52 protein-coding genes and 2 pseudogenes (2 of these 54 running past the window's edge) are annotated in these 57671 nt (G+C 51.1%); 38 read left to right on the top strand and 16 right to left on the bottom strand.

All coding sequences use genetic code 11. The features are described 5' to 3' along the window. The 3 genes in view from thrA to thrC are tightly spaced (at most 3 nt apart) and all read left to right on the top strand, a layout consistent with a single transcriptional unit that may run on beyond the window. On the top strand, positions 1-1150 hold the final stretch of the coding sequence (gene thrA, locus ACLJPQ_RS10555) for a bifunctional aspartate kinase/homoserine dehydrogenase I (protein WP_001264677.1). Its footprint begins 1313 nt before the window's first position; only the last 1150 of its 2463 coding nucleotides appear in the window; its start codon lies off the left edge, out of view; the stop codon is at positions 1148-1150. 1 nt (position 1151) lies between these two features. After that, positions 1152-2081 (top strand): homoserine kinase, encoded by a 930-nt coding sequence (gene thrB / locus ACLJPQ_RS10560; RefSeq protein WP_000241685.1) that lies wholly within the window; start codon positions 1152-1154, stop codon positions 2079-2081. A 3-nt stretch (positions 2082-2084) separates the two neighbouring features. Continuing rightward, complete coding sequence (thrC, locus tag ACLJPQ_RS10565; protein WP_000781110.1) at positions 2085-3371, top strand: threonine synthase; 1287 nt, start codon at positions 2085-2087, stop codon at positions 3369-3371. A gap of 92 nt (positions 3372-3463) precedes the next feature. Here the strand turns inward: thrC and yaaA are convergent, their stop codons facing one another. Together yaaA and ACLJPQ_RS10575 are read right to left on the bottom strand one after the other, a co-directional pair. Continuing rightward, positions 3464-4237, bottom strand: coding sequence for a peroxide stress protein YaaA (gene yaaA / locus ACLJPQ_RS10570; RefSeq protein ID WP_080185063.1), 774 nt, complete (start codon positions 4235-4237; stop codon positions 3464-3466). A gap of 78 nt (positions 4238-4315) precedes the next feature. Next, a complete protein-coding gene (locus ACLJPQ_RS10575) occupies positions 4316-5746 on the bottom strand; it encodes an alanine/glycine:cation symporter family protein (RefSeq protein WP_001113818.1) in 1431 nt (476 codons plus the stop codon). A gap of 268 nt (positions 5747-6014) precedes the next feature. Here ACLJPQ_RS10575 and tal point away from each other — a divergent pair, with 268 nt between their 5' ends. Next, positions 6015-6968: a transaldolase gene (tal, locus tag ACLJPQ_RS10580; protein WP_000130175.1), complete on the top strand. Its 954-nt coding sequence runs from the start codon at positions 6015-6017 to the stop codon at positions 6966-6968. Positions 6969-7078: 110 nt separating this feature from the next. Further along, positions 7079-7669 (top strand): molybdopterin adenylyltransferase, encoded by a 591-nt coding sequence (gene mog, locus ACLJPQ_RS10585; protein WP_000380373.1) that lies wholly within the window; start codon positions 7079-7081, stop codon positions 7667-7669. A 56-nt stretch (positions 7670-7725) separates the two neighbouring features. Here the strand turns inward: mog and satP are convergent, their stop codons facing one another. The 3 genes from satP to ACLJPQ_RS10600 form a co-directional block, all read right to left on the bottom strand. Beyond that, positions 7726-8292 carry an acetate uptake transporter gene (gene satP, locus ACLJPQ_RS10590; RefSeq protein WP_020898352.1) on the bottom strand — a complete coding sequence of 189 codons (567 nt, stop codon included), beginning with the start codon at positions 8290-8292 and terminating at the stop codon, positions 7726-7728. Between the two features lie 149 nt (positions 8293-8441). Beyond that, on the bottom strand, positions 8442-9155 hold the full coding sequence (gene msyB / locus ACLJPQ_RS10595; RefSeq protein ID WP_001103477.1) for an acidic protein MsyB: 714 nt from the start codon (positions 9153-9155) through the stop codon (positions 8442-8444). A 35-nt stretch (positions 9156-9190) separates the two neighbouring features. Beyond that, positions 9191-9595, bottom strand: a complete 405-nt coding sequence (locus tag ACLJPQ_RS10600) for a DUF2541 family protein (protein ID WP_001258086.1) — start codon at positions 9593-9595, stop codon at positions 9191-9193. A gap of 348 nt (positions 9596-9943) precedes the next feature. Between ACLJPQ_RS10600 and dnaK the strand changes: the two genes are divergently transcribed. The 4 genes from dnaK (at position 9944) to ACLJPQ_RS10620 (ending at position 14784) form a co-directional block, all read left to right on the top strand. Next, complete coding sequence (gene dnaK / locus ACLJPQ_RS10605) at positions 9944-11860, top strand: molecular chaperone DnaK (protein WP_000516126.1); 1917 nt, start codon at positions 9944-9946, stop codon at positions 11858-11860. An 85-nt stretch (positions 11861-11945) separates the two neighbouring features. After that, entirely contained in the window at positions 11946-13085 is a 1140-nt protein-coding gene (gene dnaJ, locus ACLJPQ_RS10610; protein WP_080185064.1) for a molecular chaperone DnaJ, read from the top strand. Between the two features lie 280 nt (positions 13086-13365). Then, positions 13366-14313 carry a LysR family transcriptional regulator gene (locus ACLJPQ_RS10615; RefSeq protein ID WP_000534911.1) on the top strand — a complete coding sequence of 316 codons (948 nt, stop codon included), beginning with the start codon at positions 13366-13368 and terminating at the stop codon, positions 14311-14313. A gap of 126 nt (positions 14314-14439) precedes the next feature. Then, positions 14440-14784 carry a phage holin family protein gene (locus ACLJPQ_RS10620; RefSeq protein WP_000026889.1) on the top strand — a complete coding sequence of 115 codons (345 nt, stop codon included), beginning with the start codon at positions 14440-14442 and terminating at the stop codon, positions 14782-14784. 60 nt (positions 14785-14844) lie between these two features. Here ACLJPQ_RS10620 and ACLJPQ_RS10625 read toward each other — a convergent pair whose 3' ends face one another. Both ACLJPQ_RS10625 and ACLJPQ_RS10630 read right to left on the bottom strand, forming a co-directional pair. Beyond that, on the bottom strand, positions 14845-15378 hold the full coding sequence (locus tag ACLJPQ_RS10625) for a glycoside hydrolase family 108 protein (RefSeq protein WP_001068132.1): 534 nt from the start codon (positions 15376-15378) through the stop codon (positions 14845-14847). 16 nt (positions 15379-15394) lie between these two features. Further along, positions 15395-15838 carry a transcriptional regulator gene (locus ACLJPQ_RS10630; protein ID WP_000860681.1) on the bottom strand — a complete coding sequence of 148 codons (444 nt, stop codon included), beginning with the start codon at positions 15836-15838 and terminating at the stop codon, positions 15395-15397. 380 nt (positions 15839-16218) lie between these two features. On the opposite strand from ACLJPQ_RS10630, the gene ACLJPQ_RS10635 reads away from it, so the two are divergent. From ACLJPQ_RS10635 to ACLJPQ_RS10690, 12 genes are all read left to right on the top strand, one after another. Next, positions 16219-18318, top strand: a complete 2100-nt coding sequence (locus tag ACLJPQ_RS10635) for a glycosyl hydrolase family 18 protein (RefSeq protein WP_080185065.1) — start codon at positions 16219-16221, stop codon at positions 18316-18318. Positions 18319-18410: 92 nt separating this feature from the next. Beyond that, positions 18411-21407 (top strand): chitinase, encoded by a 2997-nt coding sequence (locus tag ACLJPQ_RS10640; protein ID WP_080185066.1) that lies wholly within the window; start codon positions 18411-18413, stop codon positions 21405-21407. Between the two features lie 280 nt (positions 21408-21687). Beyond that, entirely contained in the window at positions 21688-22392 is a 705-nt protein-coding gene (locus ACLJPQ_RS10645; protein WP_080185067.1) for a winged helix-turn-helix transcriptional regulator, read from the top strand. Positions 22393-22821: 429 nt separating this feature from the next. Beyond that, positions 22822-23364: a fimbrial protein BcfA gene (locus ACLJPQ_RS10650; protein WP_000743357.1), complete on the top strand. Its 543-nt coding sequence runs from the start codon at positions 22822-22824 to the stop codon at positions 23362-23364. Between the two features lie 100 nt (positions 23365-23464). Continuing rightward, a complete protein-coding gene (gene bcfB / locus ACLJPQ_RS10655) occupies positions 23465-24151 on the top strand; it encodes a fimbrial biogenesis chaperone BcfB (protein WP_000742551.1) in 687 nt (228 codons plus the stop codon). A 4-nt stretch (positions 24152-24155) separates the two neighbouring features. Beyond that, the gene (gene bcfC / locus ACLJPQ_RS10660) at positions 24156-26777 is read left to right on the top strand and encodes a fimbrial usher BcfC (protein ID WP_080185068.1); all 2622 of its coding nucleotides are present in this window, start codon (positions 24156-24158) and stop codon (positions 26775-26777) included. Further along, on the top strand, positions 26778-27785 hold the full coding sequence (locus ACLJPQ_RS10665; RefSeq protein WP_000701246.1) for a fimbrial protein BcfD: 1008 nt from the start codon (positions 26778-26780) through the stop codon (positions 27783-27785). Then, positions 27786-28331, top strand: a complete 546-nt coding sequence (locus ACLJPQ_RS10670; protein ID WP_024156539.1) for a fimbrial protein BcfE — start codon at positions 27786-27788, stop codon at positions 28329-28331. It begins immediately after the preceding gene. Positions 28332-28346: 15 nt separating this feature from the next. Continuing rightward, the gene (locus ACLJPQ_RS10675) at positions 28347-28865 is read left to right on the top strand and encodes a fimbrial protein BcfF (RefSeq protein WP_001243232.1); all 519 of its coding nucleotides are present in this window, start codon (positions 28347-28349) and stop codon (positions 28863-28865) included. After that, the gene (bcfG, locus tag ACLJPQ_RS10680; RefSeq protein ID WP_001135034.1) at positions 28831-29562 is read left to right on the top strand and encodes a fimbrial chaperone BcfG; all 732 of its coding nucleotides are present in this window, start codon (positions 28831-28833) and stop codon (positions 29560-29562) included. Before ACLJPQ_RS10675 ends, bcfG begins: the two co-directional genes overlap by 35 nt. Positions 29563-29626: 64 nt before the next feature. After that, on the top strand, positions 29627-30472 hold the full coding sequence (locus ACLJPQ_RS10685; protein WP_080185069.1) for a DsbA family protein: 846 nt from the start codon (positions 29627-29629) through the stop codon (positions 30470-30472). 38 nt (positions 30473-30510) lie between these two features. Further along, entirely contained in the window at positions 30511-30798 is a 288-nt protein-coding gene (locus ACLJPQ_RS10690; protein WP_000839833.1) for a hypothetical protein, read from the top strand. 99 nt (positions 30799-30897) lie between these two features. Here the strand turns inward: ACLJPQ_RS10690 and ACLJPQ_RS10695 are convergent, their stop codons facing one another. Beyond that, positions 30898-31347 carry a transcriptional regulator gene (locus tag ACLJPQ_RS10695; protein WP_023242934.1) on the bottom strand — a complete coding sequence of 150 codons (450 nt, stop codon included), beginning with the start codon at positions 31345-31347 and terminating at the stop codon, positions 30898-30900. Positions 31348-32085: 738 nt separating this feature from the next. Here ACLJPQ_RS10695 and ACLJPQ_RS10700 point away from each other — a divergent pair. Continuing rightward, positions 32086-32277 (top strand): hypothetical protein, encoded by a 192-nt coding sequence (locus ACLJPQ_RS10700; protein WP_012218477.1) that lies wholly within the window; start codon positions 32086-32088, stop codon positions 32275-32277. A gap of 137 nt (positions 32278-32414) precedes the next feature. Here the strand turns inward: ACLJPQ_RS10700 and ACLJPQ_RS10705 are convergent. Continuing rightward, a pseudogene (locus ACLJPQ_RS10705) lies at positions 32415-32812 on the bottom strand (5'-nucleotidase C-terminal domain-containing protein); the annotation flags it as partial. A 440-nt stretch (positions 32813-33252) separates the two neighbouring features. Between ACLJPQ_RS10705 and ACLJPQ_RS10710 the strand changes: the two are divergent. The 8 genes and pseudogenes from ACLJPQ_RS10710 to nhaR all read left to right on the top strand — a co-directional run bounded on the left by ACLJPQ_RS10710 (position 33253) and on the right by nhaR (position 40917). Continuing rightward, positions 33253-34017, top strand: a complete 765-nt coding sequence (locus ACLJPQ_RS10710; RefSeq protein WP_000052612.1) for an outer membrane protein OmpK — start codon at positions 33253-33255, stop codon at positions 34015-34017. Positions 34018-34037: 20 nt separating this feature from the next. Further along, positions 34038-35531 carry a sulfatase gene (locus ACLJPQ_RS10715; protein ID WP_000754366.1) on the top strand — a complete coding sequence of 498 codons (1494 nt, stop codon included), beginning with the start codon at positions 34038-34040 and terminating at the stop codon, positions 35529-35531. A 103-nt stretch (positions 35532-35634) separates the two neighbouring features. Continuing rightward, a complete protein-coding gene (locus tag ACLJPQ_RS10720) occupies positions 35635-36831 on the top strand; it encodes an anaerobic sulfatase maturase (protein WP_001189145.1) in 1197 nt (398 codons plus the stop codon). A gap of 17 nt (positions 36832-36848) precedes the next feature. Then, complete coding sequence (locus tag ACLJPQ_RS10725; protein WP_000457885.1) at positions 36849-38102, top strand: hypothetical protein; 1254 nt, start codon at positions 36849-36851, stop codon at positions 38100-38102. Positions 38103-38220: 118 nt separating this feature from the next. Then, positions 38221-38478 carry a hypothetical protein gene (locus ACLJPQ_RS10730; protein WP_000528983.1) on the top strand — a complete coding sequence of 86 codons (258 nt, stop codon included), beginning with the start codon at positions 38221-38223 and terminating at the stop codon, positions 38476-38478. Beyond that, a pseudogene (locus ACLJPQ_RS10735) lies at positions 38400-38627 on the top strand (arylsulfatase); the annotation flags it as partial. The gene ACLJPQ_RS10730 and the pseudogene ACLJPQ_RS10735, both read left to right, overlap by 79 nt. Positions 38628-38789: 162 nt before the next feature. Further along, the gene (nhaA, locus tag ACLJPQ_RS10740) at positions 38790-39956 is read left to right on the top strand and encodes a Na+/H+ antiporter NhaA (RefSeq protein WP_000681340.1); all 1167 of its coding nucleotides are present in this window, start codon (positions 38790-38792) and stop codon (positions 39954-39956) included. A gap of 61 nt (positions 39957-40017) precedes the next feature. Then, the gene (nhaR, locus tag ACLJPQ_RS10745) at positions 40018-40917 is read left to right on the top strand and encodes a transcriptional activator NhaR (RefSeq protein WP_000062872.1); all 900 of its coding nucleotides are present in this window, start codon (positions 40018-40020) and stop codon (positions 40915-40917) included. A 54-nt stretch (positions 40918-40971) separates the two neighbouring features. Here nhaR and ACLJPQ_RS10750 read toward each other — a convergent pair whose 3' ends face one another. The 3 genes from ACLJPQ_RS10750 to rpsT form a co-directional block, all read right to left on the bottom strand. Continuing rightward, positions 40972-43011: a TIM-barrel domain-containing protein gene (locus tag ACLJPQ_RS10750; protein WP_080185070.1), complete on the bottom strand. Its 2040-nt coding sequence runs from the start codon at positions 43009-43011 to the stop codon at positions 40972-40974. Positions 43012-43050: 39 nt separating this feature from the next. Beyond that, the gene (locus tag ACLJPQ_RS10755; protein ID WP_000099989.1) at positions 43051-44424 is read right to left on the bottom strand and encodes an MFS transporter; all 1374 of its coding nucleotides are present in this window, start codon (positions 44422-44424) and stop codon (positions 43051-43053) included. Positions 44425-44879: 455 nt separating this feature from the next. Continuing rightward, entirely contained in the window at positions 44880-45143 is a 264-nt protein-coding gene (gene rpsT / locus ACLJPQ_RS10760; protein ID WP_001518655.1) for a 30S ribosomal protein S20, read from the bottom strand. A gap of 105 nt (positions 45144-45248) precedes the next feature. Between rpsT and ACLJPQ_RS10765 the strand changes: the two genes are divergently transcribed. The 8 genes from ACLJPQ_RS10765 to rihC all read left to right on the top strand — a co-directional run bounded on the left by ACLJPQ_RS10765 (position 45249) and on the right by rihC (position 53684). Next, positions 45249-45464 carry a DUF2575 family protein gene (locus tag ACLJPQ_RS10765; protein WP_001726890.1) on the top strand — a complete coding sequence of 72 codons (216 nt, stop codon included), beginning with the start codon at positions 45249-45251 and terminating at the stop codon, positions 45462-45464. A 7-nt stretch (positions 45465-45471) separates the two neighbouring features. Then, a complete protein-coding gene (gene ribF, locus ACLJPQ_RS10770; RefSeq protein ID WP_000767311.1) occupies positions 45472-46410 on the top strand; it encodes a bifunctional riboflavin kinase/FAD synthetase in 939 nt (312 codons plus the stop codon). A gap of 44 nt (positions 46411-46454) precedes the next feature. Beyond that, positions 46455-49289: an isoleucine--tRNA ligase gene (gene ileS / locus ACLJPQ_RS10775; RefSeq protein ID WP_001674865.1), complete on the top strand. Its 2835-nt coding sequence runs from the start codon at positions 46455-46457 to the stop codon at positions 49287-49289. Then, complete coding sequence (gene lspA, locus ACLJPQ_RS10780) at positions 49289-49789, top strand: signal peptidase II (protein ID WP_000042739.1); 501 nt, start codon at positions 49289-49291, stop codon at positions 49787-49789. The genes ileS and lspA overlap by 1 nt, the downstream gene beginning before the upstream one ends. 154 nt (positions 49790-49943) lie before the next feature. Next, complete coding sequence (gene fkpB / locus ACLJPQ_RS10785; protein WP_000047269.1) at positions 49944-50393, top strand: FKBP-type peptidyl-prolyl cis-trans isomerase; 450 nt, start codon at positions 49944-49946, stop codon at positions 50391-50393. A 2-nt stretch (positions 50394-50395) separates the two neighbouring features. Then, positions 50396-51346, top strand: a complete 951-nt coding sequence (ispH, locus tag ACLJPQ_RS10790) for a 4-hydroxy-3-methylbut-2-enyl diphosphate reductase (protein WP_001166428.1) — start codon at positions 50396-50398, stop codon at positions 51344-51346. 199 nt (positions 51347-51545) lie between these two features. Further along, positions 51546-52748 carry an XAC2610-related protein gene (locus tag ACLJPQ_RS10795; protein ID WP_080185072.1) on the top strand — a complete coding sequence of 401 codons (1203 nt, stop codon included), beginning with the start codon at positions 51546-51548 and terminating at the stop codon, positions 52746-52748. Positions 52749-52763: 15 nt separating this feature from the next. Then, a complete protein-coding gene (gene rihC, locus ACLJPQ_RS10800; RefSeq protein ID WP_000127275.1) occupies positions 52764-53684 on the top strand; it encodes a ribonucleoside hydrolase RihC in 921 nt (306 codons plus the stop codon). A 21-nt stretch (positions 53685-53705) separates the two neighbouring features. Here the strand turns inward: rihC and ACLJPQ_RS10805 are convergent, their stop codons facing one another. The 4 genes from ACLJPQ_RS10805 to oadA all read right to left on the bottom strand — a co-directional run. Continuing rightward, positions 53706-54392, bottom strand: a complete 687-nt coding sequence (locus tag ACLJPQ_RS10805; RefSeq protein ID WP_000377408.1) for a response regulator — start codon at positions 54390-54392, stop codon at positions 53706-53708. A gap of 1 nt (position 54393) precedes the next feature. Further along, positions 54394-56013, bottom strand: coding sequence for a sensor histidine kinase (locus tag ACLJPQ_RS10810; RefSeq protein ID WP_023194337.1), 1620 nt, complete (start codon positions 56011-56013; stop codon positions 54394-54396). Between the two features lie 134 nt (positions 56014-56147). Continuing rightward, positions 56148-57449 carry an oxalacetate decarboxylase subunit beta gene (locus tag ACLJPQ_RS10815; protein ID WP_080185073.1) on the bottom strand — a complete coding sequence of 434 codons (1302 nt, stop codon included), beginning with the start codon at positions 57447-57449 and terminating at the stop codon, positions 56148-56150. Positions 57450-57464: 15 nt separating this feature from the next. Continuing rightward, positions 57465-57671, bottom strand: partial view of a sodium-extruding oxaloacetate decarboxylase subunit alpha gene (gene oadA, locus ACLJPQ_RS10820; protein ID WP_138010016.1) — the end only. The gene runs 1572 nt beyond the window's last position; the window shows 207 of its 1779 coding nt (coding positions 1573-1779); its start codon lies off the right edge, out of view; the stop codon is at positions 57465-57467.

Genomic DNA, 57671 nt, shown 5'->3' on the forward strand with positions numbered 1-57671 from the left:
CATTTCTGTGGTGGTGAATAACGACGATGCCACCACCGGCGTGCGGGTAACGCACCAGATGCTGTTCAATACCGATCAGGTGATTGAAGTGTTTGTCATTGGCGTCGGCGGCGTCGGCGGCGCGCTACTGGAACAGCTTAAACGTCAGCAAACCTGGTTGAAGAACAAGCACATCGATCTACGCGTGTGCGGCGTGGCGAACTCAAAGGCGTTGCTAACCAATGTGCATGGCCTGAATCTGGACAACTGGCAGGCGGAACTGGCGCAAGCGAACGCGCCGTTCAATCTGGGACGCTTAATTCGCCTGGTGAAAGAATATCATCTACTCAATCCGGTGATTGTTGATTGTACCTCCAGTCAGGCGGTGGCCGACCAGTATGCCGACTTCCTGCGTGAAGGATTCCATGTGGTGACGCCAAACAAGAAAGCGAACACCTCGTCGATGGACTACTACCATCAGCTACGTTTCGCCGCCGCGCAATCACGGCGCAAATTCTTGTATGACACCAACGTCGGCGCCGGTTTGCCGGTAATCGAGAACCTGCAAAACCTGCTGAATGCCGGTGATGAACTGCAAAAATTTTCCGGCATTCTTTCCGGGTCGCTCTCTTTTATTTTCGGTAAACTGGAAGAGGGGATGAGTCTCTCACAGGCGACCGCGCTGGCGCGCGAGATGGGCTATACCGAACCCGATCCGCGCGACGATCTTTCCGGTATGGATGTGGCGCGTAAACTGTTGATCCTCGCCCGCGAGACGGGCCGCGAGCTGGAGCTTTCCGATATCGTGATTGAACCGGTGTTGCCGGACGAGTTTGACGCCTCCGGCGATGTGACCGCTTTTATGGCGCATCTGCCGCAGCTTGACGACGCGTTTGCCGCCCGTGTGGCAAAAGCTCGTGATGAAGGTAAGGTATTGCGCTATGTGGGCAATATCGAAGAGGATGGCGTGTGCCGCGTGAAGATTGCCGAAGTTGATGGTAACGATCCGCTCTTCAAAGTGAAAAACGGTGAAAACGCGCTGGCGTTCTACAGCCACTATTATCAGCCCTTGCCGTTGGTGCTGCGCGGCTACGGCGCAGGCAATGATGTGACGGCGGCGGGCGTGTTTGCCGATCTGTTACGGACCCTCTCATGGAAGTTAGGAGTTTAACATGGTGAAAGTGTATGCCCCGGCTTCCAGCGCGAACATGAGCGTCGGTTTCGACGTGTTGGGTGCAGCCGTCACACCCGTTGACGGCACGTTGCTGGGCGATGTGGTATCCGTTGAAGCAGCGGACCATTTCCGTCTGCATAACCTGGGGCGATTTGCCGATAAACTGCCGCCGGAGCCGCGTGAAAATATTGTTTATCAGTGCTGGGAACGTTTTTGCCAGGCATTGGGGAAAACCATCCCGGTGGCGATGACGCTGGAAAAAAATATGCCGATTGGTTCCGGGTTAGGGTCCAGCGCCTGTTCCGTCGTCGCTGCGCTGGTCGCGATGAATGAGCACTGCGGCAAACCGTTAAACGACACGCGTCTGTTGGCGCTGATGGGCGAGCTGGAAGGCCGTATCTCCGGCAGCATCCATTACGATAACGTCGCGCCGTGCTTTCTTGGCGGTATGCAGTTGATGATTGAAGAAAACGGCATTATTAGTCAGCAGGTGCCGGGCTTTGATGAGTGGCTATGGGTACTGGCTTATCCGGGCATTAAAGTTTCTACCGCAGAAGCACGGGCCATTTTGCCTGCGCAGTATCGCCGTCAGGATTGCATTGCGCATGGACGGCATCTGGCCGGTTTTATTCACGCCTGTTACTCGCGGCAGCCGCAGCTTGCCGCCGCGCTGATGAAAGATGTTATTGCCGAACCATACCGCGCGCGTTTACTGCCGGGCTTTAGCCAGGCGCGGCAGGCGGTGTCGGAGATCGGCGCGCTGGCGAGCGGGATTTCAGGATCGGGGCCGACGCTGTTTGCGCTATGCGATAAACCGGAGACGGCGCAGCGCGTCGCGGACTGGCTGAGCAAACATTATCTGCAAAATCAGGAAGGCTTCGTTCATATTTGCCGGCTGGATACGGCGGGCGCACGAGTAGTGGGATAATCAATGAAACTCTATAATCTGAAAGACCATAATGAGCAGGTCAGCTTTGCGCAGGCCGTCACGCAAGGACTGGGCAAACAGCAGGGACTTTTTTTTCCGCACGAACTGCCGGAGTTTAGCCTGACGGAAATTGATGAGATGCTCAACCAGGACTTTGTCAGCCGTAGCGCAAAGATCCTCTCGGCATTTATTGGCGATGAAATACCGCAGCAAATTCTGGAAGAGCGCGTCCGCGCGGCGTTTGCGTTCCCGGCGCCGGTAGCGCAGGTAGAAAGCGATGTCGGCTGCCTGGAGCTGTTCCATGGTCCGACGCTGGCCTTTAAAGACTTCGGCGGGCGTTTTATGGCGCAAATGCTGACGCATATCAGCGGCGACAAACCGGTGACGATTCTGACCGCAACGTCAGGCGATACCGGCGCGGCGGTGGCTCACGCGTTCTATGGCCTGGAAAATGTGCGGGTCGTCATTCTCTACCCGCGCGGTAAAATCAGTCCGTTGCAGGAAAAACTGTTCTGTACGCTGGGCGGCAACATTGAAACCGTGGCGATCGACGGCGATTTCGACGCTTGCCAGGCGCTGGTGAAACAGGCATTTGATGACGAAGAACTGAAAACGGCGCTGGGGCTGAATTCGGCTAATTCGATTAATATCAGCCGCCTGTTGGCGCAAATTTGCTACTACTTTGAAGCCGTGGCGCAACTGCCGCAGGGGGCGCGTAACCAACTGGTGATCTCCGTCCCCAGCGGCAACTTTGGCGATTTGACGGCAGGGCTGCTGGCGAAGTCGTTAGGCCTACCGGTGAAACGTTTTATCGCCGCCACCAACGTCAACGACACGGTGCCGCGTTTTCTGCATGACGGAAAGTGGGCGCCGAAAGCGACGCAGGCGACCCTGTCGAATGCGATGGATGTCAGCCAGCCGAATAACTGGCCGCGCGTGGAGGAGCTATTCCGCCGTAAAATCTGGCGCCTGACTGAGCTGGGCTATGCGGCGGTGGATGACACTACGACACAACAGACGATGCGCGAGCTGAAAGCGAAAGGTTATATCTCGGAACCTCATGCGGCGGTAGCGTATCGGGCATTACGCGACCAGTTAAACCCTGGCGAGTATGGCTTGTTTCTCGGAACGGCGCATCCGGCGAAGTTTAAAGAAAGCGTGGAGTCCATTCTGGGAGAAACGCTGGCCTTGCCTGAAGCGCTCGCCGAACGCGCCGATCTGCCGCTGCTTTCACATCATCTGCCTGCGGATTTTGCCGCCCTGCGTAAGCTAATGATGACCCGCCAGTAACCATTGCGCCCGGTGGCGATGTCGCTTACCGGGCCTATGGGTGGTGTCGATTTGTAGGCCGGATAAGGCGTAACCGCCATCCGGCGATGTCGTTACTGCTCGTAGCGTTTAAAGACCAGCTCGTCTTGTGTGGAGGTTTCTTCATCAAAGAAATACCCTTCACGGTCAAACGCGATAAGCTGTTCCGGCTTCGTTAAGCGGTTTTCAATAATAAAACGGCTCATCAGTCCGCGCGCTTTTTTGGCGTAGAAGCTTACCACCTTAAACTTGCCGTTTTTCTCATCAAGGAACACGGGCTTAATCAGCTCGGCATTCAGTTTCTTCGGCTTCACCGATTTAAAATATTCCTCAGAGGCCAGATTCACCACCACCCGATCGCCCTGCGCCTCAAGCGCTTCGTTGAGCTTATCGGTAATGATATCGCCCCAGAATTGATAAAGATCTTTGCCGCGCGGATTCTCCAGGCGAATCCCCATCTCCAGACGATAAGGCTGCATTAAATCCAGCGGGCGCAATACGCCATACAAGCCAGAGAGCATACGCAGATGTTGTTGAGCAAAATCAAAATCCGCGTCGTTGAACGTTTCCGCCTGTAGACCGGTATAAACATCGCCTTTGAACGCCAGAATCGCCTGGCGTGCATTATCCGGCGTAAAATGAGGCTGCCAGTCATGAAAACGCGTGGCGTTGAGATCCGCCAGTTTGTCGCTAATTCTCATCAGCCTGGAAATTTGCGGCGCCGAAAGCTGGCGGGCCTGTTGAATAAGCTGCTGGCTGTGATCCAACAGCTCCGGCTGGGTATAGCGGGTCGTGGCCAGCGGGCTTTGATAATCAAGCGTTTTTGCAGGTGAAATCAGAATCAGCATATTCAGTCCTTGCAGGGAATTTTCTGCGACTTTAGCAAAAAAACGCCGCAGAGTTGACCGATGGTTGCGATTGTCGGCTTAATCGCGCGATGCTGCCTCCCAGGTATCTGGCGCCAGTTGTGGTTCGATATCCGGGAAGCGCCGCGGATCGAACTGCGGTCTTACGCCCAGTTTCCGTTGTCGCAGATAATCGCCGGCGAGGGTATACACCACCGGTGAGAGCAACAAAATCGCCGTCAGATTGGTAATAGCCATACAGGCCATGATCATGTCAGCAAGCTGCCATATCAGCGGAAAACTGATGAGCGTACCGGCGATGACCATGCCAAGCGTCGCAAGGCGTAATAGCCAGATGGCCTTTGCGTTATGTAACCGCAGAAAAAACAGATTGTTCTCGGCGTAAATATAGTTGGCGACGATAGAACTGAACGCGAACAGAATGACGATAAGCGCGACAAAACTGGCGCCCCATTCACCGGTCAACGAAACCATTGCATGTTGGAGAAGCTGAATGCCTTCTGTTGACGAGTGGGACGCGTGATTCCCCGCCAGCAGGATAATCATCGCGCTGGCGGTACAGATGATAATGGTGTCGCTGAATACGCCAATCATTTGCACAATCCCCTGCGCGACAGGGTGAGGGGGATACGACGTTGCCGCTGCGGCTGCATTAGGCGTTGACCCCATTCCCGCTTCATTAGAGAACATCCCACGCTGAAAACCGCTGGTAATAGCCTGAGTGAGCGTATATCCGGCTGCGCCTGCCGCGGCTTCCTGCCAGCCAAATGCGCTTTTGACTATCGAGGCGATAACGCCAGGCATTTGCTCAATATGCCAGAGGCAAATGAATACGCTGCCGGCGACCCACAATAACGCGATGAGGGGAATCAGCCATTGCATCAGGCGGGCGACGCCTTTTATGCCGCGAATGATAATTAACAGGGCACAGAACGCCAGAGCAATGCCGGAGATAAGCGGCGGAATGTTGAAGGCGAAATGGAGCGCGCGTGAGACGGCATTCGCCTGCACGCTATTAAAAATCAACCCGTAGGCGACGAGCAGAAAGAGGGCGAAAACCACGCCCATCCAGCGCATTCCCAGCCCACGCGCCATATACCACGCCGGGCCGCCGCGGAACTGGCCTGTCGGGTCACGTTCTTTATAAAGCTGGGCAAGCGAACACTCGGCGAAGGAGGTCGCCATGCCAATGATGGCCGAGACCCACATCCAGAATACCGCGCCGGGACCGCCTGCGGCGATAGCCAGCGCCACGCCGGCCAGATTACCGCTGCCAATCCGCGCCGCGAGGCTGGTACACAGCGCCTGAAATGACGTCAGGCCGCCTGGCTGCGGGCTAAGGCTGCCTTTCAGACTGCGGCTAAATTGGCGAATATAACGAAATTGAATGAATCCGGTACGCCAGGTAAACCAACATCCTGCGCCGAGCAGCAGGTAAATCATTACCGAGCCCCAGAGTATTTCGTTAATAAAACTGAAAAACTCAGGCATTAACGTCCCTCTTGTTGATGCCGTCACGCTTTGATGATCCTGTATAAGCGTGACCCATGATGTAGATGACCTTGTCAGACTAATATTAACGGCAGTTTACCATAAATACGGCGGTATCCTTTAATTGCGCATCAACCGTCGGCAGATACGCAAACAGTGCACAAGGGCAGCCAGGTGCATGTAGGCGGTTGCGCTGTGAGTGCGTCGTGTTATCATCAGGGTAGACCGGTTACATCCCCTAACAAGCTGTTTAAAGAGAAACTCTATCATGACGGACAAATTGACCTCCCTTCGTCAGTTCACCACCGTAGTGGCTGATACCGGAGATATCGCGGCAATGAAGCTGTACCAGCCGCAGGATGCTACAACTAACCCTTCTCTCATTCTTAACGCAGCGCAAATCCCGGAATATCGTAAGCTGATTGACGATGCTGTCGCCTGGGCGAAACAGCAGAGCAGCGACCGCGCGCAGCAGGTTGTTGACGCGACCGATAAGCTGGCGGTGAATATTGGCCTGGAAATCCTGAAGCTGGTGCCGGGGCGTATTTCTACCGAAGTTGACGCGCGTCTGTCTTATGACACTGAAGCGTCTATCGCCAAAGCAAAACGTATCATTAAACTCTACAATGATGCGGGTATCAGCAACGATCGTATCCTGATCAAGCTGGCGTCCACCTGGCAGGGCATTCGTGCAGCCGAACAGCTGGAAAAAGAAGGCATCAACTGTAACCTGACGCTGCTGTTCTCCTTCGCGCAGGCGCGTGCGTGCGCCGAAGCGGGCGTCTACCTGATCTCGCCGTTCGTAGGTCGTATTCTTGACTGGTATAAAGCCAATACCGACAAGAAAGACTATGCGCCAGCTGAAGATCCGGGCGTGGTTTCCGTAACGGAAATCTACGAGTACTACAAACAGCATGGTTACGAAACCGTCGTTATGGGCGCAAGCTTCCGTAACGTAGGCGAAATTCTGGAACTGGCGGGCTGCGACCGTCTGACTATCGCGCCGGCATTGCTGAAAGAACTGGCGGAAAGCGAAGGGGCGATTGAGCGTAAGCTCTCTTTCTCCGGCGAAGTCAAAGCGCGTCCGGAACGCATTACCGAAGCCGAGTTCCTGTGGCAGCATCACCAGGACCCCATGGCGGTGGACAAACTGGCGGATGGTATCCGTAAGTTTGCGGTAGACCAGGAAAAACTGGAAAAAATGATCGGCGATCTGCTGTAATCATTAACGCGTGGCCCTGATATGGGTCACGCTACCTCTTCTGAAACCTGTCTGTCCTTCCCTTCGCAGTGTATCATTCTGTTTAACGAGACTGTTTAAACGGAATAATCATGGATACCTTACGTATTGGCTTAGTTTCTATCTCCGACCGCGCTTCAAGCGGCGTTTACCAGGATAAAGGCATTCCTGCGCTTGAGGAGTGGCTCGCTTCTGCGCTGACCACGCCTTTCGAGGTCCAGCGGCGCTTAATTCCTGATGAACAGGAAATTATCGAGCAAACGTTGTGTGAACTGGTTGATGAGATGAGCTGTCATCTGGTGCTGACCACTGGCGGTACCGGTCCGGCGCGTCGCGACGTCACGCCGGACGCGACCCTTGCCATCGCTGACCGTGAAATGCCAGGTTTTGGCGAACAGATGCGCCAGATCAGCCTGCGCTTTGTGCCGACCGCCATTCTTTCCCGCCAGGTGGGCGTTATCCGTAAACAGGCGTTAATTCTTAATCTGCCTGGACAGCCAAAATCGATCAAAGAAACGCTGGAAGGCGTAAAAGCGGACGATGGCAGCGTTAGCGTGCCGGGCATTTTTGCGAGCGTGCCGTATTGCATACAGCTGCTTGACGGGCCGTATGTCGAAACCGCGCCGGAAGTGGTTGCCGCTTTCCGTCCGAAGAGCGCCAGACGTGAGAATATGTCGTCCTGACCGGAAGATACTGATAGTAGGGTTATTCCTCCCGGTGCGGGAGGAATAAAAGAGATTTAGTGCGCCTCGCCGATTGGCAGAATAGTGCGGCCAAATTGCTCGTTTAGCACTTCACCCATCGCCAGATAAATAGCGCTGGCACCGCAAACCAGACCAACCCAGCCTGCGATATGGATAATGGCTTCGTTACCGGTGATATTGCCGACCGCCAGCAGAGCGAACAGTACGGTCAGGCTCAGGAAAACAAATTGCAGCGCGCGGGCGGCTTTCAGCGTACCGAAGAACATAAACAGCGTGAACACGCCCCACAGACCTAAATAAGCGCCGAGTAGCCGAGCGTCAGGCGCATCCGTCAGGCCCATTTTCGGCATCAGCAGGATAGCGACCAGCGTCAGCCAGAACGAACCGTAAGAGGTAAAGGCCGTTAAACCAAAGGTATTGCCTTTTTTATACTCCAGCAGACCGGCAAAAATTTGCGCGATACCGCCGTAGAAAATCCCCATCGCCAGAATAATACCGTCCAGGGCGAAAAAACCGGCATTGTGCAGGTTAAGCAGAATGGTGGTCATGCCGAAGCCCATCAGGCCCAGCGGTGCCGGATTAGCCAACTTAGTGTTGCCCATAATTCCTCAAAATCATCATAATTGAATGGTGAAATAGTTTCCCAGAATAACGAGTTCCGTATTCGGGGCGCGGCATAATAATCAGGGGGAAGAGGACTGTCTATGATCTAATAAGGGGGAAAAGAAAATATTTCCCCCAGTGAGGGCATTCACGCCTGAACGGCTGCCATCATTCGTCGCAGGCAGGCTATTTGCAACACCGCCGGAATAGTCACGCGATACGCGCTGCCGCTCATCGCTTTGACGCCGTTTAACGCCGCGCCGACCGGGCCGCCAAGACCTGCGCCGCGCAGCAATCCGTGGCCCAGGATGCTCATTGCGGCATGGGTACGTAAAATGCGGGTAAGCTGGGTGGAAAGCAGGTGGGAGACCCCTTTTGCCAGACTGCGATCTTTCATGAGCAGCGGCAGCAGTTCTTCCAGTTCAGAAACTTTGGCGTCTACGGCTTGCAGAAATTCCTGCTTATGCGCCGCGTCCATCTTCTGCCAGGTATGACGTAAAAAATGCTCCAGCAGTTGCTGTTCTATTTCAAACGTCGACATGCTTTTATCTGCTTTAAGTTTTAGCCGTTTTGCGACATCCAGCAGAATCGCGCGGTACTGTTTTCCGTGTCCGCGCAATTTGTTGGCGATACTGTCGCCGCCGTAATGCTGAAACTCGCCGGCAATGAGCTGCCAGTTACGGCGGTGTTGCTCCGGGTGACCTTCCATCGCTTTGAACAGCTCGTTATGACTAAGGACGCTCGACAAGCGAGCTTTGCCCTTTTCGTTATGCGTCAGCAAACGGGCGAAATCGGCGAGTTGTTCTTCGCTACAATGCTGAAGAAAGTCTAAATCCTCGTCGTGTAAATAGGTGACGTTCATTTTCAGTCTGGCTTTTGGAATAGAAATAACAGCGATTAATCGTCGCCAATGACTTTAAGTCTCGCCATATCGGAAGAATTTACCGTATGGCCTGAGAAGGTAATCTTTGATACGCAGCGTTTGTTGTCGTTATCGCTATTAATATTGATCCAGCCTGTTGTCTGGCCCTCTTTGATTGAGGAAGGGACGTTCAGGCTTTGGCTGGCGCTACGCGCAGTTTTAAAATAGACGGATGCGCCGCTAAGTTCGATGTCGCCGTGATCCGCCGTGAGTTGAATGCGCTTCACGATGCGGCAGACGGGAATTTTCAGCGTGAGATCGTTCGTTTCATTTCTGGGCATGGCAATAACACCCAGTATTTTATGGTCGTTCGCGTGCGCGACGCTACTTAACGCCAGGCCGAAAAGCAGGCCGGCGGAAATCGTTAACACAGATCGCATGGAATTTCTCTTTGACGGGTTCAATAAGCAATTACCGTCTATCATACTCTGCTCATGGCAACGATTCAGTTTTGTAATCTTTTCTTTTTATTACAATTTTTCTGTGAATGGTATTCGTTATTTAATTTATTTCATGAATGTTTGTCTGTCTGGTTTTCCATCGCGCCCTCTCGTCACTAAAAAATTTTTTCATCTCCCCCTTGATGACGTGGGTTACGACCCCATCTTGTAGTCAACCGCAGTGGTGAGTCTGAAAAAAAACGATTCAGGGTAGTTGAAACCGCACGTTTCGCCCTTATTACAGATTCACAACCACATGATGACCGAATTTTTAGTGGAGACGTTTAGATGGGTAAAATTATTGGTATCGACCTGGGTACTACCAACTCTTGTGTAGCGATTATGGATGGAACGCAGGCACGCGTGCTGGAGAACGCCGAGGGCGATCGCACTACGCCTTCTATCATTGCTTATACCCAGGATGGTGAAACTCTGGTTGGTCAGCCGGCTAAACGTCAGGCAGTGACAAACCCGCAAAACACCCTGTTTGCGATTAAACGCCTGATTGGCCGCCGCTTCCAGGACGAAGAAGTTCAACGTGACGTTTCTATCATGCCGTACAAAATCATCGGCGCCGACAACGGCGACGCATGGCTTGATGTGAAAGGTCAGAAAATGGCGCCGCCGCAGATTTCTGCCGAAGTGCTGAAGAAAATGAAGAAAACGGCTGAAGATTATCTGGGCGAACCGGTAACTGAAGCGGTTATCACCGTACCGGCTTACTTTAACGATGCGCAGCGTCAGGCTACCAAAGACGCTGGTCGTATCGCGGGGCTGGAAGTTAAACGTATCATCAACGAACCGACTGCCGCAGCGCTGGCTTACGGTCTGGATAAAGAAGTCGGCAACCGTACTATCGCGGTTTACGACCTCGGTGGTGGTACTTTCGATATCTCTATTATCGAAATCGACGAAGTTGATGGCGAAAAAACCTTTGAAGTTCTGGCAACCAACGGTGATACCCACCTGGGTGGTGAAGACTTCGATACCCGCCTGATCAACTACCTCGTTGACGAGTTTAAGAAAGATCAGGGCATTGACCTGCGTAACGATCCGCTGGCCATGCAGCGCCTGAAAGAAGCCGCAGAAAAAGCCAAAATCGAGCTGTCTTCTGCGCAGCAGACCGACGTGAACCTGCCGTACATTACCGCAGATGCCACCGGTCCGAAACACATGAACATCAAAGTGACTCGTGCAAAACTGGAAAGCCTGGTTGAAGATCTGGTGAACCGTTCTATCGAGCCGCTGAAAGTCGCACTGCAGGACGCTGGCCTGTCCGTGTCTGATATCAACGACGTGATCCTCGTTGGCGGTCAGACCCGTATGCCAATGGTGCAGAAAAAAGTGGCTGAGTTCTTTGGTAAAGAGCCGCGTAAAGACGTTAACCCGGACGAAGCTGTGGCTATCGGCGCAGCGGTACAGGGCGGCGTATTGACCGGTGATGTGAAAGACGTACTGCTGCTGGACGTTACCCCGCTGTCTCTGGGTATCGAAACGATGGGTGGCGTGATGACTCCGCTTATCACCAAAAACACCACCATCCCGACCAAGCACAGCCAGGTGTTCTCTACTGCGGAAGACAACCAGTCTGCGGTAACCATCCATGTGCTGCAGGGTGAGCGTAAACGTGCGTCTGATAACAAATCTCTGGGTCAGTTCAACCTGGATGGCATCAACCCGGCGCCGCGCGGTATGCCGCAGATCGAAGTCACCTTCGATATCGATGCTGACGGTATCCTGCACGTCTCCGCGAAAGATAAAAACAGCGGCAAAGAGCAGAAGATCACCATCAAGGCGTCTTCTGGTCTGAACGAGGAAGAAATTCAGAAAATGGTTCGCGATGCAGAAGCGAACGCTGAATCCGACCGTAAGTTCGAAGAGCTGGTTCAGACCCGTAACCAGGGTGACCATCTGCTGCACAGCACCCGTAAGCAGGTTGAAGAAGCAGGCGATAAACTGCCGGCTGATGACAAAACCGCTATCGAGTCTGCCCTGAGCGCGCTGGAAACTGCCCTGAAAGGCGAAGATAAAGCCGCTATCGAAGCGAAAATGCAGGAACTGGCGCAGGTTTCCCAGAAACTGATGGAAATCGCTCAGCAGCAACATGCGCAGCAGCAGGCTGGCTCCGCTGACGCTTCTGCAAACAACGCGAAAGATGACGACGTTGTCGACGCTGAGTTTGAAGAAGTAAAAGATAAAAAATAATCGCCCTTTGAACGGGTAATTACTGGCACGGGCGAAGAGGTTTCCTCTCCGCCCGTGTATGCATGTTAAGGGCAGATAAAAAGAGATGGCGAAAAGAGATTACTACGAGATTTTAGGCGTTTCCAAAACAGCGGAAGAGCGTGAAATCAAAAAGGCGTATAAGCGCCTGGCCATGAAATATCATCCGGACCGCAATCAGGGTGATAAAGAGGCCGAAGCTAAATTTAAAGAGATTAAAGAAGCCTATGAAGTGCTGACCGATGCGCAAAAACGCGCAGCCTACGATCAGTATGGTCACGCCGCGTTTGAACAAGGCGGTATGGGCGGCGGATTTGGCGGCGGCTTTAATGGCGGCGCTGATTTCAGTGATATCTTTGGTGACGTTTTTGGCGATATCTTTGGCGGCGGGCGTGGTCGCCAACGTGCGGCGCGTGGGGCTGATTTGCGTTATAACATGGATCTCACCCTGGAAGAAGCGGTGCGTGGCGTGACCAAAGAGATCCGTATTCCGACGCTGGAGGAGTGCGACGTTTGCCACGGCAGCGGGGCGAAAGCTGGCACGCAACCGCAAACCTGTCCGACCTGTCATGGTTCTGGTCAGGTACAGATGCGCCAGGGATTCTTTGCTGTACAGCAGACCTGCCCACACTGTCAGGGACGCGGTACGCTGATCAAAGATCCGTGCCATAAATGTCACGGTCATGGGCGTGTTGAAAAGAGTAAAACTCTGTCCGTTAAAATCCCGGCGGGCGTGGATACCGGCGATCGTATTCGTCTGGCAGGCGAGGGCGAAGCGGGCGAGCATGGCGCACCGGCAGGCGACTTGTACGTTCAGGTCCAGGTGAAACAACACCCTATTTTCGAGCGTGAAGGCAATAATCTTTATTGCGAAGTGCCGATCAACTTTGCGATGGCGGCGCTGGGCGGTGAAATTGAAGTGCCGACGTTAGATGGTCGCGTGATGCTGAAAGTACCGAGCGAAACACAAACGGGCAAGCTGTTCCGTATGCGCGGCAAAGGCGTGAAGTCCGTACGCGGTGGCGCGCAGGGTGATTTGCTGTGCCGTGTGGTGGTTGAAACGCCGGTCGGTCTGAGCGAAAAACAGAAGCAATTGCTAAAAGATCTTCAGGAAAGTTTTGGCGGCCCGACGGGAGAGAAAAACAGCCCGCGTTCAAAAAGCTTCTTTGACGGCGTGAAAAAATTCTTTGACGATTTGACTCACTAATCTTTTTCCCGTTGTATTTTTCTTCAGCCCGGGTGTATATCCGGGCTTTTTTCTGCCTGTACGCGCCCAGGCCTCTGTTAAACGCATCGTATCCTCTCATTTGTTGATATTTTGTTTTTACTGATAAACAAATTGATGTTAATCAGCAGTTTTGTATACGCTTATTCTTTAAAAAAACGTGATGTGATGACATTAATGATTGCTTTTTTAGATGCTGTGAATTGATTTATCTTGAGTATTATCTATATTGCTTTTTTTAGTTTCCGGAGGCAGACAGCGAATGGGATCGAAAGGTGCCAACAAGAGCTTTGATTATAATTTAATCAAAATTCTTGACGCTGTTATTTTGTCAGGAAATGCGGCTATGGCGGCAAAAAAGTTAGGCATTACACCGGCTGCCGTTTCTCTGGCGTTAAAGCGCCTGCAGAGTTATTACCCGGAAGAGCTGTTTAGCAGAGGGAAAGGCGGGCTCATCCCCACAGCTAAGGCTGTCGACATTCACCAAAATTTCAGTCAGGTGATGAAACTGGTGGATGATACATTTCTCTGTAATAGCAAAAAAGATGAAGCGTTCCAGATAACGTTATTAGGCAGTGATATTGTTGAAAGCTATTATCTTTCTCAGCTCTATAACAGCGATATATTTGACCGTATTTTGATAAATCATTTCACTGTCAGAAATATGAGTCGGGAGCATATCAGCGAACTTCTGTTTACTGCGCAAGGCGATCTGTTGATTAGTGCCGAACCTTTGCTGGAGTCCGGCATAGAGAATCAAATTATTGATAGTTTTAAATCATTTGTTTGTATCTGTAGCAGTAAACACATGCTGAGTACCCTCTCACAACTGTCGCTACATCATTTTTATTCTTCGCGTCATGCGTTATATCAGCCGGGGATGGGGGCTTCAGTGATATATCATGATAGCGAATTATTTAAGGATGAGCTTTACTATACTGGCAGGCGTATTGTCGGCTATCGCAGTGATTCGCTTAACGGTTTGATGAGCATGATCGAACGAACCTCATTGATTGCATTGATGCCTTTGAAATTAGCGCTTTTTTATAAAAATCATCGTAAATATGACATTAAATTTATTCAGCCTCCGCCCGAACTGGCTTTGAAGTCAGTTCAGGTCTATGCATCCTGGAATAAAAATAGTAGAAATATATCGACGATTAATGAGATGGTAAGTATGTTACAAACGCTTTCCTCCTTCCGTCGCTAATACACCTCATTTTTACGCTTTGATTTAATATGGTTTTAAATGATGTGCTTTGATTTTTACCCTTCTGACAGGGCGCTTACACTCCTTGTGTTAATTATTCATTTATAATGATTTCGGAGTGTTAAAATGTCTATTCCCAACCATGTGTCGACAACGGAAGTTGTGCTATTGGAGCTAGAGATCTTACTCACTATTATTTCGATTGGCGCGTGGGGAGGCTTTGTCAGCTATCTTTTACGCAAAGATAAGACAGAATATAATAGTTCTCATGAAAGTATTAAATATTGCTTAACGCAGATCGTGATTTCCTGCTTCACCAGTTTCTTGTTAAGCGCGATTGCGATCGAAAAAGAATGCAGTTTCAACATTGTTCTGTTGGCGGCAGGCTTAGGCGGTGTTTTCGCGAGTCCGATCTTAAAAATTCTTGGGCGGCGGATTAAAAAAATTATCGAAGGAAATAATTCAGATTAATTATCATTCGCAGTATCAGGCTCATCCGTGAGCCTTTTACGCGTCTTTTTTCAGCCGGGTCTAGGTCACTCTATTCTTGATCCAGCCATAAATAAATTGTTCGTTATTGTGGTTTTTCTCAGCAACGTTTAAGTAGTACGTGCCCTGACTGCAATTGAGGGCTTTCACCAAAACGGCTTCCCCTTCCTGGCCTCGCCAGGCCAAATAATGTTCGAGAGCGGCAAGCGTCCGCGGGCCAATATTGCCATCCACATGAATATCCGGGTAGCGTTTACCTTCGTGATTAAAGACGTTCAACCAGCGTTGCAGCCACGCGCTGGGGTGGTAAGCGCCTATGTTGACTGCCGCATCGCACAGCTCGAAGGAGACTGGCCACGATAGCGTCGAGATGACGTCAAAACCTGGTTTTATCCAGTAATCCTCTTCAAGAATCGCGTAGGCTTCAGCGTGGGTCAGATCCCGCATATCGCCAGCATATCCATGCGCTCGCGCCGTGGCTTCGGTAATGCCCCAATGGGTGGCGCCGCCTTTATCTTTAGGGTTAAATACGTAACCGCCTTCAAGCGCAATAATTCCATCTATAATTGGATTCATCTTCCCTTTCCTTCGCTTAGTGAATATGCAGGTACATGAGAGAACCTAACGTTACTGAAAATACGGTCGTCAGGGCGGCGATGGTTTGCCGTACAATCTGTTTTTTTCTTCCCTTTGTTTCGCTATCCGTCGCGATAATGGCGATATCACTATTCACTTTGAGACCTTGTCTTGGAATGGTAATAAAAAGATCGTTAATACCAAGCGCTTTAAGGTCACGTCTGATTAAATAGAGAATCTGCGTTAGATTTGCATCATTAACATAGTGGCTTCGACTTCCCCATAACGCAGTGGTTATTTTTTGTCGCTCGATAATCTCCAGATGAGCATTCTCGATGATGAAACTGAGGCATTTGGCTCTCATCGCAGTCATTTTAATAACCTGTGAATTTGAGACCGTCCTCAGTTCATATTTACCTTCATTGTAAATGCAGTTGCTATTAATGATATAAGTTTTCATAACGTCTTCCTTTAGAAATGTACATCCTGGTTGTCTGTGGTGACTATATTGTATGAGAAATGTCTTAATCCAATAAATGTCACTGGTTTTATTGTATTGTCATTGTCTATAGCGAGTGTAATCACATTATTTCATTGAAATTAAATGATATTTAATTACATGATAAATGATATTTACTATGCTCTCACCAGAACGGACTAAGCGGGCGCTGAGAGATGTTGTTTTCTCTTCGACAGACGGTGTTGTTAACCTCATTTTTATGATTTTTATATCATCTAAAAAGATGATGTTTTGTGATTAGCTATTTTTTATGCCTGTAACGATTATGGACCCCGCAGAACGAGCTGCGACAATTTTGAAACGTAAAAGGAAATTTGAAAATGGCTACAAGCAAACTGATTCAAGGCGATACAATTACTGAAACTACTCATGCAGCGAATGGTTTTGACCCTGCAACAAGCGATGATAAAATAAGCTATACTTCCGCTCGTGTTGCGAAACCGGTATACAATAAATATAAAAATTCCACGACTAAACCGAAGGTATTCGGTTATTACACCGACTGGTCACAGTATGACAGCCGTCTGCAAGGCAATATGTCCCAACCAGGCCGTGGTTATGATTTAACCAACGTTTCACCGACGGCTTATGACAAACTGATTTTCGGCTTTGTTGGCATCACCGGTTTCAGAAAAATTGATAAAGAAGACCGCGACGTCGTAGCAGAAGCGGCAGCACAGTGCGGCAAAGTGAAATATGAACCGACCTTCCTCGATCCGTGGGGTGATTTCCAGTCTTATATCAACCTGGGTTTTGAAACCAGCGGCTGGGATGTTGATCCGAAAACCGTGACCCAGGCTAACGCTAAAGGTATGCTGGGCGCGCTGCGTGATATGCAGGCAAAAGCGAAAGCCGCAGGTCACACGCTGGCGCTCTCCATGAGTATCGGCGGCTGGAGCATGAGTAACGGGTTCCACGAAACCGCCGCTTCTGACTCTTCTCGTAAAATCTTCGCCAAAGGCGTGGTGAAACTGTTCAAACAGTTCCCGATGTTCAGCGAAGTGGATATTGACTGGGAATACCCGAACGATGAAGGGGCGGGCAACCCGTTTGGTCCGGAAGATGGCGCTAACTACGCGCTGCTGATTGCCGAACTGCGTAAACAGCTGGATTCCGCGGGTCTGAGCAATGTGAAAATCTCTATTGCCGCTTCTGCTGTCACTACTATTTTTGACTATGCGAAAGTAAAAGATCTGATGGCTGCCGGCCTGTATGGCATCAACCTGATGACCTATGACTTCTTCGGTACGCCGTGGGCGGAGACGCTGGGCCACCACACTAACCGCAAAGCGCTGGAAGAGGGCGGCTGGGCTGTCGAAACTATCGTTGATCACCTGCTGGCGGAAGGTTTCTCCGCTGACCGTATCAACATCGGTTATGCCGGCTATACCCGTAACGCTCGTCAGGTAGAAATTGAATCCCTGTCGCCGCTGAAAGGTTCTTACAACCCAGGTTCAGGCCCTACTACCGGTTCCTTCGAATCCGGCACCAGCGAATGGTATGACGTCATTTATAGCTACCTGGATCTGGAAAACCAGAAAGGCCGTAACGGTTTCAACGTTTACACCGACCAGGTCGCTGATGCTGACTACCTGTATAGCCCGGAATCCAAACTGTTTTTATCCCTGGATACGCCGCGTACCGTCAAAGCAAAAGGTGAATATGCAGCGAAACTGGGCCTGGGCGGCGTGTTTACCTGGACTATCGATCAGGACAACGGCGTGCTGGTTAACGCCGTGCGTGAAGGTCTGGGTTATGAAATCGAATCTGAAGTTATCGATATGGAACCGTTCTACTTTGAAGGTATCAATGTAGAAAAAGATGAAGAGCAGAGCGACAGCGACGACGCGCAGAAGGTCAACCACGCGCCGAAAGCGGCGATTGAACTGCTGGTCGTAGGCGGATCTACGGTACAGCTGTCTGGAGCAGGTTCTTCTGATGAAGATAACGATGAGCTGTCCTTTAGCTGGGGCGTGCCTTCTCAAATCACTGTGGCAGACAAAACGGCTGAAATCATTGAGGTTGTGGTACCGGAAGTTAGCGAAAAAACAGCCTTCCAGTTCACCCTGTTTGTACGCGACTGCTACAACGAACCGTCCTCTCAGCAGCGCTTTGTTCTGACGGCTGTGCCTGCGCTATCTCAGGTTCAACCGGAACCGGAAGAGGAAGAGGAGATTATCGTTCCTGTACCGGACGAGGAAGAAGATACCACGCCGGCTGAGGATGATACGCCAGCAGATGACAAAACGTCACCTTACGCGCAGTGGGATGCTTCTACCGTTTATGGCGCAAACTGGGGTTCTTTCGAAATCGTTAGCTGGAAAGGCCATAACTATCAGGTGAAATGGTGGTCTATGGGCGACCAGCCTGACCTGAACTGCGGTGTCGGCGGTGCATGGACCGATCTTGGCGCTTACTAATACACGGCATTAAGCACGATGTATTGGGCTTCATGATTCAAGCCCCGGTTTACCGGGGCTTTTCTCCACCAGGGACAGAGGAAGAGCAGACCATGACCATTTCCATCCATGCCAGCGCATTTGACGTCAACAGCTGGTATCAAAAAATCACCTTAACCTTCATCAATGAGAGCGGTAATGCGGTCGATATGAACCATGCCGCAATATCGTTCACGGCTTCCGGGCACATCGATCCATGGGGAAATGGCGGCGGTACGCTCAAAGGGAACCTGCCGCTTACGCTGAATGAGAATTCGTATGGCACGCTGGAAACTAACAACATCATCATTAATAACAGCGATGCATTACTTCTTCAGCCGGGCGAACGCGGGACGCTCTCTTTCGGCCTCGCGGCGACGCAGGTGCCGGTAAAAATGTCCGCCATCACCTTGACGCTGGCGTCATCGTCATCCGAAGACGCAGAGTCTGAAACCCCATCCGATCAGGAGACGCCAGCGATACCCGCCGCAGACGAACAACCCGCCGAACCCGATGTGCCGGAAAAGGACAATGACCTTCAGGAACGCGGCCTTACGCTTAACGTTAGCGAGTTGAATACCGCGAGTTGGTATCAACGCGTCACCTTTACGCTGACCAACCTCTACGCTCAGGCGGTAGATCTCAATCAGCTTCAACTGAATTTTACGGCCAGCGCGCACCCCGATCCCTACAGTCCGTTTCAGGGAACAATGCTGGGGAATCAGGCCGTGACGCTGGCCAGCGATGGGGGATGGCCCATCGAGAAGAATACCATCACCATTAATCATGACGGCGCGCTGATGCTGGCGGCGGGGGATACCGCCGAATTACAGTGCTATCTGGCCGCCACGCAGATGCCAGTTGCCATCAGCGATTTGAGCGCGACGTTGGCCCATGACCCTGCCCGTCAGGGAAAAATTTGTGTTCATTTTCCTGCCATGACGCAGACCGTGGCGCTCAAACCGGCGATTGAGCTGCTGTTTCCTGCCGGCGAAACCCGGCGCTTTGTCGGTGAGTGGGGAGAGGTTCTGACAATAGGCGATCTTAGCGCAGGAACGTATCGGCTTACCGTACCGGTACTGGCGAATGATGAGATGCAAATCGCGCCAGTCGAGTCCTCTTTTACCGTTACGCTGCAATCCGGCGATGCCGCCGCGCAGGTCCAGGTATCCTGTCTGCCGATTGTCCGTTATGCCAGCGCGCGTCTGATGATTGACGCCCCTGCGCTTGGTAATGCGAAATTGACCGTTGATATCGCTGATACTACGCAAGCGGATGAGCGTACCGTCACGCTGATCGCCAACCAACCGCAGTTAATCACCCGGCTACTGGCGGGGCATCATTATACGGTCAATCTGCAGCCTGCGATGATTAATAACCGCTTTATATCGGCACCCATACAGCTTACGGGGTTTATCCCTGCTGCGGCGCAGGTTGCCGAGGTTGCTGTCGCTTACCAACAGTCAGCGCTCGACACGGCGAGTTTCGTGACGGTGGATGCCACTCTACTGGGCCTGCCCGATGGCGTCGCGCCGCAGCGTTATCTGTTCAGCAGCGGTAAATATCAGTACTCATTAATGCTGGAGAGCGGCAGCGATCGGCAGACGTTGGCATTACGCTTTGCGCCCGGGCTGTATGATGTTCAGACGGACGATATTTTCATCGACAGTGTGCCGTGGCGTTGTGAACAGGCCGGGCCGCTACGGTTGTTGCAAAAGGTCAACCATGTGGCGCTGGAGTTTCTGCCCGGCGTGACGCTACAGGTAAAAGGTTGGCCTGATTACCTTGCTCATGGCGGCGTGACGGTTAACGCGCCAGAGACGGTTTCTCTTTATCGCGATATACCGTTTAGCGCGTTGTTTAAATACGATGGTTTTGACGGCGGCGGCGATCCGGTCCCGGCCGCGGAGGTTGACGTGAACGGGGATGGTTTTCTGGATTACGCGACGTTACCGATCCATAAAACCGTTGCGCTGGTGCGCCAGATAGAAAAAGAAGCCGGGCGTAGCGTCATGCCGGTAATGGTCATTTATACCGCGAATGCCAGCGGCGGTAGCGCGCTGGCGGATTTACAGGATGCGCAAAAGCTACGTAACCATTTTGGTAACTTTATTACCCAGTGTCTGGCGGCGCAGTCATACAAAGATGAGGCGCATCCTGTCCCGGCCACCTTTGTGCTTAACCCGGATTTTCTCGGGGCGCTACAGCAAGGACCGTATGGCTATACCGTAGTACGGCAAAAAAACAGTGTGCCGGTGAATGCCCAACTGGCGGCGGCGATACAAGCATTACCGGCGATGGCTGGCTTTATCGTGCCTTCGTTGCCGACGTTTAGCGACGATCTCTACGGCTATATTCAGGCGGTGAACTATCTTGTTCGTCAGTTTGCCCCGGATGTGGCTTTTGGCTGGCAGACGAATGTCTGGGCGACAGGAACGGCGGACTGGGTGCTGCGCGATACCGCTGATCCGGTAGCTGAAGGGCAGGCGATCGCCGGATTTATTCATGAACTGGGCGTTTATAGTGGAGAATATGCGCCGGACTTTATTGCGTTTGATAAATTTGAGCGTGACTGTTTCAGTCCTGATGCGCTTGCCCACTATGGCTGGAATGCGACATGCTGGCTTAATTACCTGGCGATGGTCAAACAGGTGACGAAAGTGCTGCTGACGCCCGCCATGCTGTGGCAAATCCCTGGCGGCCATATGCCTACAGTAGAAGAGGGCGTCAGTAAGATCAGCCCTGCGCACTTTGCATCCGGCGGAACCTTTTTTATGGGTGACGCCCGCATTGGCAGCGATCCTGACACGCTCTCTTTGCAGCTACTCAATACGGCCTTAAATAGCGCGACTTACGGCGTCCCGACCGTCGGCGACTTTTTACGTAAAGATAAGGGGTATGACTGGGGCCAGATGCAGGCGCTGAACCTACCGGACTTTAACGTCTTTTCGATCTTATGGGGCGGTGGTTCTACTATCAGTATTACGACAATCCATTCTAACGGTGAAGACGGCGGCTGGCTGGCGGATAAAATGGTAGAGTATTATGCTGCTCCACGCTATTTCAGATAATATCACTGTTTATTTGCATTAATCTGGACTATTAGTTTGAGATTCGAAGGCGCGCTCTTTCGAATCTCTTTTCTTGCGCCCCCTGACCTCTCATTCTTTATGCGTAATTCGTTATTAATTTTCTGTAATCATTTTGTATTAAGAATTGTCTTAATCTTAAAAATATTGCGTATTAGTGCCTTGTGAATACAGAAATACTGCATAGCGATGTTATTTATTATTAATTTAAGTACTTTTTGAGAGGTTATACTGTGACGCTACATTGAGTAGACAACCGTTAATGAAAAAAATGATGAACGACGCTTTTGCTAAAGATAATAATGAGAATTCATTACACTCTTTTCTTTTTTCTCAGCAGGCTAAACCTCACGCGGCGATTGATGCCTTATTTTCGGCCTTGTTGCCATTTGGTCAACCGTTTACGCTGGGTATCGGCGATGAGTTTTATTTACAGGCAAACGATGAACACTACATTGTATTACTGGAGTCTGGAGTTGTTTCTTTCTGTCATAATGACAAACGACTCCATATATCTTCATCGTTTGCGCCATCGGTCGTGGGTATGGTTGACAGCTATGGCGCTACCTATAATGTCCCCGCGCGACCGGAACACTTTTTGCTCGCAGAAACGGTTTGTACCGGTAGATTTGTTAGCCTGCCGGATTTTATAAAAATCGCCGATGAATGTGATTTGTGGCACGACGTGGCCCGTTGTCTGGCTTACCGTCTGATGGTAATGAGCGCGCGCGATCGTGAATTAGTCGGCGTCGATTCTTATCTGAAAGTTCGGGCGCTGCTGACTGAAATATGGGCTTATCCACAGGCCTACCGGGAAAGCATTATCGTGTTGAATTTTATTCAACGGCGTACCGGGATATCGCGCAGTCGGACCATGAAGATTCTGTCTGAACTAAAAAAAGGCGGGTATATCCATATTGATAATGGGCGACTGACGGCGCTCGGAAAACTGCCAGTGGCGTATTAATGTACTATGCGCAACGATATATTTACATATCTCGTCTGAATTTGCCTGATATCGTTAATAAAATGTTTTATTGAAGGTTGTTATGAAGGCTATTTTTAAAAAGTCAATACGGCTAAAGGAGATAGGCCGAACGACTGGTGTAAAGTTAATATAAAACAAGAAGTTATGTCTGGTCCTATAAAACCAAATGTCGATGATTGCAACTTGCCGTTGGCTTGCTAATAATTAATAACATCGTTATCTCATTATAACGTAAAGATTAACTCACGACGTTGAGTGGCTGTTTTATTGCCTCTGACATTTATATCAGAACAAGAAGACACTTTTTTTCGCATAAGAAAAAGTCGTGATATTGCTGTGAAGAAATATCAGCAGCCGTTTCGTTAAAAAATCTGATTACCCTCATTTTTATATTTAAAAGGAGCTTGAATGAAAAAGCCTGTACTAGCATTAATGGTCTCTGCAATTGCCTTTGGCGGAATGTTGTCCACCGCGCAAGCGGATACTACAACCGTCACTGGCGGTACGGTAAATTTTGTCGGACAGGTCGTTGACGCCGCCTGTTCTGTTTCCGCTGACTCTGTCGATCAGACCGTGACATTAGGTCAGGTTCGCGCCAGTAAATTAACCGAGGCCGGTATGGTGGCGAATCAAAAAGAAGATTTCACCATTAAACTGGAAGACTGCGATACTCAGACCAGCCAGAATGCGGCGGTGATTTTTAATGGCCAACAGGACGCAAACCAGCCGGGGTCGCTGGCGAATACCGCTGGGGCAGGTTCGGCGACGAATGTGGCATTACAACTTTATGGACCAGATGGCCAGGCGCTGAATATCGGTGAATCGTCCAGTACTGTTACCTTGAACGATGGCGAAAACGTTATTCCGCTTAGCGTGGATTATATCGCTACCGGTACGGCGACTGCCGGTAATGTTACCGCGACGGCGACATTTAGCATGGTTTATTCCTGATTCCTTATCGGGATTTTTTTCTCGTCTGTTGGGAGGCGAGAAAGGGGCGTTACGCGCGTCACTGCGCGTAACAAACCGACGGCATCAGGATATTACGCAGATGAAAAAAAACGTACCGATTTTCCTTCGATTATTGCTACTGCTGTCGGCGGCCGGCCTGTCGTTTGCCGCGCAGGCGGGAGGCATTGCGCTGGGCGCGACCAGAGTGATTTATCCGCAGGGAAGTAAGCAAACCTCCTTGCCGATTATTAATTCTTCTGCCAGCAATGTTTTTTTAATTCAGTCATGGGTCGCCAATGCCGATGGTTCACGCTCGACGGATTTTATCATTACGCCGCCTCTCTTTGTGATCCAGCCTAAAAAAGAAAATATATTACGTATTATGTATGTCGGGCCGTCATTACCGACCGATCGCGAAAGCGTATTTTATTTAAACAGTAAAGCGATACCCTCTGTCGATAAAAATAAATTGACCGGCAACTCCCTGCAAATTGCGACGCAAAGCGTGATTAAGCTATTTATTCGCCCGAAAAATCTGGCGGAGGCGCCAGCTCATGCCCCGTCGACGCTTCGCTGCCGTAACGAGCGCGGCCAGCTAACGATTACTAACCCTTCGCCGTACTACGTTTCGATGGTTGAACTGTACAGCGCGGGGAAAAAACTGCCGAATACTATGGTACCGCCGAAAGGCGCGATCACTCTCCCGGCGACGCCCGGCCAGGTATCTTTGCGCACGGTAAACGATTTTGGCGCAACGACGCCAGCACGCGTTTGTCCAGCTTCATGATGTTATGCGTAATCAGCTTTTCATGACGCGATATTACTCCAGCGTAGCTAAACCCGTATTAACCCCGCTGGCGTTGGCTATCGCACTGGCGCCTGCGCCGGGGTGGGCGGAAAACTATTTCAACCCGGCGTTTCTGTCTGACGACCCGTCTGCGGTGGCCGACTTATCGACCTTTTCCCGTAATGCCCAGGCGGCGGGGATGTATCGCGTTGACGTTTACCTGAACAATACGTTTCTCGCGACCAGAGACATTGCCTTCCAGGCGGTGAAGACGACGGGAAAAAGCGCGCCCACCGATGACAGCGGATTACGCGCCTGCCTGACGCCTGAAATGCTTAAAAATATGGGAGTAAACACCGGGGCGTTTCCACTGTTGGCGAAGGCGGCGGCGGGAAGTTGCCCGGATCTCGCCAGTGCGATACCGGCCGCCCGGACCCGCTTTGATTTTGCGCAGCAACGTCTCGACATTAGCATCCCGCAGGCGGCGATGGTTGCCAGCGCCAGAGGCTATATCCCACCGCAATACTGGGATGAAGGTATTAACGCGTTGCTATTGAATTACACCTTTACCGGCGCGAATAGTCAGGATCGGAGCCCAGGCGGCAGTGCGGAGAACAGCTATTTTCTTGGATTGAATAGCGGCCTTAATCTGGGGGCCTGGCGGTTACGCGACTACTCCACATGGAACGCGAATAGCGGCGATCAGAATAGCGACAGCGACTGGCAGCACATCAGTACTTATCTGGAACGTGATGTGGTCTTTTTGCAGGGAGAACTGACGGCAGGCGATAGTTATACCCCCTCCGCATTATTCGACAGCCTTCCTTTTCGCGGGCTACAACTGGCGTCTGACGACAATATGTTGCCAGACAGCATGAAGGGCTTCGCGCCGACCATTCACGGCATTGCCAGAAGCAACGCGCAAGTGACCATTCGGCAAAACGGCTACATCATCAATCAGCGCTATGTGCCGCCCGGGGCATTTACTATTAATGATCTCTATCCCACCGCCGCCAGCGGCGATTTGACTGTGGAAGTCAAAGAGTCCGACGGTTCTATTAATCGCTATAACGTGCCCTATTCCGCCGTGCCGATTCTACAACGAGAAGGGCGGTTGAAGTATGCGGCGACGGTGGCGGAGTATCGTAGCGATAGTAGTCAAAAAGAGAAGGTGAAATTCAGTCAGGCGACCTTGATATGGGGGTTGCCGCATGGTTTTACGCTGTATGGCGGAACACAACTTTCCAGTCATTATCACGCGCTGGCGATCGGCAGCGGCGCAAATCTGGGCGACTGGGGCGCGGTGTCGCTGGATGTCACCCAGGCTACCAGTACGCTGGCGGATAATAACACCTACCAGGGGCAATCGCTGCGTTTCCTGTATGCCAAATCGCTTGCACAGTCAGGAACCAATTTACAGCTTATGGGCTATCGCTATTCAACCTCGGGCTTTTACACGCTGGATGATACCACGTGGAAACGGATGAGCGGCTATGACGATGACAATCGGACTGACAGCGATAAAATCAGACCGGAATGGGCGGATTATTACAATCTTTATTATACCAGGAGGGGGAAAGTACAACTCGATATCAATCAACAGCTAGGCGGGTTGGGATCGCTTTTTATTACCGGCAGTCAGCAAAGTTACTGGCACACTGATGAAAAGGATTCTTTGTTGCAGGTGGGATACAGCGATACGCTGGCGGGTATTGCATGGAGCGTTTCTTACAACAATAACAAATCCGCAGGCGATGCGGAGCGCGATCAAATTTTCGCGCTGAATATCTCGGTGCCGCTAAGTCAATGGCTGCAACACGATGATGAGGTCACGCGCCATCACAATGTTTACGCTACCTTTAGCACCAGTACGGACAAACAGCATAACGTTACGCAGAATGCGGGCCTTAGCGGCACACTGTTGGACGAAAACAATCTTAGTTACAACATACAACAAGGCTATCAGAATCATGGTATTGGCGAAAGCGGCGCCGCCAGCCTGGAATACGATGGGGCGAAAGGTAACGCCAACATTGGCTATAACGTTAGCGATAACGGCGATTACCAGCAGGTGAATTATGGCCTGAGCGGCGGCCTGGTGGCGCACGCGCATGGAGTGACGCTAAGCCAGCCGTTAGGCAATACCAATATTTTGATTGCCGCGCCGGGCGCAGCCAATGTCGGCGTTGTCGACCAGCCGGGTATTCATACGGACGCGCGTGGCTATGCGGTGGTGCCGTATGCGACAACATATCGCCAAAACCGTATGGCGCTGGACGTTAACGCCATGGCGGATGATGTCGATATTGATGACGCGGTGACTCGCGTTGTGCCGACCGAAGGCGCGCTGGTTCTGGCCCGCTTTAAAGCGCGGGTCGGCGCGCGTGCCCTGGTAACGCTGAATCATAACGGTAAGCCTGTACCCTTTGGCGCAACGGTGACGGTGAATGATCGCCATGCGGAGGCGATTGTTGACGAGGCCGGGGAAGTCTATCTTTCCGGGTTGTCAGCGCAAGGCGTTCTGCACGTTCGCTGGGGGAACCTGCCGGATCAACAGTGCGTCGCGTCCTATCATCTCTCTTCCTCCCGTCAGATTCTGAGTCGACAACATGCGGAGTGTCATTAAATGAAAATACCTCTTTTATTTGCTCTGCTGGCGGGAAGTGTCGTATCGCAGTACGCCTTCGCAGACGTGTGTAAAAACGTTAACGGTGTACCTTCCAGTATTAATTACGATTTAACGACCACTCTGACGGCAGAACAAAACCAGGTGGGAAAGACGGTTCAACTGGAAAAAAGCCAGGAAGTTAATGTACAGGCGGTGTGTCCCGCCGGCGCGTCGACCTATAGCCAGACTTATCGCTCCTATGTGTCGCCATATCCGGTCGTAGAAACGAGCGGTAACTGGAAATATTTAAAGCTGGACCCGGACTATCTTGAAGGCGGAATGCGAATTGAGGATTCTTCGGCGGGCGATATCTATCCGCCAATGAACAATGTCCTGATGGGATATGATGAAAATGTGAAAGCGGGTCAACCGTTTTACGTTCGTGACTCAAATCTGGAGTTTCAACTCAAAATTGTTAAACCGTTCGTCGGCACGGTGAATATTAGTCCTAAGACTATGTTCAATGTTTATGTCATGACCGCCGCAGGCGATCCGCTGACAGATGTCGTATACAGCATTCTTTATAGTGGAACGGTGACCGTACCGCAAAGCTGTGAAATCAACGCCGGACAAACGATTCTGGTGAATTTCGGCGCATTATACAGCGGCAATTTCAACCATGCAGGCCAAAAGCCGGAGGGGGTACGAGCGAAAAAATTCAGCGTACCGGTAAAGTGCAGCGGCCTGGATTCGCAGGTCAATTTAACGATGCGTCTTATCGCTACGCCGGATAGCCACGTTCCCCAGGCTATCGCTTCGGATAATGCGGATGTCGGCGTAGTGGTCGAAACCGATGAAGGAAACGCGCTTATCCCCAATGATGCACAGAGCGTCGCGCCTTTTATCACCGATAGCGCCGGACGCGCGAACATCACATTGCAAGCCTACCCGGTAAGTACAACAGGCGAAACGCCTGCGGAAGGGGCGTTTACCGCACTGGCCAGCCTGCGAGTGGACTTTGACTAAATGAACAGATCACACTGCGCTCTTTTTGCCATGGGACTAATGCTGTGTCCGCAAATCAATGCCAGCGCTGACGACCTCGCTTATAACCTCGAATTTACCGGCACTATTGTGGCGCAAACCTGCGACATAGATATTTCCAGTCTCAGTCAAAGTATTGATTTAGGACAGTTTGCGGTTGGCGATTTTCCTTCGACAGGAACAACGACAAAATTTAAGCCCTTTAATATCAACCTCAAAAATTGTTCCCGAGGAATTGCCGGGGCGAAGATCTGGTTTACCGGCGAATCCGATCCGGACAATCCCGCGCTACTGGCGATAACCGATACCGGGATGGGAAGCGGAAACATGTTAGCAAGCGGGGTTGGGGTGGAAATTCTGAATGATGATCAGGATACCATCAGTATCAATAATGCCGACTCGGTGGTCTATCCGTTGAAAGCCGGACGCAACACGCTGTCTTTTTATATTCGCTATAAATCGACCCGGCCGACGGTCACGTCCGGGAACGCGACGGCGGTCATGTATTTCGATATGCAGTATGAATGAGGAGCCATCGTAATTATGCGTAACGATATCCTGTACGGCATCGGGATGCTGCTGGCGGCATCCGGCGTCCAGGCGCACGATGGCCGGGTCTATGTCTCCGGAACCATCACGGACAATACGTGTTCGCTCTCTCCAGGCTCGGAAAATATTAACGTGGCGATGGGCGCGGTTTCTCAACGGCAGTTTTATCGCGCAGGCGACGGTTCCGCATGGCAACCTTTTGCTATCGATTTACAGAACTGCGGCAGCACTGCCAGCGGCGTAACGGTCAGTTTTAGCGGTGCGGCGGACAGTCGTAATACGGATTTATTGGCGCTTACCGCAGGGGAAAGCGACGCTTCAGGCATTGGGATTGCGCTTTATGATCAAAATAAAACCTTAATCCCACTGGGGCAGGAGAGTGATGTGGTGACGCTCAGTCCGGGCCAGGCGTCGGCACATCTGCAATTTTATGCGCGTTATCTTGCCGATGGCGGCGCGGTAACGCCCGGGGACGCCAATGCCTCCGCAACCTTCATTCTTGCCTATGAATAAGTTCTTTTTACGCTGCGCGATATATTGGTGCTTGCTTCCCATATCATGGGCGCAGGCTGGCGTGGTAATTGGCGGTACTCGCTTTATCTATCATGCGGGCGCCCCGGCATTAAGCGTACCGGTAAGTAACCATTCAGAAGCGTCCTGGTTAATTGATACGCATATTTTACCTGGTGGCCGCTGGCCTGGAACCAAAAACGAAGGAAATATCACGCCCTTCGTGGTCACGCCGCCATTATTTATGCTTTCAGCGCGCCAGGAAAACTCAATGCGGGTGGTTTATACCGGCGGACCGCTACCCGCCGACAGGGAAAGTCTGTTTACCTTGAGTATCGCCGCCATTCCCTCCGGTAAACCGGAGGCGAACCGTGTACAAATGGCGTTTCGTTCGGCTTTAAAATTGCTCTATCGCCCTGAGGGACTCGCCGGCAATCCGCAGCAGGCCTACCGGCATCTGATCTGGTCGCTTACCCCCGATGGCGCGACGGTACGCAATCCGACACCCTATTACGTTACGCTCTTTTTATTACGCGCTAACGAGCGCGCCCAGGACAACGCCGGGGTCGTGGCTCCCTTTGCAACGCGTCAAACGGACTGGTGCCGGCACACGGTTCGCTGCACTGTGCGCTGGCAAAGTATTAATGACTATGGGCGGGTAATGCCAGCGCAAACCGTGGATCTGACGCGTATTCATTAACCTATTTTTCAGGCGTCTCCCGATAGCGGGAGGCTTTCCGATCTTATCGAACGAGACTTTTATTATGTATTATCACGCGTTAAAACTTTCCCGACTGGCGATGTTGACGTTGGCAGGCGTTGCCGTATCCGCCTCGGCAATCGCCGCCGATTCTGCCCCGACGTCGCAAATTGGCCCGACGGCGGAAGCCTACATCGTCAGTCATCCGGATAAAGTGGGAGAGGTAGTGGCAACGTATTTGGCCGAGCATCCGGAATTTTTGGTCGCCGCCAGCGAGACGTTGCATCAGCGTCAGCAGATTGCGCAACAACAGGCGTATGTTCAACTGGCATTACAGTATCGTGCTGAGTTGCTCAGTAGCAGCAGTCCTTCCGTTGGGCCCAACGAGGCAAAAGCGGCGGTGGTGATGTTCTTTGATTACCAGTGCTCGTGGTGCAGCAAAATGGCGCCTGTGGTCGAAAACCTGATTAAGGCGAACCCGGATACTCGGTTTATTTTCAAAGAGTTTCCTATTTTTTCCTCCCGCTGGCCAGTATCCGGACTGGCGGCCAGAGTCGGCGAACAGGTATGGCTTACCCAGGGCGGGGCGAAATATCTCGACTGGCATAATGCGCTTTATGCCACAGGGAAGGTGGAAGGCGCGTTAACGGAACACGATGTCTACACCCTGGCGCAACATTATCTAACGCCGACGCAGCTGGCCGCCGTAACAGAAGCGCAAAGCAGTGGTGCAGTACATGATGCGCTCCTCACTAACCAGGCACTGGCGCAGCATATGGACTTTAGCGGCACGCCTGCTTTTGTCGTCATGCCTCAGACGCAAAACGGTGATGTAAAACGGGTGACCGTGATCCCGGGAAGCACGACTCAGGATATGTTGCAAATGGCGATTCAGAAAGCGAAGGGGTGATATTCGCTCAGAGGAGAACGCACAGGAGTGAAAGTAAAATGAAGTCTATGCGTTGCGTCATACCGGTGATTTTACTTTCCTTTATCGTTCATGAAGGGACAGCGAAACCGACCGCTCAGATTCATTTTATGGGATCGGTTGTTGAGGCCGGCTGCTGGAATGACGTGGGAACCTTAGAAATTCAATGCCATAATAAAGAGGGAGTTGAACGTTATATTATTGTCGAGAATATTATCACGCCGATATCGTCTCCTCATGCAACGGTAAAACGAGATTATTTGGATGAAGATAAGCAATTAACAGTTCTACGCATTGTCTATGACTGAACCGCGTAGCAGACCGCAGATGGTGTCCCGTCAGTGTCGTGTGAGGATATTATGAAAAATGTTCTCACCTTCCCGGGACACGGTCTACAGACTTTATCTTCAGATAAACGGTGCTAAAAAGAAAAGCACGATCAATAAAAAAAGAGTGGGAATACCAATGGATATAATTTTATTACATCGGTGAGTATGATGTTGAATAGCTTGTGGCGGTATGTCAGCAGCGTCAATGATAAATCTTTCATCGATTTTTATCCCCTGCCTGGGGAGCGTAACGAACAGTTCGAAAAGCCCGATTTGTTGTAAATCTCGTCGCAGCAGATAAAGAAGTTGCGTCAAATTAGCATCGCTAACAAATTGACTTCGCTCTCCCCAAACTGCGTACGCGACACCTTCACGGATAATCAATTCCTGATGTGCGTTTTCTATTAAATAGCTCAGGCACCAGGCCCGCATAAATGTCATTTTGAACGCTGCATTGCTGCGCAAGGACGTGATTTCCCTTAATGATTCATTGTAAATAAACTCATTATTTATTTTATGCTGTCTCATGATTACTCCATTTGTGCTTTCAGGCCATGACATCCCACTTGTTCCGTATAGTCAGCATCGTTGCAACGTGTCCGCTATGCTATGAGCAAGGATAGGTTGGGGCGACAGGCCTGAAAAATCAACTGTCATTAAATTGGCTAAATTGTTTAAGTGAAATAAATGTTATTGTTTTTGTGTTCTTTCTATAAGCATGTTGATTCTGTTTTATCAATATTTAATGGGTATGCATATAACGCGTCGTTTAAGGATTCTCAAACCATGTTTTTGAGCGGTAAATAATATGTATGTCATTATTTTTTATTCAGTTGATGAGAATTGTCTGTTGTGATTCATTAATTTGAAAATGCGGTTAGTTACAAAAAAGGATATAAAAATAATATTTTGCCACCGTTTATGATTAATTTTATTAAGTGGTGCTATGATTTTAGGTTAAGCATTTTTTATGTGCTTGAATGATAATTTATGTTATCTGGTGTAACTTTTATTTCGGCCTATTGGTCGGTCTTATGGATGCTATAGGATATAGGTAAAAAGAACTAAATAAATATTCGATGATGACTTGCTTTCTCAGGATGAAATTTTATGAGTAGATGGCGATATAAAATATTTTTATGATTTTTTTTGTTATGGCGTTATACATGATAACTATGCTGAACATCTTCGGAATATTACGTTGGACGGGCAGAGAAATTGCCTCTGCATTGCAGAAGTCTCATAACGTATAGTCTGGAGAGCATTATGTACGTAAACCAACAGTCCTCACTCGCCATGCCTGCACCAAGAGCGCCGATGAATCAGAAAATTGATACCGATAACGCGATGGTGCAAAACCATAACGCCATATACCAACAGCTCCTCGACCAAATTCGTGATGACAATACATATACACATGCCGTTATTACCTTAATCCTTATGGCACCGCGCCGTTAAGCCTTTATCCTGGTGTCTGAGTTGAAAGCAGCGAACCGGGTATCGTGGAGTTTCTGGTTTTTGACAACGGTAATTACCGTTTCCGCGAAGATAATATCAATCTGCCGCCACCGGGTAACGACCGCATGAGAGTTGTTTTATTTACTGATGTCGTCAACACGCATGGTGTGATCCGGAACGATGTTATTGATATGTTCCATATAATCAGCAATTGCCTGCGAGGTTTACAGCCCTTTAATGTCTTTGACATTTTTACCTTTCGTGAAGTCAAATCCGCCACGGCCTTTACCGATAAAGGAGTCAGCGCGACGGTACTGAATATCTTGTCTGCGACCTGTTTACCTTTGATATCAAATTCGACAATACGCTGTCCCAGCGGTTTTGTGTTGTAGTGTTTGAATTTGGCCGTTTTCGACACATGCAGCATGCCGTTCTTCGGATCGGCTGCCTGAGACATCATCGCCTTCAGATCTTTACCGCTAATTTCCACGTTCATTACGTCGTTAGTAAAAGGATACATACTCAGAACATCGCCGAGCAGGTAATCATCGTCATATCAATAATGGTGTGATGGAGGGCACCGTTGTTGTGATGGCTGTGCTGGCAGGTTTTCAGGTATTGCTTACAGCGATAGAGTTGCACTCCTGAGGGGGAAATGACCGTTTCGGATCACCCCCTGCGTTACGGAACAGCGGGGCAAATCACATCAATCTTTGCTATCAGTTATCCAAAAGGTAAAGCTTAGTACAACACTAAATCTGCGGTATGACCTAAAAAGATGAAGTGCTGATTTAATAATAAACATTGAGTTATTTTTTATAAAAAAACATTTCTCGACACATTATTTTTAAATACTTTTATCCTGCGTGATGTGAGATTTATATCACTATTCTATAACTAGATTTGGTTAAACTTCGACACCGGAGTAAAACATATTCATTGATGAATAAAATATAACTATGGGAAATATATTCAATGTCTCTGATAAAGCGAACAGTATTATTTAGTCTCTTACTTACAATATCTACTGTTTTTAGCCATTCTGTACATGCACTGGAATATAAGAATTCATTTGGATCAATTAATGCCGGTTATGCTGACTGGAATAGTGGATTCGTCAATGTACATCGTGGGGAGGTGTGGAAAGTAACTGCTGACTTTGGTGTCAATTTCAAAGAGGCAGAATTCTATTCATTTATTGAAAGCAACGTGTTAAATCACGCTGTTGCTGGAAGAAATCATACTGTTTCTGCCATGACTCATGTACGACTCTTTGATTCAGATTATACTTTCTTCGGTAAGATATATGGTCAATGGGATAACTCATGGGGCGATGACCTCGATATGTTTTATGGAGCGGGGTATTTAGGTTGGAGCGGGAGTTGGGGGTTCTTCAAACCCTATATTGGTCTGCATAATCAATCTGGTGATTATGTCTCGCAGAAATATGGGCAGACAAGCGGCTGGAATGGCTATGTTATTGGCTGGACTGCAGCCTATAATTTTAATTTATTTGGTGAAGATTTTGTTTTATCTGACTGGAATGAAATCGAACTAGATAGAAATGACGCTTATACGGAGCAGCAATTCGGTCGAAATGGATTAAATGGTGGATTAACACTGGCATGGAAATTTTATCCCCGCTGGAAAGCTACTGTGACATATCGTTATTTCGCGAACAAACTAGGTTATGACGGATATGGAGACCAGATGATTTATATGGTCGGATATTCATTTTAAATAAAATCAAAGGAGTTGAAATGAAAAAAACAGTCATTGCCAGCATGATTGGACTGGCGCTTTGTGCGACAAGTACGTTATCTGTCGTGCACGCGGCTGCCGAAAAACGCCCGAACTTAGTTTTTATTGTGGCAGATGATCTTGGCTATGGTGATTTGGCGACTTACGGTCACCAGATAGTGAAAACCCCGAATATTGACCGCCTGGCGAAAGAAGGGGTCAAATTCACTGAATACTATGCGCCGGCTCCTTTGTGTTCTCCTTCCCGCGCCGGGATGTTAACAGGCCGTATGCCCTTCCGCACCGGTGTACGCTCCTGGATCCCTGAAGGTACTAATGTTTCTATTGGACGTAACGAATTGACCATAGCCAATCTGCTGAAACAGCAGGGTTACGATACCGCGATGATGGGTAAACTGCATCTCAACGCCGGGGGCGATCGTACCGATCAGCCGCAGCCGAAAGAGTTAGGTTTTGATTACTCGCTGGTGAACCCGGCTGGCTTTGTGACCGATGCTACGCTGGATAATGCCAAAGAGCGCCCGCGTTACGGCGTCGTCCACCCAACCGGCTGGATGCGTAACGGCAAACATATTGATCGTGCCGATAGCATCAGCGGCGAATTTGTCAGTTCTGAAGTGGTGAACTGGCTAGATAACAAGAAAGACGACAAACCGTTCTTCTTATACGTTGCCTTTACGGAAGTTCACAGCCCACTGGCCTCGCCGAAAAAATACCTCGATATGTATTCACAATACATGAGCGAATACCAGAAGCAGCATCCCGATCTGTTCTACGGCGACTGGGCGGATAAACCGTGGCGCGGTACCGGTGAATATTACGCCAATATCAGCTATATGGATGCGCAAGTCGGTAAAGTACTGGATAAAATTAAAGCGATGGGGGAAGAAGATAATACCATTGTCATCTTCACCAGTGATAACGGCCCGGTGACGCGTGAAGCGCGTAAAGTCTACGAGCTGAACCTCGCAGGCGAGACTGACGGTCTGCGCGGACGTAAAGATAACCTGTGGGAAGGCGGTATTCGCGTTCCGGCAATTATCAAATACGGTAAACACATTCCACAGGGCGTCGTTACCGATACGCCTGTGTATGGTCTGGACTGGATGCCGACGCTGGCGAACATGATGGATTTCAAACTGCCTACTGATCGTACATACGACGGGCAATCGCTGGTTCCGCTGTTGGAGCAGAAAACGTTAAAACGTAATAAGCCGCTGATCTTCGGTATTGATATGCCGTTCCAGGATGATCCGACCGATGAATGGGCGATCCGCGACGGTGACTGGAAAATGATCATCGATCGTGAAAATAAACCTAAATACCTCTATAACCTGAAAAAAGATCGGTTCGAAACGCTGAACCAAATTGGCAAACAGCCTGAAATTGAAAAACAGCTGTATGGCAAGTTCCTGAAAATGAAACAGGACATCGATAACGACTCGTTAATGAAAGCCCGTGGCGACAAACCAACGCCGGTGACCTGGGGCTAAAAGGATAATTATAAAAAATTAAGTATGCCACTTAGGGCTCTGCCCGCCTGATTCAGCGCCCTCGTGCTGAGTCAGGTTCTTTTATTTTAGGGATACGGAAAATATGCAACGGAAAAGCTGTCAGGTAATGATCAAACCGACCGGGTCGGTGTGTAATCTTGATTGTAAATATTGCTTCTATCTGGAAAAGGAAATGCTCTATCCCGATAGAAAAAACCATTACAAGATGACGGAAGAAACGCTGGCGTTGTTTGTGCAACAGCATATTGCGGCGCAGGACGTGGATGAAGTGATTTTTGCGTGGCAGGGTGGGGAACCGACGCTGATGGGGCTGCCATTTTACCGCCAGGCTGTAGCGCTCCAGCAACGTTATGCTAATGGAAAAGCCATCGTTAATACTTTTCAGACCAATGGCATTCTGATTGATGATGAATGGGCGAGATTCTTCAGGGCGCATGACTTTCTGGTTGGTATTTCGATTGATGGCGATGCGGCGCTGCACGACGAATGGCGAGTAACTCGCGCAGGGCAACCTACCCATCATAAAGTTGAACAGGCGATAAAATGCCTGGCGAGTCATGGCGTTGAATTTAATACTCTCACGGTGGTGAGTCAGAGCAATATGCTGCACCCGCAGCGGGTTTATGCGTATCTGAAATCTATCGGCAGCCGCTATATGCAGTTTATTCCGCTAGTGGAAAGAGCGGCAAATAAAGACGGAATGCTGGCGCATCCGCAGGACGAGCAAACCGCAGTAACCCCCTGGTCAGTGGACGGATTACAGTTTGGAAAGTTCCTGAATGCCATTTTTGATATCTGGATCCGCGAAGATATTGGTGATATCGGCATTCAACTCTTTGAACAAACGCTGGCGGCATGGTGTGGACTCCCCCCTCAGGTTTGCGTTTTTGCGCCCGTTTGCGGTAGCGCTTTTGCAATGGAAATGAATGGCGATGTGTATAACTGCGATCATTTCGTTTACCCGCAATATAAGCTCGGCAATATTAACGACACGCCGCTGCGTCAGATGAATAATAGCGCGCAAAACCAGCAGTTTGGTCTCGATAAAAGCCGCACGATGGCGCAGGAATGCCATACCTGCCCGTGGCAATTCGCCTGTTATGGCGGTTGCCCTAAACACCGCTTTTTGCCTTCGGCTTGCGGACCGATGAAGCAAAACTATCTTTGTGCCGGCTATCAGTGCTTTTTCTCTCATACCGCGCCAATGATGAAAGCGATGAAAACCCTTTACGTAAATAACCTGTCACCGGCGGAGATCCGGTCTGTTTTTTTTAAGTAATGCTCAAGGAGGAACGCATGTTTGCCAATATTAATGTGGACTGCTGTAAAACGCCGGGATGTAAAAATCTGGGCGTGTTGAACAGTCCGGATTATGTCCGCCAGGGAAAAGATGTTCTTTGTCGGGAATGTGGTTTCCTGTTTCCTGTTATTTCCGCTGGGGCGTTAAATCTTTTTCGCCACACGGTAAACCGGGGATGGAAAGGCCTGGTCAAACAGTGTCCTGCCTGCGGCAGCACCTCATTAAAGAAATACGGCTTCTCGACTCAGGGCGAACACCGCATGGCGTGTAGTCAGTGTCGGAAAACGTTCATCGTCCCCGAAAAGGCAAAAAGCGATTGCCGACAGGACGAGCTGGCAACCCTAATTGAGGAAGGGACGTCGCTTGCCGGGATCCGCTCACAGCTGAAATTAGACAGCACAGGCCTTAACCGGGCGCTGTTTAAACTATCCCGTAATGCAAACCTTGCCGAGCGATGCCAGCAGTTTCCGGCCTTCGATATCGCACTCAGCACCCGCGCTTTCCGGGTGAACTATAACGGTGGAGACAGCAGCCTGTATGTTCTGGTGACGGCAGAAGAACAAAGCGGAAGGGTGGTGGCGATTTCGTCAAATTATTCAGCACAGCCGCTGGATAAAGCCTGGCAGTATCAGTCGTATTATGAAGAACGGCTACCTCCGGGAACGCTGGCGCATATGGTGCAACGTAAGGAAGCGATTACAGCGCGCCGCGAAACTTTATTTGATATCGATTACGGCCCGGCCTCGTTATATAAGAATGACTCCGGAATGATCGTAAAGCCGGTGTTGCCTGCCTACCGCCATTTTGAACTGGTGCGGATGCTGACGGACGAACGCTCCTTAAACGTTCAGCATTACCTCGATCATGAATGCTTTATTCTGGGGGGATGCATGATGGCGAATATGCCGCATGTCCATCAGGGCCGTTGCCATATTTCATTTGTCAAAGAACGCGGTACGACGCCGCTGCAAAAAGATATTCCGCCACGCCTGTTTTTAAGCGGCGGTATCCGTAACAATGTCTGGCGTACTTTTTCTACCCGCGATTATGCTATGGCGGTGTGTAATCTCACCGGTAATAAAAAAATTACCCAGCAACGTTATGCTACGTTACAAGGCGCGACGGCGTTCATTAATTATCTGTATGCGCATCCTTTTTTGGCGCAGCTTAATCGTCTGTCACCGGCAAATGTGACGGCAACGCTGGATTATCTGAAGTATGAATATAATCAATCCCGTAAGGTCGGATAACGCATCGCATGCCGTGTGATAGAGCTGAGTCGATGGCTTTTGATTATCAGCCCAACCCTCTCCAGCGTATCTATTTCGTTGTTCCAGCAAGGAACGACAACGATATACTGGAGAGAGCATGGGGCCGTTCAAACATCAAAAGAATACGCTTCCTGCCCCGTGTCTTGCCGTCAATCAGAGGCTTGATAAGCAAAATGCGATGGTGCTCAACCATACGGCGATTTATGAGCACAGCCTCAGCCAGATCACAGAAAGTAATACAGTACAAAATGCGCTGATTATTCTTAATCCGCTTATGGCCGCGCCATCTCTTGCCAGCCTGGCGAGAGCGATATTATCGATCCGCAGGCGGGCAGCGAGGCGATGGGGCTGCTAATTTTACAGGAGATTGCGCCTACGGAGAAAACCGTGCTTTTTGAAGCGACCATGACGTCAGGTTACTACAAAAACGCGGAAACGAACGGGGAAGGCTATCGCTACGATATTACCAGTTTCCGGGTGTATAAAATGGATCTGTACGCGTAGCGGTCTATCATCAATGACTGACTGCACTAAAAAGGTCCGGCGTAAGTCGGACTTCATTTCGTAAAAAACGAGCTATTCATCATATATAATCTAATTTTAACGATGAGTCAGGCGAGGTAAGATAGTAGATTCGAAGAATTCACCTGATTGAGAGAATAAAAAGTGAAACATCTGCACCGATTTTTTAGCAGCGATGCCTCTGGGGGCATCATTCTCATCATCGCCGCTGCGCTGGCTATGCTGATGGCCAATATGGGCGCGACCAGTGGATGGTATCATGATTTTCTGGAGACGCCGGTTCAGCTACGGGTTGGGGCGCTTGAAATCAACAAAAACATGCTGTTGTGGATCAACGATGCGCTGATGGCCGTGTTTTTCCTGTTGATTGGCCTGGAAGTTAAGCGCGAACTGATGCAAGGCTCGTTAGCCAGTCTACGCCAGGCTGCTTTTCCGGTGATTGCCGCCATCGGCGGGATGATTGTACCGGCATTGCTCTATCTGGCCTTTAACTACTCCGATCCGGTCACTCGCGAGGGCTGGGCTATTCCTGCCGCGACGGATATCGCCTTTGCGCTGGGCGTGTTGGCGCTGTTGGGCAGCCGGGTTCCGCTGGCGCTGAAAATATTCCTGATGGCGCTGGCGATCATCGATGATCTCGGCGCCATCGTTATTATCGCACTGTTTTATACCAGCGATCTTTCTATCGTCTCGCTGGGCGTGGCGGCGTTCGCGATTGCCGTGCTGGCGCTGCTGAACCTGTGCGGCGTCAGACGGACAGGGGTATATATTCTGGTCGGGGCAGTGCTGTGGACGGCGGTACTGAAGTCCGGCGTTCACGCGACGCTGGCAGGCGTCATTGTCGGTTTCTTTATTCCGCTGAAAGAAAAACACGGTCGCTCGCCGGCCAAGCGTCTGGAGCATGTTCTGCACCCGTGGGTCGCGTACCTGATCCTGCCGCTCTTCGCTTTTGCGAATGCCGGCGTTTCTCTTCAGGGCGTCACGATTGACGGTCTGACCTCCATGCTGCCGTTGGGAATTATTGCCGGTCTGCTGATTGGTAAGCCGCTGGGGATTAGCCTGTTTTGCTGGCTGGCGCTGCGTTTCAAGCTGGCGCATCTGCCGCAGGGGACCACTTATCAGCAAATCATGGCGGTCGGCATTTTGTGTGGCATTGGCTTTACGATGTCCATCTTTATCGCCAGCCTGGCATTTGGCAATGTCGATCCGGAACTTATTAACTGGGCGAAATTGGGCATTTTGATTGGTTCATTGCTCTCCGCAGTGGTGGGGTATAGCTGGTTGCGCGCGCGTTTGAACGCGCCGGCATAACCAGTACGAAGGAAAGGGGGAGCGATGTATCGCTCCCTTGCGACATTGAACAGGGAGAGGAATGAGCATGTCTCATATTAACTACAACCATCTTTATTACTTCTGGCATGTCTATAAAGAAGGTTCTGTCGTGGGTGCCGCAGAGGCGCTTTTTCTGACGCCGCAAACCATTACTGGTCAAATTAAAGCCCTGGAAGAGCGTTTACAGGGGAAGCTATTTAAACGTAAGGGACGCGGTCTTGAACCCAGCGAACTGGGCGAGCTGGTTTTTCGCTATGCGGACAAAATGTTTACGCTAAGCCAGGAGATGCTGGATATCGTCAATTACCGCAAAGAATCAAACCTGTTGTTTGATGTCGGCGTCGCCGATGCTTTATCCAAGCGTCTGGTCAGCAGCGTTCTGGATGCGGCGGTGGTGGTAGACGAACCCATACATCTGCGTTGCTTCGAGTCGACGCACGAAATGTTGCTCGAACAGCTCAGCCAGCACAAGCTGGATATGATTATCTCCGACTGCCCGATAGATTCCACGCAGCAGGAGGGGCTATTCTCAGTCAAAATCGGCGAATGCAGCGTCAGTTTCTGGTGTACGAATCCGCTTCCTGAAAAAGCGTTCCCTGCCTGCCTGGAAGAGCGACGGTTGCTGGTGCCGGGACGGCGCTCAATGCTGGGGCGTAAATTGTTGAACTGGTTTAATTCGCAGGGGTTGCAGGTTGAGATCCTCGGTGAATTTGATGACGCGGCCTTAATGAAGGCGTTTGGCGCGACGCACGATGCGATTTTTGTGGCGCCGAGCCTTTATTCGCTGGATTTTTATGCCGATGAGTCGGTAATAGAGATTGGGCGCGTGGAGAATGTCATGGAAGAATATCATGCGATTTTTGCCGAGAGAATGATCCAGCATCCGGCGGTGCAGCGTATTTGCAATGCGGATTACTCGGCATTGTTTAAACTACAGTAGACGTACCTACCGTAATACTTCCGGCTGCGGAACTAGCCCGCAGCCGGAATCATTCTACAAGTTCAGTAGGCTACGGTACTGCCCACCTTCGCGGATAAACACCGGAATTCTGTTCAGTGGCGTAGCGTACTGCAGCGTCTGCCCTCCTGAATAGCTTTCACCGGTCGCAAGATCCGTCCATGTTTCCCCTTCTGGTAGCCAGACATTACGTTCGCGCATACCTTCATGCATGACGGGGGCGATCAGCAGGTCAGGACCAAAACAATACTGGTCGGTGATTGCCCAACTTGTTTCCTGTTCGGGGAATTCAAAGAACAGGGGGCGCATCACTGGCGTATTGTGCTTATGGGTTTCCTCCATCAGCGCTTTGATATAGGGCTTGAGTTTTTCTCGCAACGCCAGGCAACCTGTCAGTACCTCGCATACTTCCTCACCGTAGCTCCAGACCTCGTTCGGCGCACCTGTAGGGCACTGGGCGATACCATCCCGGTATGGTTGTGCGGGTAAAATCTGCGGATCGCGGTTGCCGTGCAGACGCATCACCGGGCTAAAGACGCCCCACTGGAACCAGCGAATCAGCAATTCATGGAATTTCGGGTCGTGAATATTACCGCCATGAAAACCGCCGATATCCGTCGTCCACCACGGTATCCCCGCGATTCCCATATTGAGTCCGGCGGCAAACTGGTTGCGTAGCGATCTAAACGAGGAGTGAATATCCCCTGACCAGACCAGTGCGCCGAACTTCTGACTGCCGGCCCAGGCGCAGCGTAGCAGGTTGATAACCTGGTCTTCGCCATCGGCTTTCATGCCGTCAAAAAAGGTTTTAGCGTACATACGTGGGTAGATATTGCCCACTTCCAGTACCGGCCCTGCATGGTAGCGATAGTTGTCGTAGTCGTAAACGCTGAACTCAGGTTCGGCTTCATCTAACCAGAATAACTTCACGCCTTTATCGTAATAGTTGCGTTTGGCTTTGCCCCAGACGTAGTCGCGCGCGCCCGGATGAGTCGCATCAAAGTAAGTGGTATTGCCGAGGAAATCCATATTGATCGGCAAGCCACGTTCCGTTTGTACCAGCCAGCCGTTTTCGCGCATCTCCCGATAGCTTTCGGTACGGTTATCCACCGTCGGCCAGACGGAGACCATCAGCTCAATTCCCAGCGATTTCAGCTCGGCAATCATGGCATCAGGATCGGGCCAGTCGCGCGCATCGAACATCCAGTCACCCTGATTCGGCCAGTGAAAGAAGTCGATTACGATCACTGAGATAGGCAGATTGCGGCGCTTATATTCGCGGGCGACCTCCAGCAGCTCTTCCTGCGTACGATAACGGAGTTTGCACTGCCAGAAGCCCATGGCGTAGTCCGGCATCATCGGCGGCGTGCCGGTAGCCAGCGCATAAGCCCGGCTAATTTCTGCCGGGGTATCGCCAGCCGTGATCCAGTAGTCCAGCTGTTCGCTGACCTGCGCTTCCCATTCGGTAACGTTTTGGGCAAAGGTTACGCGTCCGACTGCCGGGTTGTTCCATAAAAATCCGTAGCCCAGACTGGAGAGCATAAACGGTACTGAGGCCTGGGAGTTACGTTGCGCCAGCTCAAGCACGCATCCTTTGAGATCCAGGTTGGCCTGTTGATACTGCCCCATACCATAAATTTTTTCCCCTTCGGTGGCCTCGAAGCGGGCTTTCAGTGAATATTTCCCACCCTGAATAGGGCGGAACTCGCGTCCCTCAAGGTTGAGTGCGCTGACGTACTGGCCGTGAGATGATTCATCCTCGCCAATTTCGCCCCGCAGGCGCCAGAACTCCTGCAACAGGGGTTTGTGTGGATGGCGGTAAAAGGTAACCTGTCCTTTTTGATTGACGATAGCGATAATTTTGCCGTTGGTCAGCGTTGCCTGGTGGTGCTCATAATCAATGTGGCACTGGCTTTCTGCGACTGGCTCAGTCAATGCCCAGTCTTCATTTCTCATTACCGGCAGATGACGGCCGCTGCGTACGCGCAGGCTGTTCTCGCCCCAGGGTTCAATCCATAAATAGCGATCGTTTTGCTGCCAGACCAGACGACGCGGGTCTTGTTGCATAAATGGCATGGTGGTGCCTCCCATATTCGAGGGTGAAGGTAAAGAACGTTATGAGTTGACGGTTTCCAGATCGTGGCGAATCTTCTCTTCCATCGCTTCGTATTTGCGAAAGAAAAGTAGTGGGATCGCTGCGAGCGCGAAGAGTAGGGCGGGTGCCCAGATAAAGGCCCAGATAATGCCCTCCAGACCCGCAGCACTCTGGGCATGGTTGGGGACATAGCCAAAACTGTTCATGATCCAGGCGGCGAAAGCGGTGCCGAGGCCACTACCCATCTTGATGCAGAAGGTGCTGCCGAAGGCGATAAGAATGCCGGTAGCCTTAATACCGGTCTTCCAGGCGCCGAAATCGACGGCGAAGCCCAGCATGGCAAACGGCATTGAGCAGGCGATACCGCTGCCGATATTGCCGAGTATCCAGGCGGCGATGAGGAAAGTAATGTTGTCCGCTGCCAGCCACATCATGACGCCGCCAAACGTGGCGACCAGCAGACCGCCTACCCATATCCAGGTTTTAGCCAGGTATTTGCTAAAGAAGGGGATAGCGATGATAAACAGGATCTGAATCGTCGCCAGGCTGTTAATCAGCGGTACCAGATCTTTACGGTCGAGGTTGTAGGTCAGATAATAGACAATGGTCGTGTTGCGCTGCTGTAGGGCAATCCAGAAGATCAGATTAGCCAGCACCATCAGGATCCACGGCCAGTTACCTTTCATCGCCGCGAAACTTTTTTTCATCGGCAACTTAGGTTCATGCTGTATTTTATCCGTATCCATTTCACGAATGTTTTTAAACGCAAAGAGCGTTAGCGCGCAGGATATAATGGCAAACGTAATTGCCGTATAAATAAAACCAGCGTGATCATCACCGTTACCTAAAAAAGCGACTAACGGCAAGGCGGTCGCGTTCATTAATAAAACCCCAATTTGCCCACCGGTCATTCGCCAGGAATTTAAAACCAGTCTTTCCTTGGGAGATAAGGTCATCAGGGGTAATATTGCACTGAGTGGTGTATTAAGTCCGGTAAATAGAATGCTGGCAATCATATAAGATATTGCTGCATAGATGGCTTTTCCTGTCATACTGATATCAGGAGACCAAAATGACAGCGCGCTGAATACCGCAAAAGGCAGCGGTAACCATAAAAACCAGGGACGACATTTACCGTAGCGTGAACGCGTTTTATCGATGATGATCCCCCATATGGGGGCGTCTATGCCATCGATAATACGCGCCAGCAGCAGGATAACGCCTGCTACGGCAAGGCTAATGCCCGCAACGTCTGTGTAGAAATATAAAATGTACGTTGAACCGAAGCAGTACAGCAGATTACCCGCCACATCCAAAGAGCCGTAGCTAATACGCTGTAGTAAAGACAATGATGCTGACCCGGAAGGCTGGGTATCCTCAATGACAGAACTCATAATGATAACTCCGATATTGGTACGATACGCCCAGAAAAACAACCTCTACTTTCTAAGCAAGTTTTGAATATTATTTTTATGTCGTTTTTGAATTTAACCTCAGATTAAAATGAGTAAGTAAGGTGTACATGAAAAGTAGTTAACCCGACGGCATCAATCAATTATTAAATCTTACATCAGGATTGCGTTTATTAGTTTTTGAATGAGCGATGTTTTTATTTGCTAAGGTGGTCACAGTTTTTTCAGTAATGAAATAAGAAAAGGAAAACAGTGAAAGAAAATAACTTTCAAGTATTACGTGACTGAGGGAGGGGTAGCTGAAAAAATAGGCTGGTCAGGAAGAGCGTGAACGAGTGAGGTCAGAGCCAGCGGTTGTCGAGCAAAACGGCAGATAGCAGGCATAAAAAAACCCGCTTTACGCGGGTTTTTTTACAAAGCTGATAACAAGCAGGCGATTAAGCCAGTTTGTTGATCTGTGCAGTCAGGTTAGCTTTATGACGTGCAGCTTTGTTTTTGTGGATCAGACCTTTAGCAGCCTGACGGTCCACGATCGGTTGCATTTCGTTAAATGCTTTCAGTGCAGCAGCTTTGTCGCCAGCTTCGATAGCTGCGTATACTTTCTTGATGAAAGTACGCATCATAGAGCGACGGCTTGCGTTGTGCTTACGAGCCTTTTCAGACTGAACGGCGCGCTTCTTAGCTGATTTGATATTAGCCAAGGTCCAACTCCCAAATGTGTTCTATATGGACAATTCAAAGGCCGAGGAATATGCCCTTTTAGCCTTCTTTTGTCAATGGATTTGTGCAAATAAGCGCCGTTTAAATTGCAGCACTCGTTGCGTAGTGATGGCGCAGGATTCTACCAGCTTGCGTGCTGTGAATACAGCCTTTCCATGAGAAAAATTGCATTAAGCGGCGGGTTTTGGGGCGGAGTTTGCCGCATGGCGATGAAAAGCATCTTCTTTATGTTTCATCAGGGCAATAGTCGGTTAACCTTGACCGCTGTACAAGGTATACTCTTGCGATTTTCACTGTTTTGAGTCAGACATGAAGCTGATACGCGGCATACATAATCTCAGTCAGGCCCCGCATGGGTGTGTGCTGACCATTGGTAATTTCGACGGCGTACATCGGGGGCATCGCGCTCTACTGCAGGGTTTGCAGGAAGAAGGACGCAGACGCGGTCTGCCGGTGGTGGTCATGATTTTCGAACCGCAGCCGCTGGAGCTGTTCGCGACGGATAAAGCGCCCGCTCGCCTGACGCGCCTGCGTGAAAAACTGCATTACCTTGCGCAGTGCGGCGTGGACTATGTGCTGTGCGTGAAATTCGATCGCCGCTTTGCCGCTTTGACGGCGCAAACGTTTATCAGCGAACTGCTGGTGGAGCGTCTTGGCGTGCAATTTCTTGCCGTCGGCGATGATTTCCGCTTTGGTGCTAGCCGCGCGGGCGATTTCTTGTTATTACAGAAGGCGGGGGCGGAGTATGGTTTTGCGGTTTCCAGCACCCAAACCTTTTGTGAAGGCGGCGTGCGTATCAGTAGTACCGCAGTGAGACAGGCGCTGGCGGAGGATAACCTGGCGCTTGCCGAAAGCCTGCTGGGACATCCCTTTACTATTTCCGGGCGTGTCGTTCATGGCGACGAGCTGGGACGTACCATTGGCTTCCCGACGGCGAACTTACCGCTGCGCCGTCAGGTCTCCCCGGTCAAAGGGGTCTATGCGGTGGAAGTCACCGGGCTTGGCGATAAGCCGTTACCCGGCGTAGCGAACATTGGCACTCGTCCAACGGTGGCTGGCGTGCGTCAACAACTGGAAGTGCATCTGCTGGACGTTGTAATGGACCTCTACGGTCGCCATATAGATGTAATACTGCGTAAAAAGATACGTAATGAGCAGCGATTTGCGTCGCTTGATGAGCTAAAAGCGCAAATCGCACGCGATGAGTTAACGGCCCGCAAGTTTTTTGGGCTAGCCGGGCAGGTGTAACCCTGACGGTGTTTATCAAACCGAAATACGGAACCGAGAATCTGATGAGTGACTATAAATCGACCCTGAATTTGCCGGAAACAGGGTTCCCGATGCGCGGCGACCTCGCCAAGCGTGAACCGGGAATGCTGGCGCGTTGGACCGATGATGATCTGTACGGCATCATTCGTGCGGCCAAAAAAGGCAAAAAAACCTTCATTCTGCATGATGGCCCTCCATATGCGAATGGCAGCATTCATATTGGTCACTCAGTTAACAAGATTCTGAAAGACATTATCGTGAAGTCCAAAGGACTGTCGGGATTTGACTCGCCTTACGTGCCGGGCTGGGACTGTCACGGTCTGCCTATCGAGCTGAAAGTCGAGCAGGAGTTCGGTAAGCCGGGCGAGAAATTCACCGCCGCTGAATTCCGCGCTAAGTGCCGCGAATATGCCGCTACGCAGGTTGACGGCCAGCGTAAAGACTTCATTCGTCTGGGCGTGTTGGGCGACTGGTCGCATCCGTACCTGACCATGGACTTCAAAACCGAAGCCAACATCATCCGTGCGCTGGGCAGAATTATCAAAAACGGTCATCTGCACAAAGGCGCTAAGCCGGTGCACTGGTGCGTTGACTGCCGTTCCGCGCTGGCGGAAGCGGAAGTTGAATATTACGACAAAACGTCGCCGTCTATCGACGTGGCGTTCCGCGCCGTCGATCAGGATGCGGTGAAAGCGAAGTTTGGTTTGCCGGGCGTGAGCGGCCCTGTGTCGCTGGTTATCTGGACCACCACGCCGTGGACACTACCGGCTAACCGCGCCATCTCCCTGGCGCCGGACTTTGATTATGCGCTGGTGCAGATTGACGGCCAGGCGGTGATTCTGGCGAAAGATCTGGTTGAAAGCGTCATGCAGCGTATTGGCGCGGCTGAATACACCATTCTCGGCACCGTTAAAGGCGCGGAGCTGGAACTGCTGCGCTTTACCCATCCGTTTATGGGCTTTGACGTGCCGGCGATCCTCGGCGATCACGTCACCCTGGACGCCGGTACCGGCGCGGTACATACCGCCCCTGGTCACGGCCCGGATGACTACGTGATCGGTCAAAAGTATGGCCTGGAAACCGCTAACCCGGTTGGGCCGGACGGCGCTTACCTGCCAGGCACATATCCAACGCTTGACGGTGTTAACGTCTTCAAAGCGAACGATATCGTTATTGAACTGCTGAAAGAAAAAGGCGCGCTACTGCATGTCGAAAAAATGCAGCACAGCTATCCGTGCTGTTGGCGTCACAAAACGCCGATCATTTTCCGCGCGACCCCGCAGTGGTTCGTCAGCATGGATAAAGAAGGGCTTCGTCAACAGTCCCTGAAAGAGATCAAAGGCGTTCAGTGGATCCCGGACTGGGGTCAGGCGCGTATTGAATCAATGGTCGCTAACCGTCCTGACTGGTGTATCTCACGTCAGCGTACCTGGGGCGTACCGATGTCGCTGTTCGTGCATAAAGAAACGCAGGAGCTGCTGCCGATTGAGCGTACTCTGGCGGCGATGGAAGAGGTAGCGAAACGCGTCGAAGTTGACGGTATCCAGGCGTGGTGGGATCTCGACCCGAAAGAGATCCTCGGCGAAGATGCCGATCAATACGAGAAAGTTCCGGATACGTTGGACGTTTGGTTTGATTCCGGTTCCACCAGTTACTCCGTGGTTGACGCACGTCCGGAATTCGCCGGTCATGCGGCCGATATGTATCTGGAAGGCTCTGACCAGCATCGCGGCTGGTTTATGTCCTCCCTGATGATTAGCGTGGCGATGAAAGGCAAAGCGCCATACCGCCAGGTACTGACTCACGGCTTCACCGTCGATGGTCAGGGGCGCAAGATGTCCAAATCCATCGGTAACACCGTGTCGCCGCAGGATGTGATGAATAAACTGGGCGCGGATATCCTGCGTCTGTGGGTAGCGTCTACTGACTATACCGGCGAAATGGCGGTCTCTGACGAGATCCTCAAACGTGCTGCCGACAGCTATCGTCGTATCCGTAATACCGCGCGCTTCCTGCTGGCGAACCTCAATGGCTTCAATCCGGCCACCGATATGGTCAAACCGGAAGAGATGGTGGTGCTGGACAGGTGGGCGGTGGGCTGCGCGAAAACGGCGCAGCAAGAGATTCTGAAGGCATACGAAGCTTACGACTTCCATGAGGTGGTACAGCGCCTGATGCGCTTCTGCTCCGTTGAAATGGGTTCGTTCTACCTCGACATCATCAAAGACCGCCAGTACACCGCGAAGGCCGATAGCGTCGCGCGTCGTAGCTGCCAGACTGCGCTGTATCATATCGCAGAGGCGCTGGTTCGCTGGATGGCGCCGATCATGTCCTTCACGGCTGATGAAATCTGGGGCTACCTGCCGGGCGAGCGTGAAAAATATGTCTTCACCGGCGAATGGTACGACGGGTTGTTTGGCCTGGAAGAGAATGAAGAATTTAATGACGCATTCTGGGACGATGTCCGCTATATCAAGGACCAGGTCAACAAAGAGCTGGAAAATCAGAAAGCCAATGGCATCAAATCGAACCTGGAAGCAAAAGTGACGCTGAAATATGCTGACGATGCTAACGGTACGATCAAGAAGCTGAAACTGTTGGGTGAAGAGGTCAGATTTATCTTCATTACTTCCCAGTTCGTGATTTCTGAGCAAGCGGGGGGTATTGATGATGAAAATATTCAGTACAATGCTGGTAATACGACAGTTCAGGCAGTGGTAACGCGTGCCGAGGGTGATAAGTGTCCGCGCTGCTGGCACTACACTACTGATGTCGGCAAGGTGGCGGAACATGCAGATATCTGCGGACGCTGTGTCAGCAACATCGCCGGTAATGGCGAACAACGTAAATTTGCCTGATGAGTAAACCACTCTGTTCAACAGGACTACGCTGGCTATGGCTGGTAGTAGTCGTGCTGATTATCGATTTGGGCAGCAAATACCTGATCCTCCAGAATTTCGCTCTGGGGGATACGGTAGGGCTGTTCCCGTCGCTTAATCTGCATTATGCGCGTAACTACGGCGCGGCTTTTAGCTTCCTGGCGGATAGCGGCGGCTGGCAGCGCTGGTTCTTTGCCGGGATTGCGATAGGGATCTGCGTAATTCTTTTGGTGATGATGTATCGCTCGAAAGCGACGCAGAAGCTGAATAACATCGCTTATGCGTTAATCATCGGCGGCGCGCTGGGTAACCTGTTCGACCGCCTGTGGCACGGCTTTGTTGTCGATATGATCGATTTTTACGTCGGCAACTGGCATTTCGCGACGTTCAACCTTGCCGATAGCGCGATCTGTATCGGCGCGGCGCTGATTGTACTGGAAGGCTTTTTGCCGAAGCCGACAGCGAAAGAACAGGCATAAGCGTAAATACCGGGTGGCGCTTATCCGGTTTTGTAGGCCTGATAAGCGCAGCGCCATCAGGCAAACGTGGTGCCGGATGGCGGTGAAAACGCCTTATCCGGCCTACGGTTTTATCGTTCTTTGTGCCTCCGGGCAAAACACGTGAGCAATTTGCATGTCTAAATCCGTACAGAGCAACAGCGCGATCCTCGTTCACTTCACCCTGAAACTGGATGATGGCTCAACGGCGGAATCTACCCGCAATAACGGCAAGCCAGCCCTGTTCCGTCTTGGCGATACCTCGCTTTCCGAAGGTCTGGAGCAGCAGCTTCTGGGGTTGAAAGAAGGGGAAAAGAAAGCGTTTTCGCTGGAGCCTGACGCCGCGTTTGGCGTCCCCAGTCCGGACTTGATCCAGTATTTCTCGCGCCGTGAGTTTATGGCGGCGGGCGAACCGGAAGTCGGGGCGATTATGCTTTTTACCGCAATGGATGGCAGCGAAATGCCTGGCGTGATTCGCGAAATCAACGGCGACTCGATTACCGTTGATTTTAACCATCCGCTGGCCGGGCATACCGTTCACTTTGATATTGAAGTGCTGGAAATCGATCCGGCGCTGGAGGCATAAACATGCAGATCCTGTTGGCCAACCCACGCGGTTTTTGCGCCGGGGTAGACCGCGCTATCAGCATTGTTGAAAATGCGCTCGCCATTTACGGCGCGCCAATTTACGTTCGGCACGAAGTCGTGCATAACCGCTATGTAGTGGACAGCCTGCGCCAGCGCGGGGCGATCTTTATAGAGCAAATTAGCGAAGTGCCGGATGGCGCCATTCTGATTTTCTCCGCTCATGGGGTTTCCCAGGCGGTGCGTAACGAGGCGAAAAGCCGCGATCTTACCGTTTTTGACGCCACCTGCCCGCTGGTGACGAAAGTCCATATGGAAGTGGCGCGCGCCAGCCGTCGCGGTGAGGAATCTATTCTCATCGGCCACGCCGGGCACCCGGAAGTGGAAGGCACCATGGGTCAGTACAGCAACCCGGAAGGGGGGATGTACCTGGTTGAGTCGCCAGAGGACGTCTGGACGCTGAATGTCAAAAATGAAGGCAAGCTCTCCTTCATGACGCAAACCACGCTTTCCGTGGACGATACGTCCGATGTGATTGATGCGCTGCGTAAACGCTTTCCGAAAATCGTCGGCCCGCGCAAAGACGATATTTGCTATGCCACTACTAATCGTCAGGAAGCGGTGCGGGCGCTGGCGGAGCAGGCTGACGTGGTGCTGGTGGTCGGCTCGAAAAACTCTTCTAACTCTAACCGATTGGCGGAACTGGCCCAACGGATGGGAAGAACCGCGTTTCTTATCGACGATGCGGCGGATATCCAGGAGGCGTGGGTGAAAGAAGCCGCCTGCGTCGGCGTCACCGCTGGCGCTTCCGCGCCGGATATTCTGGTGCAGAATGTTATTGCGCGTCTGCGCGAGTTTGGCGGCGGCGAAGCTGTCACGCTTGAGGGGCGCGAAGAAAATATTGTTTTCGAAGTGCCGAAAGAGCTGCGTGTGGATGTTCGTGAGGTCGAATAAGATTTCATAATTCAGAAATCTGCCCGATGACGCTACGTTGACCAGATCTTAAGAATTTCTTTTGATATTCAATGTGCGACAGGAAGAATAAGGCGTAGTCGTCATCCGTTGCTAATGCCCCACCTTTTTGCTATTCATCTGAAAAACCAGCACAATCGTTGCTGGTTTTTTGGTTGTAATGCCTACAGGGATAAGGGAAATGGGCAAAATAAAATATGGATTGCCAACGTTACTCGCCATCGGCTTTTGGATGGACGCAACAAGCGCCACGGTGCTGGAGCTACCTGCCTGGGAGCGAAACTATACCGGGACTATCGCGGGGAAACCGGTAAACGTTAATATCACGCGATTTGGTAACTCTCTTAATGGGTATTACTGCTATGAACCTTGCAATCAGCACAAGGCAGTGATTGTTCTACGCGGCTCACTCCAGGATAAAGAGGTGCATCTTGAAGAACGCGTAAAGGCGCTTTCGGGTTACTGGAATGCGGAAATCTCCAGCAGTGAGATTAAAGGCGAATGGACGTCTGCAGATAAAAAACGACATTTTCCTGTTGCCCTTATCTATTACAAACCTAAAAACTCCCCTGATATTGTGCTGGTCACGAACACGAATGATGCAGGGGGTTACGACCCTTCCAAAGAGATTGATTGCGGCAATACGCCGGCCATTTCGGCGATAAAATTATACCGTGATGGTAAACTCATACAGACCTTAGATACCGCCTCGGTGGGCACTTGTAGCCCGTTTATGCCTCAATGGGGGGATGTCAATTTTGATGGCTACCCGGATCTATCGATTGTAACAGAGTTACTTGCTGGGCCGGATGCTCCAGTACAAACATGGCTCTATGACCCCGCCAAACAGCGTTATGTTGATGCGCCAGCGTCTTATCAGGAAATCACTTCACCAGAGATCGATGCTGAACATAAACAGATTGTCAGCTATTGGCGCGGCGGTTGCTGCAGCCATGGCGTCAATGTGTATCGCTGGAAAGGAAAAACGATTGAACTGATCGATCGCGGTGAAAGCTACTTTCAGCCTGTGATAAGCAAAGGCAAAATGTATAACTGCTACATGATACCTTCCTACGCTGATGGGCGTATTATTTATCCGCTAGTACGTAAAAATGGTCATTTGACGCCGCCTCTTGGCCTTGATGGGACGTGTCAACCTTTTTGGCTAATCGGTAATGTTCGTACCGTGATTCAGGCAGAAAAACCCGGCGCTGAGCCCGAATCGCTTGAGATTCAGTGGCAGGAAAACAAAGCATCGCCAGGGCGTTTTTGCCCATTAGTTCCGTTTGTCGAAGGTAATAAGCTAAGTCCGCGTCTGGTGACGGATGACGATGTGCCTGATACCTGTATCAGTCGCGCTGAGTATGAAGATATAAAACAATAGGTCAGGAGAGCGTTAATGACAGCATCCCTACACATTATTCTTGATACCGATCCGGGCATTGATGACGCGGCTGCGATTGCCGCTGCGCTGTTCGCCCCCGAGCTTGATCTGCAACTAATAACCACCGTTGCCGGCAACGTTTCGGTCGAAAAAACCACCCGTAATGCGTTGCAGCTTCTGCATTTCTGGGACGCCGATGTGCCACTTGCACAAGGGGCCGCGACGCCGCTGCTGCGTCCGTTACGCGATGCGGCATACGTCCACGGCGAATCCGGCATGGAAGGCTATGATTTTGTCGACCATCAGCGCCAACCGTTGGCGAAGCCTGCGTTTATCGCTATCCGGGATGTGCTGATGAACGCCCCGGAGCCCATGACATTAGTGGCGATTGGGCCATTGACCAATATTGCGTTGCTACTGATGCACTATCCGGAGTGTGCGTGTAACATTCGCCGTCTGGTGTTGATGGGCGGTTCCGCAGGGCGCGGCAATTTTACGCCTAATGCTGAATTTAACATTGCTGTCGATCCGGAGGCCGCGGCGCTGGTGTTCCGCAGCGGTCTGGAGATTGTGATGTGTGGGCTGGACGTCACGAATCAGGCAATGCTCTCGCCAGATTTTCTGAGTAAACTGCCCGCGCTGAATCGCACCGGTAAGATGTTGCACAGCCTGTTCAACCATTATCGCAGCGGTAGTATGCGCACTGGCGTCCGGATGCACGATCTCTGCGCGATCGCCTGGCTGGTGCGTCCGGAATTATTTACTCTTAAACCCTGCTTTGTGGCGGTGGAAACGCAGGGGCAATATACCGCCGGTACCACGGTGGTGGATATTGAAGGGCGTCTGGGGCAGCCCGCCAACGCGCAGGTGGCGCTGGCGCTGGATGTGGACGGTTTTCGTCAGTGGGTGGCTGAGGTGTTTGCCTGTGCGCCTTAATTACATGTTGGCGCCATAATCTCATACTTTGCCGCGATAGAGTCTCTCCGGCCTGCCCACTTTCCCGTAGCTGATCTCCGCTTCGAGAAAGTTATTTTTCACGCCTTGTTCCAGATAGCGTCGGGCAGTGGTTTTACTGCTGCCCAGAATTTGCGCCAGAGTGTCTGCTGTATGTACTGCCTGCGGGTCGGTGAATATTTGTCGTACCCGGTTGAAGGTGTTTTCATCAATTCCCCGCAGTCCGCTATTCGGTTCTGCGGTTTGTTCTTTGGCCTGGATATTAAATAAGGCATCAACGTGCGTCTGGTTTGCCTGCTCACTGGAACGTAACGAACTGCGGTAACGGGTGAACCGCTCCAGGGTATGCTGCAGGCGCTGATAATGTACCGGCTTAATCAGATAATCGAATACGCCCATGCGTAAGGCATCGCTGATGGTATCCATATGATTGTCGGCGGTAATGAAAATAATTCGCCCCGTGTAGTTGGTGCTGATGGTATGACGAATTAAATCGATCCCTTTGCCATCGGGTAAAAAATTATCCAATAGAATTAACTGTGGTTGATAGAGGCGTATTTGCTTCTTCGCACTTTCCAGTTTGTCTGCGATGCCGACGATTGAAAACTGGGGAAAAATCTTGATGGTGTCCACCAGGATTTCCGCTAGCATCGGTTCGTCTTCAACGATGAGTGTCGTAATGCTATCCATGTTATTCTTCTCTGGTAAAAGGGATATAGAGGGTAAAAATGGTGCCAAAAGGATTATTGTTATCGACGATAATGTCACCATTGGCCTGCTTGACGTAGCTGTGCACCAACCATAATCCAATTCCGTGATCGCCGTTGTTGTGGGTGGTCACTCCACGCTCGAAAATATGCTGGCGGATATTTTCGTCAATACCACATCCCTGATCGGCAACTTCAATAATGACTTCATTACCTTCGCTATTGATCAGGCACTCAATCTGTCGCGAGCCTTCGCGATTGAGCAGGGTGGCGTTATAGGCGTTGTCCAATAAATTGCCAACAATCGAAATCCATTCATTATGCGAGAGCGATGACGGCAGGTGTTCAACAAAGCTTGAAGGATCGAAAATCAGCTCCAGCCCCAGCTCTTTTGCCCGATAATATTTACCGATTAATAGCCCCGCAAGGTGGTGGTCGCGGAAATTATGGGAAATAAAATCGAGTACTTTCTGGTGGCTTTCCGACTGCTGCTGAATCAGCGCCAGCGCATTATCGTAGCGCTTCAGGAACAGCAGTCCGGCAATGGTGGAAATAAGGTTGCGATGCTCATGCTGCACGGCGCGCAGGTTATCGGCGTATTGCCGCACCTGGCTTAACTGCAGGCTGAGTGTATTGATATCGTCTTTGTTGCGAAAGCTAATAACCCAGCCCTGAGGCTGGTTGTCAATAATGACCGCCATGCGACTGGCGATGACTTTCATTTGGTTAAAGGTGACGATCTCATCTTTTTTGTTTTTTTGCGGCGCATCGTAAAAGAAGGCCTCCGGCAACACGACATGGTGGATTGCATAGCCAATGAGTTCAGACTCTGGTTGGCTCAGATTCAGTAAGCGGCGAGCCGTTTGGTTAATGGCGGTAATACGGTGATGGGAGTCAATGGCGATCAACCCTTCAAATACCGACTCAAACAACACGCTTTGCTGAATTAATAGTTGTGAAAGCTGCTGCGGCTCCATGTTAAGCATCTGCTTTTTAATATGCAGCGAGAAGCGGCGGGCGCAGTACAACAGTACCAGCAGCAGTAACGCCATCGGGAACAGCAACGAGCTGATTTGTAAGTTAAGCCAGCTCTCCAACTGTTCCAGAGTATAGCCGACGGAAACAATACCGATGACTTTACCGGTACTGTCCTGAATCGGGGATTTACCACGTAAGGAAGAGCCTAATGAACCTTTGCGCACCGATACGTAGCTTTTAGCGTTATACAGCGCGTCGTCGCTATCACCGCCCTCCATATATTTGCCGATCTCATCCGGGTTGACGTGATACAGTCGCTGACCTTTTTCGTTGCCAACGGTAATGTAAGTCGCGTCCGAAAACGAGCGCATTGGGTCAATCAGCGCTTTGATGCGTGACAAATCATGCGCCTCTACGGCTTCAACTAATTCTGGCATAGCGGATATTTGCATTGCCTGAATAAGCGCACGTTGGCCCACCTGATAATGCAGGCGCTCTTTCGTGATATCGGTCAGATACCAGGTGATTGCCAGCATCACGATGGTGGATGTAAACAGGATCAGTAGAAATATCCGGTTTTGAAACGAGCGTCTGGCAAACCAGCGTGTAATTTCCCGTATAAACATATTGGTATTTAGATATTTAATTACGGTATTTTCTTGCATTCGGCATCACCGGAACCTGAACCAGTTCATACTTACTTTTCTTTCAGAAAAAATTTGGATGAAAATGGGATACGACATGCGTATCCCATCCACTATTACATCGCCAGCACGTATTTCAGCATCACCCCGGCGGCTATCGCCGAGCCAATCACCCCCGCCACGTTCGGGCCCATCGCGTGCATCAGCAGGAAGTTCTGTGCGTCCGACTCCAGCCCCACTTTGTTCGATACGCGTGCCGCCATCGGCACCGCCGACACCCCCGCCGAACCGATAAGCGGGTTGATTTTGTTTTTACTGCACAGGTTCAGCAGCTTCGCCATCAGCACCCCGGCCGCCGTCCCGATACCGAACGCAATCACACCCAGCAGCAGAATGCCCAGCGTCTGCGGCTGCAGGAACTTGTCCGCCACCAGCTTCGCGCCCACCGACAGCCCGAGGAAAATGGTCACGATATTAATCAGCCCGTTCTGCACCGTGTCGCTCAGACGCTCCACCACGCCGCTTTCGCGCATCAGATTGCCAAAGCAGAACATCCCCAGCAGCGGCGCGGCGTCCGGCAGCAGCAGCGCCACCAGCATGAGCAGCACCACCGGAAAGAGGATTTTTTCCCGCTTACTCACCGTGCGCAGCTGCACCATGCGGATTTTCCGCTCCGTCTCCGTGGTCAGCGCTTTCATAATCGGCGGCTGGATTAACGGCACCAGCGCCATATACGAGTACGCCGCCACCGCGATGGCCCCCAGCAGCTCCGGCGCCAGCTTGCCCGACAGATAAATCGCCGTCGGGCCGTCCGCCCCGCCGATGATGCCGATGGCCGCCGCCTGCGGCAGGGTGAAGGAAATCAGACCGAAGTAATTCAGCGTCAGCGCCCCCAGCACGGTGGCGAAGATGCCGAACTGCGCCGCCGCGCCGAGCAGCAGGGTGCGCGGGTTGGCCAGCAGCGGGCCGAAGTCGGTCATCGCGCCGACGCCCATAAAGATGACCAGCGGCGCGACACCGGAGCCAATCGCCACTTTATAGAACAGCGCCAGTACGCCAGGCGTGTAGCCCATGTCCACCGCCAGATTTTCCATCTGGTTCTGGACGGAGGGCAGCGCCAGCGCTAACGCCTCTTTAATGGCATGCACGTCCGGCGCGCAGTTCAGCTTCGCGGCAATCACCGCCAGCTGCCCGGCGTCGTGGTGCGCCAGCAGGCTTTCCAGCGCGGTCAGCGCCATACCCGCTTCCGGGATGTTGGAGAGCAGCCCGCCGAAGCCAATTGGCAGCAGCAGTAACGGCTCGAACTTCTTCGCTATCGCCAGCCACAGCAGCAGCAGGCTGACCAGCAGCATGATGGCCTGGCCTGCGCCAAGGTGCATCAGCCCCATGCCCTGAAGCAGGGCGTTCAGACTTTCCATTTCCGCTCCTCGTCCTTACGCCAGCGTCATCAGGGTGTCGCCGACGGAGACCGCGTCCCCGGACTTCACCGCGATACCGCGTACCGTCCCGGCCTGCGCGGCGCGGATTTCAGTTTCCATCTTCATGGCTTCCAGAATCAGCAGCACATCGCCTTCCGACACGCTCTGGCCCTCGGTGGCAATCACCTTCCAGATGTTGCCCGCCAGCGGCGCGGTGACCGG

The sequence above is a fragment of the Salmonella sp. SAL04213 genome (genome assembly GCF_046550535.1).
Lineage (GTDB): Bacteria > Pseudomonadota > Gammaproteobacteria > Enterobacterales > Enterobacteriaceae > Salmonella > Salmonella enterica.

What these genes read in the sequence shown, in the direction of transcription:
- rihC (WP_000127275.1), top strand. Translation starts at nt 52,764, where the DNA reads ATGACAGCATCCCTACACATTATTCTTGATACCGATCCGGGCATTGAT.
- tal (WP_000130175.1), top strand. Translation starts at nt 6,015, where the DNA reads ATGACGGACAAATTGACCTCCCTTCGTCAGTTCACCACCGTAGTGGCT.
- ileS (WP_001674865.1), top strand. Translation starts at nt 46,455, where the DNA reads ATGAGTGACTATAAATCGACCCTGAATTTGCCGGAAACAGGGTTCCCG.
- ACLJPQ_RS10645 (WP_080185067.1), top strand. Translation starts at nt 21,688, where the DNA reads ATGAAAAAAATGATGAACGACGCTTTTGCTAAAGATAATAATGAGAAT.
- nhaR (WP_000062872.1), top strand. Translation starts at nt 40,018, where the DNA reads ATGAGCATGTCTCATATTAACTACAACCATCTTTATTACTTCTGGCAT.
- ispH (WP_001166428.1), top strand. Translation starts at nt 50,396, where the DNA reads ATGCAGATCCTGTTGGCCAACCCACGCGGTTTTTGCGCCGGGGTAGAC.
- ACLJPQ_RS10690 (WP_000839833.1), top strand. Translation starts at nt 30,511, where the DNA reads ATGAAGTCTATGCGTTGCGTCATACCGGTGATTTTACTTTCCTTTATC.
- dnaK (WP_000516126.1), top strand. Translation starts at nt 9,944, where the DNA reads ATGGGTAAAATTATTGGTATCGACCTGGGTACTACCAACTCTTGTGTA.
- ACLJPQ_RS10755 (WP_000099989.1), bottom strand. Translation starts at nt 44,424, where the DNA reads ATGAGTTCTGTCATTGAGGATACCCAGCCTTCCGGGTCAGCATCATTG.
- ACLJPQ_RS10725 (WP_000457885.1), top strand. Translation starts at nt 36,849, where the DNA reads ATGTTTGCCAATATTAATGTGGACTGCTGTAAAACGCCGGGATGTAAA.
- ACLJPQ_RS10670 (WP_024156539.1), top strand. Translation starts at nt 27,786, where the DNA reads ATGAACAGATCACACTGCGCTCTTTTTGCCATGGGACTAATGCTGTGT.
- ACLJPQ_RS10685 (WP_080185069.1), top strand. Translation starts at nt 29,627, where the DNA reads ATGTATTATCACGCGTTAAAACTTTCCCGACTGGCGATGTTGACGTTG.
- ACLJPQ_RS10635 (WP_080185065.1), top strand. Translation starts at nt 16,219, where the DNA reads ATGGCTACAAGCAAACTGATTCAAGGCGATACAATTACTGAAACTACT.
- ACLJPQ_RS10700 (WP_012218477.1), top strand. Translation starts at nt 32,086, where the DNA reads ATGTACGTAAACCAACAGTCCTCACTCGCCATGCCTGCACCAAGAGCG.
- bcfB (WP_000742551.1), top strand. Translation starts at nt 23,465, where the DNA reads ATGAAAAAAAACGTACCGATTTTCCTTCGATTATTGCTACTGCTGTCG.
- ACLJPQ_RS10710 (WP_000052612.1), top strand. Translation starts at nt 33,253, where the DNA reads ATGTCTCTGATAAAGCGAACAGTATTATTTAGTCTCTTACTTACAATA.
- ACLJPQ_RS10715 (WP_000754366.1), top strand. Translation starts at nt 34,038, where the DNA reads ATGAAAAAAACAGTCATTGCCAGCATGATTGGACTGGCGCTTTGTGCG.
- ACLJPQ_RS10625 (WP_001068132.1), bottom strand. Translation starts at nt 15,378, where the DNA reads ATGAATCCAATTATAGATGGAATTATTGCGCTTGAAGGCGGTTACGTA.
- ACLJPQ_RS10730 (WP_000528983.1), top strand. Translation starts at nt 38,221, where the DNA reads ATGGGGCCGTTCAAACATCAAAAGAATACGCTTCCTGCCCCGTGTCTT.
- satP (WP_020898352.1), bottom strand. Translation starts at nt 8,292, where the DNA reads ATGGGCAACACTAAGTTGGCTAATCCGGCACCGCTGGGCCTGATGGGC.
- mog (WP_000380373.1), top strand. Translation starts at nt 7,079, where the DNA reads ATGGATACCTTACGTATTGGCTTAGTTTCTATCTCCGACCGCGCTTCA.
- bcfC (WP_080185068.1), top strand. Translation starts at nt 24,156, where the DNA reads ATGCGTAATCAGCTTTTCATGACGCGATATTACTCCAGCGTAGCTAAA.
- ACLJPQ_RS10615 (WP_000534911.1), top strand. Translation starts at nt 13,366, where the DNA reads ATGGGATCGAAAGGTGCCAACAAGAGCTTTGATTATAATTTAATCAAA.
- ACLJPQ_RS10620 (WP_000026889.1), top strand. Translation starts at nt 14,440, where the DNA reads ATGTCTATTCCCAACCATGTGTCGACAACGGAAGTTGTGCTATTGGAG.
- ACLJPQ_RS10795 (WP_080185072.1), top strand. Translation starts at nt 51,546, where the DNA reads ATGGGCAAAATAAAATATGGATTGCCAACGTTACTCGCCATCGGCTTT.
- fkpB (WP_000047269.1), top strand. Translation starts at nt 49,944, where the DNA reads ATGTCTAAATCCGTACAGAGCAACAGCGCGATCCTCGTTCACTTCACC.
- ACLJPQ_RS10750 (WP_080185070.1), bottom strand. Translation starts at nt 43,011, where the DNA reads ATGCCATTTATGCAACAAGACCCGCGTCGTCTGGTCTGGCAGCAAAAC.
- ACLJPQ_RS10810 (WP_023194337.1), bottom strand. Translation starts at nt 56,013, where the DNA reads ATGTTTATACGGGAAATTACACGCTGGTTTGCCAGACGCTCGTTTCAA.
- ACLJPQ_RS10640 (WP_080185066.1), top strand. Translation starts at nt 18,411, where the DNA reads ATGACCATTTCCATCCATGCCAGCGCATTTGACGTCAACAGCTGGTAT.
- ACLJPQ_RS10675 (WP_001243232.1), top strand. Translation starts at nt 28,347, where the DNA reads ATGCGTAACGATATCCTGTACGGCATCGGGATGCTGCTGGCGGCATCC.
- bcfG (WP_001135034.1), top strand. Translation starts at nt 28,831, where the DNA reads ATGCCTCCGCAACCTTCATTCTTGCCTATGAATAAGTTCTTTTTACGC.
- yaaA (WP_080185063.1), bottom strand. Translation starts at nt 4,237, where the DNA reads ATGCTGATTCTGATTTCACCTGCAAAAACGCTTGATTATCAAAGCCCG.
- ACLJPQ_RS10575 (WP_001113818.1), bottom strand. Translation starts at nt 5,746, where the DNA reads ATGCCTGAGTTTTTCAGTTTTATTAACGAAATACTCTGGGGCTCGGTA.
- ACLJPQ_RS10695 (WP_023242934.1), bottom strand. Translation starts at nt 31,347, where the DNA reads ATGAGACAGCATAAAATAAATAATGAGTTTATTTACAATGAATCATTA.
- ACLJPQ_RS10815 (WP_080185073.1), bottom strand. Translation starts at nt 57,449, where the DNA reads ATGGAAAGTCTGAACGCCCTGCTTCAGGGCATGGGGCTGATGCACCTT.
- thrB (WP_000241685.1), top strand. Translation starts at nt 1,152, where the DNA reads ATGGTGAAAGTGTATGCCCCGGCTTCCAGCGCGAACATGAGCGTCGGT.
- ACLJPQ_RS10630 (WP_000860681.1), bottom strand. Translation starts at nt 15,838, where the DNA reads ATGAAAACTTATATCATTAATAGCAACTGCATTTACAATGAAGGTAAA.
- msyB (WP_001103477.1), bottom strand. Translation starts at nt 9,155, where the DNA reads ATGAACGTCACCTATTTACACGACGAGGATTTAGACTTTCTTCAGCAT.
- ACLJPQ_RS10600 (WP_001258086.1), bottom strand. Translation starts at nt 9,595, where the DNA reads ATGCGATCTGTGTTAACGATTTCCGCCGGCCTGCTTTTCGGCCTGGCG.
- dnaJ (WP_080185064.1), top strand. Translation starts at nt 11,946, where the DNA reads ATGGCGAAAAGAGATTACTACGAGATTTTAGGCGTTTCCAAAACAGCG.
- ACLJPQ_RS10720 (WP_001189145.1), top strand. Translation starts at nt 35,635, where the DNA reads ATGCAACGGAAAAGCTGTCAGGTAATGATCAAACCGACCGGGTCGGTG.
- ribF (WP_000767311.1), top strand. Translation starts at nt 45,472, where the DNA reads ATGAAGCTGATACGCGGCATACATAATCTCAGTCAGGCCCCGCATGGG.
- thrC (WP_000781110.1), top strand. Translation starts at nt 2,085, where the DNA reads ATGAAACTCTATAATCTGAAAGACCATAATGAGCAGGTCAGCTTTGCG.
- ACLJPQ_RS10665 (WP_000701246.1), top strand. Translation starts at nt 26,778, where the DNA reads ATGAAAATACCTCTTTTATTTGCTCTGCTGGCGGGAAGTGTCGTATCG.
- ACLJPQ_RS10650 (WP_000743357.1), top strand. Translation starts at nt 22,822, where the DNA reads ATGAAAAAGCCTGTACTAGCATTAATGGTCTCTGCAATTGCCTTTGGC.
- lspA (WP_000042739.1), top strand. Translation starts at nt 49,289, where the DNA reads ATGAGTAAACCACTCTGTTCAACAGGACTACGCTGGCTATGGCTGGTA.
- ACLJPQ_RS10805 (WP_000377408.1), bottom strand. Translation starts at nt 54,392, where the DNA reads ATGGATAGCATTACGACACTCATCGTTGAAGACGAACCGATGCTAGCG.